Below are 57,671 nucleotides of genomic sequence, written 5' to 3'. Positions count from 1 at the left end.
TATAGGTCAACTTAAGAGTCAGATCCTTTTTAACCGCAGGGGCTTTTACGTCATCTCGCAGTGGAGCAACGTAGTTCACAGACCCCTTGGATATTGAGTTATACATAGCATCAAGATATGCCATTGCATTCTTTCCGTTAAAAATGGGCTGGAACATCACAGCAAGTACGATGAAGAAAACTGCGAGAAGTGCCAGACCGCCAGAGAATTCTTTTTTGTTAACAATCATCTTAGTGTGCCCCTTCTGTCTTAAGATTCTGGATATTCTTTAAGAAAGTGCCGATAACCCAGACCGAAAAACCGCCTATAACTACAAAGAACGCCCAGATACCTATAGTATTAAGAGTATCGCCGAGGGCCGGAGAGATCGGGATGTATCCCATTTCACCCAGCTTTCCGGGCAGTGCAAAAATACGGTTAACAAACCCGGCCAGAACAGCCATGGCATAAAATCCGCGAATGGTAATACCGGGAACAACCTTGGTTACCAGTGCGCCAATCTGAATACCGAGAAGGGAACCAAGCAGCATACCCATTGCAAGGGTATAGAAGATGAACCCGTATATGGCATACTGGGAAATAGAAGCGAAGCCTGCGGTAAAAACAATCTGGAAAATATCAGTACCAACAGTTGTCATTGACGATACGCCAAGTACGTATACAAATATGGGGAAGGTAAGGAATCCTCCGCCTACGCCCATAATACCTGCAGCCAGACCTACCAGTGCACCTGAAAGGACTAAAAAGACCCAAGAGATCTGACGTCCGCCGGGAGTAAGGTCCTGATCGAATTTTACCATAGGCGGAAAATTCACAGACTGCAGGGACTTACTGAGAGAACCAAGTTCAGCTCCTTCTCCGCCGCCGTGTGCACAACCTCCGGAACCGGCCTTACGGGCGTTCAGGAAGTCATACATGGCGTAGGAACCGAGGAATCCAAGCATCAATGAATAAACAGTGGTAATGAATGCATCGGAAAGCACGGGGTTAATTTCATAAAGAACACGATTGATAATACCGCCCGCAGTGGCTCCTAGTATTGCACCGATAAGAAACACGACTGCCAGAGGTACGGAAACGTTCCCCATCTTACGGTGGATAACGCTACCCATGATCGCCTTGGCAAAAATGTGGAATAAATCGGTGCCAACGGCCAGAATACCCTTAATACCGGCACTCATAAGTGCAGGGGCGATAATAAAACCACCGCCAGCGCCGATACAGCCTGTAATCAGTCCCGCACCAAGCCCGATGGCTATGGAGACCATGAAAATACCAACGCTGTAAAAAGCCGGGCTATAGGCTTTTTTACCGCCGAGAAGATCCGGAAGAATCGGCGCAATCTCATCGGCAAAAGCAATACCGCCCAAAATTACGGGAATCAGCATCAGCCCGAGCAGCATGCGTAACTTCTTGCTGCCCATGATCGCCTTTGCATTATCAATCTCCCAGCGGCCCATATAATCGGCCCCGGCCATCATAAATCTACCCCATTGATTGAAAAAACTCATGATTATCCTCACAAATTCATTTCTATTGTTACCTTCGCTCCGGGCAGCTTTTTGAAACTTGCCCCCCGGACCTTAATTACTGTTTGCAGCCACATCCTTGATCTTTTCGATCAGTTCATCCGCATCGACCGGCTTAAGGAGATACTCGGATGCCCCCATTGCCTGACAGGAGATAACGAGATCAGGACTTATATGAGCAGTGAGCATTAAAACCCCAATCTGCGGATACAGTCGCTTTATCTCTCCAAGAAGCCTGATTCCGTCCCTGCCGGGCATTTTGACATCAAGCAGAACAACATCCATCACAGTAAGCCTGAGCGTCTCCATGGCTTCATTTGCGCATGAAGCCGTGCTGACATCCACCCCCCGCTTCGCAAGCCTGCAAGCAAGCACACGGGAGAAATCAATTTCATCGTCAACCAGAAGAACCTTAATCCTTTTCATGGACACTCTCCCTCCGGATACATACCTGCCGCACTTTCTCCAGCAGCAGTTCGAAATCAACCGGCTTAGACAGATACTCTGCAACTCCCAACCTGATGCTCTCAGCTGCGGCTTTTTCACAGCCGTGACCGGTGAGCATCAAAACCGGCAGTTCCGGAGCAAGCATCTTGAAAACTTTCAAAATTTCGATTCCATCCATGCCTTCAAGCTTCAGATCAAGGACCGCGACATCAAACTCTTTTTCGCGGAGCATTCTCACTGCGTCCTCACCGCGGTAAGCGGTTTCGACAAGAATGCCCCGCCTGCTCAATCGTTTACGCAATACCTCCGCAAAGCCGACCTCATCGTCGACCATAAGCAGCTTTATTGCCTTGTTGTCATTCCTCATCTGAACACCATCGGCCCCTTAAGCCATGCGAGTGGTTATCTCATCGATACGAGCCATGGTTTCTTCATCTTCATGCTCGTGATACAGCTTCATAGCCGCACGTATTTTTTCAACGAGATCATCAATTGAACACGGCTTCATAAGATAATCGAAGGCTCCATTCTGCATGCCGGTGATAGCCGACTCCACTGTTGCATGGCCTGTAAGCATAATGACTTCGACCAAGGGGAAATCCCTTTTTATTTCCTGCAACACGGTAAGCCCATCCTTATAGGGCATCTTCACATCCAGAATGACCACTTCAATTCCGGGAATCCTGCCCAGCATATTCAGGCCGTCATCACCGCTATAAGCTTTGTGGACAGTCATGTTACGCCGCTCAAGCCTCTTAGCCATAGCTTCTACAAAAGCTTCCTCATCATCCACGAACAGAATGGTTACGTCCGTCATGATCTTCCTCCTTGTTGTATTCATGAACATTTTCGGAATGAGGCAGGGGTAACCAGATATTAAAACGGGCTCCCCGACCCAAGTCGCTTTCAACCTCTATCTCACCACCCATCTGATGGATAAGCCCGTAACAAATGGACAGTCCTAATCCGCTTCCCTTGCCCACCGGTTTAGTGGTGAAAAAGGGATCAAAAATTCTTCCCAGATTGGCTGCCGGAATACCGGGTCCTGTGTCTGCAATTGAGATCAAAGCATGCTCATTCTCAGCATGGCAGCTGATCATAAGTTTTCCACCCTTGGACTCCATGGCCTGAATTGCGTTGTTAATCAGGTTCAGGAAAACCTGCTGCAGCTCTGAAACAGAGGCCCTAACCGGAGGCATGCCTTTATCCAGTTCAAGCGAAAGCTCCACCTGAGCGTAACGGGCCTGCTGCATCGAAATTTCGACAATCTCTTCAATAAGATCCGGAAGCTGAACATCAGCAACGCGGGAATCGGTCTGACGGGCAAAACTAAGCAGCTTATGGGTGATATCCTTGCAACGACCGCCCTGAGTGCGAACCTGCTCAAGAGCCCTGGTAATCTCTGCGTAGCTGGTGATCTCACCTTCCTCGTCTTCGAGCAGGTCTTTGACCCAGCCGGCTTCTTCGATCATTATTGCCACCGGATTATTGATTTCGTGTGCTATACCCGCGGCCAATTCGCCTATGGAAGCCAGCTTCCCGGTTTCCACCATCTGCCTGTTCATCAACTCATTTTCTTCATCTATGGCCTGAAAACGAACGACCAGCTTTCTGGAAAGATAAATGGCCATCACGACAATCGCGATTCCCCCGGAAAGAAAAATAGCCAGAGTAAAAGATTCACTGCGGATCATGGCCGAAAAAGCATCACTCGCATTCTGCTGATAAACCAGCTTCCAATCCCCATCCTTAAGTTGTGAAGAGACAGTCACGTATTCTTCCCCGTCACTGCCATGGGAAAGCTGGACAAGAACTCCGCCCTCGGCCTGAAATCTGCGGACGGTCTCATAAGGAGTCAGCACTAAGTTGCTTTCGCGATTCGCGGGCGGCTTGGTCTGGAATACTCCACCGCGATTAAGTATGTATGCGTATCCGGTCTCACCGATCCGAATGTTTTCGACGAGATGTGAGAAAGCAAGAAAATCGATTGTTGCACGCAAGGTCCACTCGCGCCCGTCAGGATCAACTCCGCCCTGTTCGCAGTTAACTGCAATGATGAAATGAGGTGATTGCCGCAATCCCATAAAGACATCGCTGATTCCAGTGACCTTTCCACGGCTGTTCAAGAACCAGTTGGCATCAGAGTAGTCCGCTCCGAGCAGGTTGAATGGACCGGCATAAGCAACCTGACGGCCGGACTCATCAACAACACCCAGATCCACAAAAATTAGCCCGTACTGCTGCTGCATGAACTTGAGAGTCTTCTCCAGAAACAGCGGATCGGTCAGCTGATCATAGGAATATGCACGTGTCAGAAACTGCAGCTCAGCCTGCTTCTCGCTCAGGAAGTTATTGACGTTGTCTTTATGCTTATCCACCACCTCAGCTAAATGGGCATAAACCTTAGCGCGGTAAATGGAACGAAATTGGTCAAAGATAAGGCCGCCCACCAGAATCAACGGTGCAATGGATACCGTGATCACAATGAGGGCGACCTTGCGGGAAAGCTTGTCGTATGAGGTCTTATTTTCAGTCTGCATATTCGTTTCCACTCTTTTATCTGCTTAAGGCTACGTACTCCCCTGATGGGAGTGGTCCCTAATGCCCCAGAGCAAACGCTGTGCCATGCTACGAACTGGACAGTTTAGCCCCACCCAAAGCTCTTAGCAGAACAACACACTGAAATAATGGATATTTACTATCATAAAGCAGATCACTGAAATCGTTTTAGCCACAAAAGATCAACTCAACTAAAAAGCCTGTTTTGCTCACAATTAATCTCTATCGATACATTTCACCCCATATGGTACAAATTGTGCCAATAGACACAATATTAGACATCTCCCCTTCGTCTGTTACTAAATTCACAAAGACACAGATGTTGAAACTAAACCAACTGGCACAAAATGAACCACCGATAGAAACAGGGCAGAATAAAGGAAGAGTCCTAATTCATATTTGATGGATTTTTTTAAATACGGCTAAACAGATTGTTCTAGAAGATATGCGGTAAACCCAGCCAGAACAGGCAATGCTTATCGTGCGGACAGAAAGTTTGGCATATAGATTGTAGCCCACACAGACAAACCCAAAACTACGGGGGAAAACATGAAACAGATTCGAGTCCTTATTATTGACGACGAAGTAGGATTTTCTTCAGTTCTCGCCAAAAGACTCCGCAGGCGGGAAGTAGATGTCAGCACTGCCGCCTGTGGCGAAGAGGCACTGCACCAACTTACAAAAAGTACATACAATGTGATTATACTGGACATGAACATGCCCGGCATGAACGGAATTCAGGTGCTCAGGGCTATAAAAAAAGACTATCCTTCAGTGGAAGTAATTCTACTCACCGGAAATTCGGACATTAAAAATGCGCAAGCATCCATGAATGCAGGAGCATTCGACTTCATCCTCAAGCCTGCCGACACTGAAATCAGCAGCAACAAAATCATCGATGCTGACAGAATAAGCAGACAACATAACCGGATATAAACCGGTGGGAATTAATTCGGCGATGTTTCAGGAACATCGTCCTTGACCTCAAACTTCTTGAAGTCGTTGAAGAAACGTTGCCTGTACGTCTCCACCTGATTCGGACTGGTCATAATCATATCCAGCTGGCGGGTATGGGTAATCAGATACCCCAAAACCTTTAGATGGTATTCCATGTCCTGACGAGTAAGCCCTTCAAGACGTGCATTCAAATTGTCCTCCCGAATGCGGACCCTGAAGTCGAGTTCCTCAAGTATTTCACCGATAAATCTTGCCCTCAGAATCCTCCGCTCCGGGTTTGCAGCACCGCCCTTGAACTGGAAACTGGCATAATTCTCCAATGTCCGCTCACCGACCAAGGACTCTACGGAACAAAAATGGAAACCGAATCTGGATTGCAAACAGCAATAATTCTCTGAAATCATGAAATAATTTTTTTGGGTATACGAAGAACGCGAAGCCACATTCAAATTAGGATTCATAGTTGCCTCGAACATGACCGACATCAACCCTTTACCATGAATGGCAGGAGGACCGTCCCATGCCACGGCCTGCATACCGGCCCAGAGCGCACGCATGGGAATGGAACGCACATGCTCCATAAATACGCATTTTGGGTTAATCTCGCTTTCTTCACTGACACCGTTACCAAGATCAAGAATCCAGAACTGTCTGGGCACATTGCATATGAGCTGTCTCGATGCAGCCGCAATATGTTCATCGCTGATGCCGAAGCCGAACATTTCACGGACAGCCATTTCATGACAGAACCGCATAATATCATGATAAGTCCGGCACTTGGACGGCCTGAAGTCAGGAGAATCCGAATCAGTAAGGTTAAGACGGACAATGTACCGGGCAGCCCTGCGCAGGGAAGCCTGTACGGGGCTACCCATCATCAGTCGCTTGCGCGGCTTCTCAGTAACCAATGAATCCATCGACCCGGAATAGACAGTATGACCGTCTGCATCAACAGTAACTATCTGTCCTGCTTCAAGTTTTTCAAGAGCATCCTTCACACCGAATAAAGCCGGGACCCCGAACTCACGGGCAACGTTAGCCAGGTGTCCGGCCAAACCGCCCTGCTCAGTAATAACAGCGCTGCAGCGATCCAATAAAGCTGCCCGGTTAGGCAGGGCCTGCTTGAGAAGCATTACCCCGCCGTCAGGAAAAGAAAGTTTATCCGCACTCTTACGGACGGGAAACACAGGTCCTATACCGACTCCGGGGCTGGCTGTTTTGCCTCCTGAAAGCAACGGAGCAGGCAGATCCGGATCACCCAAAGCGTGCTCTTCAGTCTCGTTCTCAACAAGTAAGAGCGGACGGCATTGCAGCAGAATAAAGGTTCCGTCTGCGGTAAAGGCCCATTCTATGTCCTGTGGGATTCCGAAAAAATCTTCTAAATGTGTAACGGTCTCTGCCACCAGAATGGCCTGTTCTTCGCTTAGTGAAGGTTTGAGCGCTTCCTCTCCAAGCTGTACAGTAGCACAGACGCCCTCCGCAGTATCACATACGAACCTGCTGTTTTTCTCCGCTATTTCTGCTCTCAAAACCTGCGCCGGATTACCTCGCGACACGATAAATTCATCAGTCTCAGCAGAGCCATCCACCACAGCCTTCGGCAGTCCCCACACGGAATAGATATTAATATTGCGATCACGGACATTCACAGGACTTCGCGAATAAGCTACGCCGGAGGAACTGGCATGAATCATCTCAATGCATCCCACGCTCATAGCCATATCCTCATCACGCAACCCGCGATTATTGCGGTAGGCCATGGCCTGCATGGAATACTTGGATGCCATGACTTCTTTAACCGCATCCGTCAGAGACTCCCTGCCGACGTTAAGGATGGAACGGTATTGGCCCGCAAATGCCGCACCTTCAAGATCCTCACCGAGCGCACTTGAACGTACAGCCAGATTAACGTCCCTGCCCAAGTCTACGCAGAGATTATCGTATGCTTCCAAAATCGCCTCAGAAAGCTCTTCAGGCAGTTTGGACTCCAGAATCAATCCCATTACCGCTGAAGAAAGCTGAAAAATCTCATTACGGTCATTTAAATCCGTGGACTGAATACGACAGTCAATTTCCTTCTGTAAGCCTCCGGCTTCCATAAACAAATTAAACGCAGCGGTTGAAACTACAAAGCCCGGCGGAATATTTAAATCAAGCTTGGCACCAGCCTCACCAAGCAAAGCCATTTTAGGACCGCAAAGATCTATTTGTTCCCGTCTCACATCCTTGAGATTTAAGACCAGCTCCCCTTCTCCGGAAAGCTGTACCGGATCAATCTGCTCAGCAATACGTTCCTGTATCTCATTGAACCGATCATACAACCGGGTATATCCATCCGGCTTGAGCTCATTAAGATATTTGATCATTTGATAGGTTGAAACGGAAATACGAGTACACTGGGCTCGAACATAGTGCATTCCGTATGGAGTGAAACCGCGTAAAGCCTCCTCCAATTCAGCTACATACTCATGCATTCTGGTATTGGCCTGAATGAGCAGACGGAAACTATTGTAGCGGTCAGTAAGCATCTGCCGCGCTAATTCAGGATCAATACTTTCCTTTTTCTTTTTCCCGAAAGGCAACCAATCAAAGAAACTCATAGGGCAATATCCTTCTGAAATTACAAAATGCCGATTCCGTACTTTTCGCCTGAGGCACATGTCCGGGCAATACATTATCAGTCCATAAAAACACTTAAAGTCACATATAAAAACATTTCCCAGCCTAGCGGCATATTACTTTAACCACAATCTCTGAAGCTGACAGCGGATACCCGCTAACCTAAATTTTAGTCTTGCAAAATTAGTGCAATTACGCACAAAATAAACCACAGGATTCACATTAAATATCCAGATATTTTGGATGAAGGACGTGGGATAAAATGAAAATAGAGCGTTCACCATTCTGCATTGCCGGAGAAGAAATTCCTCCTGGACATCGTCGGACGGTTAATATTGCTGCAGCAAAAATGTACAACCGTAATGAGCTGTATATGGATGTCCACGTAGTTCATGGTAGAATTCAAGGCCCCACTGTTTTTTTGTCGGGAGCGGTACATGGTGACGAAATTAACGGGGTTGAAATAATCCGCCGTTTGCTCAAATTGAAACTTTTGAATTCGCTAAGGGGAACACTTATCGCCGTCCCTGTAGTTAATACTTTCGGATTCGTAAACAGAACACGTTATTTGCCTGATCGCCGTGATTTGAATAGATTTTTCCCAGGCTCTCCAAAAGGATCATTAACAGGACAGCTGGCTTCAATCTTTATGGAGGAGATAGTTGCTCGTTCAACACATGGAATAGACTTTCATACTGGCGCAAATTTTAGGAGCAACCTACCGCAAATAAGAGCTGTAATAAGCGACCCTGTCATTAAAGAAATGGCCGTGGCCTTTGGTACCCCGGTAGTATTGGACGCAGAACTTCGTGATGGATCTTTACGAAAGGCTGCATACGACAGAAATATTCCCATGCTTCTATTTGAGGGAGGACAGTCCATGCAATTTGACCCAATCCCCATCAGGGTTGGAACTCAGGGTGTAGTTTCTGTTCTTAGACACTTGGGGATGCTTCCAAAAGCGAGACAAAAATCAAAATATACGCAGCCGATTATAGCCAAAAATTCAACATGGGCACGAGCTTCAGCAAGTGGAATATTTCTTCCACGTGTCCAATTGGGCGAAATTGTAGAAAAGAATCAGGTCCTTGGACTTGTCACAGATCCTTTGGGAGAATCTGAGCATCAAATTATTTCACCTACAAAGGGTATAATTATTGGACAATTACAGAGCCCACTCGTTCACAAGGGTGACGCTGTTAGTCACGTAGCTGATATCAGCGATATGGATGTTGCGGAGACAGCAATTGATTCATTTCAAAGCGAATTCGAATTTGAATCAAAAATGCAGCAGTACGAAGAAGGATATTTATAGGTGAATACCAAATAGGACATTAACCTTCCAACATTTATCTGATGACACGGTAAAATTGTTCTCTATAATAGCTGGTGAAACTTGCGCCCTAACCGACATAAACCCAATAAACAATAAGGGAAAACCATGCTCAATTTCAAAGTTAACGAAGACCGTTGCATCCAGTGCGGTAAGTGCATCACAGACTGTCCACCCATGTGCATTACCATGCAGGATGGAGATTTCCCGGTAATTCAGGACGAAAGCAAATGCCTGCGTTGCCAGCACTGTCTGGCGATATGCCCAACTGCTGCTATATCAATCATGGGAGTAAACCCTGACAACAGCACCGAACTGCAATATGAATTGCCCACCGCCCACTCCATGGAAACCCTCATCAAGGGGCGCCGTTCTACCCGAAAGTATAAAAAGAAAGCACTTGATGAAAAAACCATCGCAAAGCTGCTCGAAACTTCTTTTCACGCACCAACCGGAGTCAATGCACAGGGCGTATTCTTCACCGCAACAACCACAGCAGAAGCAACTGAAGACCTTCGCAAGGAAATCTATACCAAAGTCAGCAAGCTGCTGAGCAACTCAGACTTCGATGAAAACGACATGCGCTTCCAATACCTGCAAATGGCGCATAAAACATACATTAATCATGATATAGACATAATTCTTCGAGGTGCACCGCATATTCTTATTGCAAGTGCATCAAAAAACATCCCCCTGCCCAAAGAAGACTGCCTTATAGCGCTGACAACCTTTGACCTGCTGGCTCAATCCATGGGAGTCGGAACCCTGTGGGACGGCATGCTCAAATGGTGCGTAGACGACTTCTTCCCCGAGCTGGCCGGAAGACTCGGAGTTCCCGAAGATCATGAGATTGGCTATACGATGGTATTCGGACATCCGGCAGTACAATATCAACGTACGGTACAGCGCACTCCGCCCAAAATTAATCTCGTCCGCAAATTCTAAATCATAAAAAAACGGAGGGCTCATGTGAGTCCTCCGTTTTTCCTTATTGCCGCACCATCCTTCAAGTGCTATCAATCGCCTCAATCCAAAAGAACAAACACGAGGCACAATATGGATTATATAGAATACATTGATCGCGAATCGGGACAGCTTCGCAAAGAAACCGTTCCGGGTGAAGGATGGCTAAAATGGCTTTACCACAATCCTTTAGGAAAACTGGCCCTGCACGGGATAGTTAAAAGAAAATTTATATCCCAATGGTACGGCAGCAAAATGGACACTGCGGACTCACAAGAGAAAATTCCCGGTTTCGTAAAAGAATTGGGGATCGACATGAATGAAGCCACTCGTCCGGTGGAAGACTATAAATCATTCAACGACTTCTTTATCCGCGAACTCAAGCCGGAAGCCAGACCGATTGATAATGCGCCTGATTCAATAGTTTCTCCGGCAGATGGTAAAATACTGGCTTTCGAGAACCTTAGTGGCCTTGATTCTTTCTTTGTGAAAGGACAGAAGTTTTCTCTTGAAAGCTTCCTGCAAAACAGCATGCTCAGCAAAAAATACGAGGGCGGAACCCTGCTGATCATTCGACTTGCACCGGTTGATTATCACCGCTTCCACTTTCCTGCTGCAGGTAAGGCTTCCGCTTCAACCCTTATCAACGGGGACTACTTCTCTGTTTCACCCTATGCAGTTAAAAACATGCTTAACGTATACTGGGAAAACAAAAGGGAACATAGCACTCTTAAAACCGTTGCAGCCGGCGACATTCTGCTTTGTGAAGTAGGTGCAACAATGGTCGGTTCCATTGAACAGACCTACACACCGGACAGTGAAGTCAAAAAAGGGCAAGAAAAAGGCTGGTTTAAATTCGGTGGATCGACCGTCATAATGCTTCTTGAGAATGGCAAAGCACAGATTGATGCCGATATCCTCAAAAACACAGGTAACGGTTTCGAGACCAGTGTTAAAGTTGGTGAACATATCGCAACAATCAACTCATAATATTTCATAAAAACAATAAGAAATGTGCATATCATCGCATAATCCTTATTGTTTTCAAGTAATTAAAACATACATTCATAAATGATTTTTTATATTGCCATAAGTCTCGATAAAATATATGGAGAGAGCCTTCACATTTGCATGGAAATAATATAAATATATATCTTGATTAGCTCAATTATTCGACAAAGAATAACTTCACCATTATTCATATAATTTCACTAATCCGGGGAGGGAGTCTGTGGAAAATTTTTTTCTTGATGTTCTGGGCATCTTAAATCCAGAACCCCATCTATTCTCATGCAAGATTGGACAGCCTCCAATCACCTTCAGGAATTGCCCCTGCTTATCCTGCCAATTACGATCATACCAGAACATTCGTTCGGTATACCTTTCTTAAAATCGTATTATAAACTTTCTTTAGAACTTTTCATTTGATTATTATTCTTTTATAGCGATGTAGTGTCGAACTGGCATTATTTTGTAGATAAAAACATAAGGAATTAAACTATAATGGCCTACAATAACAATAAATATAGACTATATTTAACTTTATCTTTTTTTGTACTGCTTGCGGTGATCATCAGCGTAGTGGTAAGTTTTGCCTTTTTAAAAACACTCTTCGCCACATCTGAAATAATCAACTCCATCATTCTTGTTGTATTTGCCGGAAGCGTGGCTACAGCATTTCGTTATATTTTTTCTGTACGCAGAGACATGAAACTTTTCGCGGCATTCACTGATTGGTGTGAAAAACCTGAAGAAAGCACCTTTGAATTAGATGACCTGAATAAAGGATTGCTCGGAAACGTACTTGTTTCCATCGGTTGCTCTATCAAGGAAAATGGCGTCCTGATCGTTAAATCGTCCAGTGACAGCCGTTCCATTATAGAAAGCCTTGAACAAAATATTTCTTCACGTTCTTCCTTGATCTCCTTTCTTAGTGGATTCCTTGTGCTGCTTGGTCTTATGGGAACATTCCTCGGCCTGACCCTGACCCTGCAATCCATGGGAGAAATTCTCTCCACCCTTGCAGGAGGCCTGACCGACTCCAGCGACACTTCCATCATGCAGGTCATGATTCAGCTTATTGTTGAATTGAAAAATCCCATGGCAGGAATGGGTACCGCTTTTTCAACTTCCCTGTTCGGTCTTGCCGGCAGTGCTGTTGTGGGAATTCTTTCCATCCTCTTAAGCCGCATGCATGACCAGCTTAAGCAGCGCCTTGAAAACTGGCTTAACGAAAAAACAGACTATGCGGCGAGCAAGTCTGGAACAGCAGCTAGCATATCACCTGATCTGGACCTCGGCAGCCAGATGGCGGCCATCTCCGCTCAATTGGAAAAAAACAATATCGCCCTGCTTGAATCACTGGAAAACACCAACAAATTCCTGCTGAAACTGACCCTGCTTCAGCAGCGCTCAGCCGAAGCAATTAATACAGTTCAGGATCAGTCCGTGGAAACCACCAAAGAAATCGGTCTCGGCAACGAACTGACCGGAAGACTGATCAAAGAATCGCGCCTTATGGTCACTGCTTTGGAAAGAAGCATTGAAACCATGAACATAATGAACGAAAGACAGCACAAAAACTAAGCTGTTACTAAATATTTCAGGTAAAAAATATGTCAGGGCAGATGATTAAGAAATTCGGAACAGCTTGTATTCTTTGCGCACTCCTCACAATTCAGGGCTATGTTTCCTTTGCAGACAATTCCACAGAAGGCACTCCTCCCCAGCCTGTAGTGGAAAGCTCAACGGAAACAGTCAGCCTTTCCGGTCTGGAGAACAAAAACAAAGAGTACAAAAATGCTGAAGACATTGAGTCTTTTAAACAGGGTGTAATCAAAATTGAAGACCCTGGAGAAAAAGGATCTTCCTTACAGGAAAACAGCCCAAATGCCGCAAATGCAACTACGCTGACCCTGCAGCGGGCCTGCGAACTTGCTGTCGGCAATCATCCGCTGGTGGCATCATCCCGCTACTCTTTACTTGAAAAGACAGCAGAGTACGGCATGGCCCGTCAGGTTTACATGCCCCGAATCGACTTTACAGCACAGGCAGGACCTTCGCACAACCTTGACACGGAGACCACCAGTTACGGCCAATCCTCCGTTGCCATGACCCAGACTTTCTTCAACTTCGGAGGTCTGGACGACAGCGTGGACAGTGCCAAGATGAAGGCTGTAGGCGCAAAATACCGTCTGGCACGCACACAGGAAGACATCGCAGCCCTTGCCATTAACTCATATCTGAGCGTGATGCAGGCACAGGAGACCTTGCAGGTCTACAACAACTCCTTGGAATTCTATAACAAGCTGTTAAAGACTTTCTGGGAACGCTACAACGCCGGCATCTCCTCCAAGGCTGATGCCCGCAAAGTTGAAGTCTCGCTGCGGTCCACAGAATCTCAAGTCACTGTGCAGAAGCAACAGCTCAAGACTGCAAGACTGCTTCTTGAAAACATCATCAAGCAGCCGGTTAATGAAGTAGAAACCAACATTGCCATGGCCAAGATGGCAATTTCGGAGACCCTTGAAGGCGCCTACGAAATTGCCAAAGCCAACAACGTAAACCTCAGGGCTTACGATGCTGAGATTGAATCACAGAAAAAGGCGGTTTCCACTGTGGAGGCAAACTACTACCCTTCTTTCGGGTACAGATTGCAGGCCAAAAGTGAATTCAAAAAATATGACGGTTATGAAAATGCACTGGATGCCCAGCTCACCGTCAACTGGAACCTGTTTAACGGCTATGCCACCGATGAAGGTGTAAAAAGAGAAGAGGCCGTACTCAAGAGATTGCAGGCCACCAAGGAAGCAACTGAACTCGAAGTTCAGAATATCCTTTCCGATGCCTTCAATGCCTACAAATCATCTGAAAAAGAATTTGATCTTGCCCGTGATGCCTATGACGCAAGTATCAACCTCATGAGCCTCTACTTGAGTGAGTTTGATCTAGGCATCAGAACCCTTCTCGATCTTATTACTGCCCGCGAAGGGCAAACAAGCGCAGCTGTGCGCGAAGTTAACGCCCGCTATTCTAGAATTCGTGCGGCACTCAATATTTTTCTCGAACAAGGCAGACTCCCCGAAATTCTGGGGCTCCCAGTGGAAAAAGTTCCATTTGAAAACAGTAATTCTCTCTACTCTGCTATAGGTGAATAATCATGGCTGACGCTCAGAAAGTTTCTCCGTCAACAGTATATAATGTTCAAGGGTCGCCTGACGACTACAACTACATTCTCAAAGGTGCCGACCTTATTCTGGTCAATAAACAGACCAATGAAGAACAGGTATTTCTCTTTGTCGGTAACATTATGAGTCTCGATGGACAGGTCAACATGGAATTCTCCAACGGCCAGTCCCTTGATTCCCCTAACCTGTTCCAGCGTTCGGAAATGCCGGACATGGATAAGCAGGACGAAGAAGCTCCTGAATGGGAAGCCGTATCAGATGATTCCACCCCTTCGGACGATGAGGAAGGCAACTCCGACGAGGGCAACCTCGGAGAAGGTCAACTTCTGAACGCTCAGGCAGCACTTGTCACCGACCCCACCGACGACATCCTCAAGACCCAGCAGCGCATGTTTGATGACATCAACAAGTTCGCGCAGCAGGAAAGTTTGTCCAGTACTCCTGACCCTATTGATCCGATTCAAGGACAGGATATTGATCAACCTGACCCAAAAGATGATCCTGAAAAACCAGAAAAAGAAATAATCGGCGGTGGAACAAATCCTCCAATTCCTACCCCAACTCCCAATAGTAGTAATGTAACCATTGCTCTTTCGCAAGAATCTGAGTCCGGTATTAAGAACGAAGATGGCTCTTACAAAGAAGACGGAATCACCAACAACACAGACCTAACGATTACCGGTTCTGCTGATGCTGGCACTGTCCTTGATATTTATATGGATGGTGTGAAGATTGGGCAAAAAACAGCTACAGATGGCACATATAGCTTCGGCGTAACAGGGGTAGCCGAAGGCGATCACGAATTCTATGCCCAAATAGCTGACGGCACAGGCGAAAGTGCAGCTAAATCCAGCAAATTAGAAGTTGAGGTAGATACTACAGCACCGACTCTCAATAACGATGCGACAGCAGACTCAACTTCCAAGGTAACCTTTGCGGAAGATGCGGGGAAAACATACACAAACCAGAACCGCCCTCTCATTGAAGGAACAGGTGAAAGTGATACTATCCTGACCATCACTTACACCAGTACGGACGGTTCGGTTACAGGGACTCTTAAGGATATCACCGTAAACAGCAGTGGTAACTGGAGCTACCGATTCCCAGAAGGCAGTGAACTTGCTGATGGAACCTACACCTTCACCATCGCCGGCCAAGATGATGCGGGTAATGCTCTGGCTACAACCCAACAGATTCAGAATGTAGTGGTTAAGACAGATTTCACTACTGGTGCGACCATCAGTCTCGACACCGTTTCTGATTCAATGGGGAATCATGTCCAAGCAGCAGCAAATGACAGAATAACCAACGAAACCGATCTGAAACTTACTATCAGTAACATCCACAAGGATGCACGACAGGTAACAGTATATCTTGCTAATGCAGACGGCACCAAAACCGAACTTGGCACAGCGAGTCTCAACGCGGATAAGACGGCATGGACCTACACTGTAGATAACAGCAAAATACCTGCAGACGGAACCTACACATTCATGGTTGAAGCCATGGATATGGCTGGTAATATTTATCAGCCAGCTTCCAGCTTGCCAGTGGAAGTCGACCGCACTGCACCGACCGAAGGACTTACCATTGACCTTGATGCCGACAGTGATTCCGCTGATAGCCATGGGCTCCTTGGCAACAACACAGATAACTACACGCACGGAACCGAAGCAAGCGATCCTGACGGAGCCAGAATTCTGCATCTCAGCGGAACAGGAGCCGGATCAGCAGGCCGTGTTAACCTCTATTTCGAAGACGCCAGTGGCAACAAGACTTTGATCAACACTGTCGGCTATATTCAGGCAGAAGCGGACGGTAGTTGGAAATACACTCTTGATGCTTCGACTTATGGTAAAGCAGGTGCAGAGCAACTTAAAATAATTGCTGAAATCACAGACGTAGCAGGCAACATTGAAAGCGCAGATCTGACCGTAACCGTCGACAACACCGCCCCGGAAAAATCCACCATCACCATTGCCGGACTTGATCCCGCAGCAATTGAGACAGATAGCAGCGGACACTCAGCTACAGTCAAAGGAAATTCAATTACCCTTACTGGAGAAATTTCCGAAAAAGCCGATGCTGTTATTGTTACCCTTTACTGTAAAAATGCAGACGGCAGTATAACTGAAGTTGCGCACAGCCAGACTGACGGCGGAGGCCTCCTTTCCATTTCCGAGTCAGGTGGAAAAATCAGCTGGTCCTACGATGTAACCGGACTGGTGCATGGTCAGGATTACTCCTACTACGTCACCGTGGAAGACGCTGCAGGTAACGTAAGTGACGCATCCAAAACTTTCACCTTTACTTCCGATCAGCAGATAAGCATCCCGACCATTGCCCTTGATGCTGCCAGTAACACCATCGGCGGCCCGGGAACAGTAGGCGATAATATCACCGGATTCGTGAAAGACGGTTCAGGAACCAAAGATACCGACGTTGAATTCAAAGTTACCGGAGACCACGATGATACTATCAGTGTCTATGTTGTAGATGCAGCCGGGACTCACACCGTCACTGTAGGTGGCGTGGACTACAAATGCTCTCTTGTCGGTTCAGCCAAAAACGGCCAGACCGTTTCCTTTGATGCTTCCGCCTATGAAAATGATACCACCGATCTTCAATTCATCGCGGTTGCAGAGGATGCTGCCGGAAACACTGCCACTTCAGCAATCTACCCTGTGACTATTGACGATGAAGCTCCTGTGGTCGGCGATATCGGAGTTGAAGATGCCGCAACTCTCGGTCTTTCCGATGTGGACAATGAAACCAATGCTACCAAGCTGACCTTGACCGGAACTCTGGAAGAAGGTTCGGACAAACTCGTTGTACGCGTTTACGACGGCGTTGATGGCGCAGGCAATCCCAAATACCTCGGCGATGCAACAATCACCAGCACCGGAAGCGGCTACAAATGGTCCTTCGATGTAGGGGATGACACTGATTCCGCCAAATACATTTCGCAAGGCGAACATAATTTCAAAATCATTGTTGAGGATGCCGCAGGCAACCAGACTACAGTCCCATCCAGCGACACCTACGACATCAACATCGACCGCACTGACCCGGTTATTTCTGCGGCCCTCGGCAGCGGGCTGGATACCGGACGCGGTGGGTCATACACCGACGACTGGATTACCAGCATTGACGACAACCTGAGCATAGACGTTGAAGCCAGTGAAGGTGCTACCATTACCGTTACTGTAAACGGTCACACCTTTAGCCACACTGTAACTGACGCCGAAGCTGCTGCGGGCAAAATCAACTTTGATCTTTCTTCACTCAGTCTGGACAATAACAAGCTTAATCTCGGCAACAACGACGTTGTAATTAAAGCAACAGATCCAGCTGGTAACAGCACTACCCTGAACAAAACTCTGATCATCGACAACAAGGTCGACACCGACACCAGCACCATCAAGCTGGCTGCAGGTTCCGATACCGGGGTCAGCGGCGATAATGCAACCAGTGACCATACCCCGACCATGCAGGGAACCACCGAAGCTTTTGCTTTGGTGGAACTGCTGATCAAAGGTACTGATAAATTTGGACACGATGTTGAGTACGCTGAAAGCGTTACTGCGGACAAAGACGGTAACTGGACCATTACCCCGGACAGCGCCATTGCAGACGGCAGTTATGATGTTACCGCAAAGATCACTGATATCGCTGGCAATACTGGGACAATCAGCCTCGATTCCCAGCTTGTAATTTCTTCCAACCCAACGGCCCCGGTCATCACCATGACCGAGGACACAGCTGCCCAGTATTTTGGTGCGAACACAGATCAGGACTGGATAACCCGTGATTCCGACCCGGATTTCAATATCCAGAAAGATGTCGGGACTAAACTCGTTGTCACCGCCACTAAAGCTGGGGATTCTGCGTTTTCATTCAGCCAGACCTATGATGACGCAGGTGAACTGGCTGCGGACCATATTGAAATGCCCACTTCGCTGGCTGACGGCACTTATACTTTTACTTTCACTACAACTGATGCCTACGGCAACCAAACCGCCACAACAAAAACCGTTGTCATCGACTCGGAATACGACTCTGACGACATGACTTTGGCTATTGATGCCGATTCCGATACCGGGGAAACCGACATCGGTGTTAATGACATCATCCTGACCAAAGACTCCACACCTGAACTTTCGGGTAAAGCGGAGGCCGGAAGCAAAGCCAGAATGATGGTCATAAGTTTCGACAGTGAGGCTGACCTGAATGCCAGTGCAGACCCCACTTCCATGAACGATGACCAATTGCGCAGCTTCATGGAAACCAACAAGGCAGCACTGGTTACCGAAGTAACCGTCGGCAGCGATGGTAGCTGGGTGGCAACCCCCAATCTTAGTGATGGCGACAAGTACTACAAGGTTATAGTTGTATCCGAAGATCAGGCGGGTAACGTTGAGGCTGAATCAATATCCATCAATCTCGATACACATGGCCCTGCCGCTCCGGCAATCAACCTGACCGAGGATGACGGTGATGTTTATCCAGATTCAGCTCTCAATTCCATCACCGACCTGACACCTCGTCTGGCTGGTACATCCACCACCGAGAGCGATGTGACCACCATTATTTCCATTACGGATAAAAGCGGAACCGAGGTACTTAGACTGGATGCCAGCACCATCGCTGATGCCAGCGGTAACTGGGAATATCATTACGGACAGGGCAGCAATAATCCGTACCTGCAAGGCGGCGAATACACTGCAACTATTACCAGCACGGACAAGGCTGGAAACGCAACAAGTGACAAAGTTGAGTTCACAATCCTGCAGGATGTTGCGGCTAAGCCCACAGTTGAGCTGGCCACAGATGACGACACCAATGTAGTTGGTGACGGCGTCACCAGTACTGCCCTGCTCGCCGCAGACACCAAGCTGACCCTGACCGGTACTGCGGTGGCATTTCAGGAAGTCAAAATTTATGACAGCAGCGATAACCTGATCGGCACATCCAAATCAGGAGAGGACGGAGTCTGGACCTACGACTTCGGCACCAATCCTTCAGGCGTGAATGTGTACTATGTTATTGCCAACGGCAAAAGATCGGACAACTTCACCCTCAATGTGGACAACTCCACACCGGACCCCACTGCGGACCTCAAAAACGATACCGGAACCGATGGTGACTGGATCACAAATGATCCGACCATTGAAGGTAATGTTGAAGCCGGAAGCACTGTCAAAGTAAGTGCTGAAAGGGTTTATGAACTTACCGATATCGGAGGCGGGAATTATTCGTACACTGACAGTACCGGCACCAGCCACACAATATCTGCAGCTGATAAAACCGTAATTGACGGCAAAGACTTTTTTGTAAGTACTGAAAAGTACACATACACTGTGGACTCGGATAATATTAAAAGCGACGGTTCCTATGAAACCGGGGAACTGGCAACCATCCTGAATGGCAAGGACGGCCAGTACCGGGTTACCGTAAACTCCACAGACGTTGCTGGTAACAGCAGCAACCTCGTAATTCCTGATGTGCTTAATCTGGACACAGTTATTGAGAAACCGACCATCGGCATCAAGGCCGGAGACGATTCCTACCTTGCTCCTGATGCTGACGGCGATATTGTGAACAGTAGCGGCACCAAGGTCGGTTCATATGCAGACCTCCCAGCCGGGTTCCGTAATCCGAGTGTGGCTTACGATGAAGATAACATCACCAATGACCGCAATCTGGTCCTCACTGGAGATGCAGAAGCCGGGGCCAAGGTTCTTTTATCCGTCACCCTGAACGGTACTATCACCAAATATGAAGTAACCGCCGACGAAAACGGGAAATGGGAATGCACCCCCGGTAACCTAGCCGACGGCAAATACACCGCATCTGTGACTGTCACCGATACTGCGGGCAACTCTTCCACCAGTAACGATTTCTCGTTCGAAGTGGACCTCAGCCCCACCCGAGCAGCATATATAGACCTTGCGGATGATGACGACACTTATACCAACGATGCCACTCCGCAACTGAACATTATCGGAGATACCGGAGCGGCTTATGTCCTCTACTATGTAGACGGTACAACCGGAGCTTTGACCGCAGTAAAAACCGGTACTTTTGCAAACGCTTACCAAAACTACACAGTTCCTAATGCAAGTGCTCTTGCGGAAGGAGATCATAACTACAGGCTGGTCACTGTGGATAAGGCGGGGAACGTCCAGTCCAGAGACTACACCATCCACGTGGACCTTACCCCGCCAGCTGCTGCTGAAGGCGTTACTTTCACTAAGATTGATGAAACCGGTAGTAGTCCCACGACTGTCAGCACCTATGTTGAACAGACGGGTAAGGTTGTTAACATCAACACCAACGACAACACCACAGACCTGCTAGTTAAAACAGCTGCAGGCACATCTCTGGTGGAACTTGTCCGCTCTGACGGTCAGGTAGTTGCCAGCGGTTCAGTTAACGGATCAGGTAATGCTCTCTTGGATCTTACCAGTCAGGACATGAACATCATTGACGACGGCAACTATACCTATACCCTGAAATTTTACGATGGAGTGGGCAACCAGCTCGATGCCAACAACGTCACCGTTAATCTCGTTGTTGATACAACCGATCCCACTGTGACTATGGATATGTCCAGCAGTTCGGACCGCGGCTTCAATGAAGAAGTCGGATCAATTCTGACCAGCGGTGAATCGTTTACCTTTGAAGGCAAATTCACAGAGGACAGGTCCATTAATTATACGACCGAAATGGCCTACCTCATTGTCATCAGCAATGGCGCGGATACATGGACATACAATTCACTGGACAGTGCAAATCAGGACAGCCACATCCAGAATATTACTGTAAACGCAGACGGCACTTACCACTTTGATTTCGTGGACAGTGACTCTGCTCATCCGCTCGCTGACGGCGATTACAATGTAAACATCAAGGCCATTGATCAGGCCGGTAATACTTCAGATGCTTCAAGTGTTGATTTCCAGCTGGACAACAATGACATCAACCAAACCCAGCTGAATATGACCGCAGATATTGTCGGGTCCAAACGATATGTCTCTCTGGAGCAATCGCACTATACCGGAGACAACGATCCTTTAACAACCGACACTCATTACAAATATGAATTAACTCTGCATGATACTGACGGCCACACTACTCAGACAAGTTCCGGCGATCTGACTGAGGGGGATGATATTGAGCTCTCCTTCAGGGACGACTCCAGTACTTACGACTACGCTGAAGTAAAAATCACGGACAAAGCCGGTAACGAGTCGGAATCACAATACATTGATCTCGACAAGAGCGACCTCAACTACAGCGCTGATCTGGGCAAAGATTCTGACGTTGCTTCAGTCAAAGCCAGCTTGTACGTAGACACTAACAATAACGGCGTAGTTGATGCCGGCGACACTGTTTATGATAGTTTTCAAGATGTTACGGTTAGTGATAACTGGAGCAAGAATTTTGCTGCGCTTACTGAAGGAAACTATGTGCTTCAGCTCAAGGGTTATGACTCTGGTGGAACAGCCATAGACTCTTCAAAAACCGAATTCAGTTTCAGTCTTGACGACATGGATACCGGAACAACCGCTGACGATATATTCAATACGAATAGTGATCAGGATTACAACGGGTCTCAAGAAGGTGCAGGAGGAAACACCGCCGACACCACTTCGGGAACCCACACTGTGGTGGATGTAGAAGTGCATCATGACCACATTGATTTTAACATTTCATAAATCGTAGTTATACGATTTTACGGGGATAAATATAAATGTCTGCTGATAGCGGCCCTCCGTGGCCGGGTTTTGTTGATGCGCTCTCGACCGTACTCATGATGATGGTATTCTTCACCCTGCTCATGGTGCTGGTAACCGGAACGCTCTCATATATTGTTGCGCTCAAGGAAGTTAAACCCGGTGCCGCCCACTCAACTGAACAGGTTGAAACCTTGGTGGCTGCGGCGCAGGATCTTTCTTTTATGGAACCGCCCTCATCCATGGACAAACTGACTGAAGCCATGACCCAGAGTGCTGTTCTGGACAAAGAAGACCTTGTCACCGCTACCCCGCCCCAGCCCATTGACATCGAAGAATTGGAGCGGGAAAAGGAAATGCTCCAGAAAAGAGTGGCTCTTGCGGAAAGTGCTGCTTGGACAGCCCATCAGGAACTTCAAAGGCTCAAAGAAGAAGTCAAAAAGCAGCAGGCCTCAAAGGACCCCAAACTTGCTGCAAAACTTCAGGCCGCCCTTGATAAAATCAAACGCCTTGAAGCCGACGGAGCTGTAGAGAAAAAAATTCAGACTGAAGACGAATTTGTTCCGCCGCCATTTATTACCAAGATGGTTCAAGGATTGAATAATAAAAACCGGGTCATCATTCTTTATAACAAGCTAACCAGCACTCTTGAAGAAAAGACTGAATCAGAACTGCTTGCATGGGTTAAGCAAAATGAATCCGCAATCATGAGTAAAGGACTGCTACTTACTGCAACACTCAACCATGAAGCGGTTTCTTCCAGCATGTCCAACTCTGTTTCTTTTAAAAGACTTTACGGGTTGATCAAGTTCGTGAATGACCAGGCACATATTCCTAAAAGCAAGATTAAATTCCGTGCCTTGAATGAAGGCGTACCGGGTACCAACCAGGTTGTAGTCAGCGTTGGCAGCAGCTTTGGTAAAACTGACAAACGCAAAGACTTGAACTCTTCTGTTAATAAATAAGGGGCAGGGACTTGGATAACCAGAAAAAACCAACCCCGGCTCCTGATACTGCACCGGAAAACGGCTCCGGCGACACCATTAATACCAAAGGAGCCACTCATTCTGAGGAAGACGGTACCGATAAAACAGACCTCGGATCGCAGGATAATGTCAGTCTTTTTAATCCCGGTGAGGATGAAAAAGGAGCTTCAATAACCTCCTGCCTGAAAAAAATTGCCGACAAATACGGCATAGTGGTTTCCGGCAGTTCCCTGCAACTGGGTAGTGCGTCATCCACTAATGAATACCTGCGTTTGCAGGCCGATAACATGGGGCTCAACTTATCCATTAAGCCCCTGCCGTTAAAGATTGAAGAAGAAATACTGCCTCTGATTGTACAATACTCAGACGGAAGCTTTGCGCTTCTCGAGGAGAAAGTAGGCCGCAGACTGACCCTCTGGAACGGCAAACAGGAAATCATCAGAAACCGGAAATCAGAATTCTCTGAATTCAAAGATTGGTCCTGCTCCTTAAAGCCCGTTTTCGAGACAGACAAAGTCCCCTTCCTGAGCCTGACATGGTTCATGGGCCAGATAGGAAAAATGTGGCCAATGTACTCTCAGGTCATTCTGGCCACGGTGATGATCCATTGCTTTACTCTGGTCATTCCCCTGCTGATGGGTATCTTCTATGACCGCATCCTCCCCAACCTTGCGGAAAACTCGCTCAAGGTACTGATCACCGGGGCAATCATCGTGCTGGCCTTTGACTACATCCTCAAGAATGTTCGTACTTCACTTGTCGAAAAGGCCGCCCTGCGCGTGGAACAGGATGCAGAACCGCAGCTTCTATCTCTAGTGCTGGACACCAACTATTCGAAACTGCCGATTTCAGCCGGACATCTGGCTCATGCAGTACAAGAATTTTCACGCATTAAATCCCTGTTCACCACCCAGTTGGTAGTCGGGTCCATTGATTTTTTCTTTCTCTTTTTCTTCCTGTTCATCATTTACCTGAACAGCGGAATGCTCTTTGCCGTTCCGGCCGTAACCTCTTTTCTGGTCTTGGTCGTGGCTGTAGTCTACGGCTTTTTCATTGATGCCAACGTGTCGGCCCAAAGCAAACTGCAATCGCGCAAGAGCTCATTTTTAAATGAAATTTTCAATGGAGTTGAGTCAATTAAAGTAACCAACGCGGCGAGACTTTTTGTTTCCCGCTGGGCTTCTGAAATTGAAAAATCCGGGGAGATGTCCTCAAAGTACCGTCTTGCCCAGTCTCGCTGTTCCATGACCACCGGATTTCTTGGTCAGCTTAACTCCGCAGGACTGCTCATCGTAGCCTTCTTCCTGATCAAAAACGGCAACATGAGCAGCGGTGGCCTGCTGGCGACCATGGTCCTTTCCGGACGCTGCATTGCGGTTTCTGCCAGCATGTCCAATTTGATAACCTCATACCTGTTTGCCCGCCGCTCCTACAAGGACCTGCGTAAGATTCTTGAACTGGAAAAAGAAAGCTGCGAAACCCGCCAATTCAAAATTCAGCAACTTGGCGGAGGAGTGCGTTTTGACAGTGTTTCCTTCCGGTATCAGCCGGAATCACCCTATGCTCTTGAAAATGTATCATTTGAAACAAAGCCGGGAGAAAAAGTAGGAATCATCGGCCCTATGGGCAGCGGTAAATCAACCCTCCTCAAGCTGCTGGCAGGCCTTGCCGATCCCAGCGAAGGGCTGATCATGCTGGATGGACACAACATGGCCCACCTCAACATTGAAAAAGTCCGTGAATTTGTCGGGGTAGTTCCGCAATCCCCTGTGCTGTTTCATGGCACCCTTGAGCTGAACCTGCTCATGGGTTCACGCACAGCCACCCAGAAATCATTGCAGCAGGCTCTGGCTATTTCCGGCATCGAAAGGTTTGTCTCCAATCACCCTCTGGGTCTTAAAATGCCCATCCTCGAAGGCGGGAAAAACCTTTCCAGAGGACAACGTCAGGCCGTGGCGGTTGCCCGTGCCCTGATCAGCTCTCCCCCTCTGTTGCTCCTTGACGAACCGACCAGCTCCATGGACTCCACGCAGGAACGCATGCTCATTCACCAGATCAAGGGGACAATGGCTGATAAATCTATTTTCGTTGTCACCCACAGGCCGCAGATTCTTGAGGTCGTGGACAGGATTCTAGTTGTGGACCAAGGACGCATTGTCGCCGACGGACCACGCGATGAAATCATCCGGAAACTTTCCAGCCCGGCTCCGGCCAGACAGGGGTAATCATGGGAAAGAACTGGAAAAGCAACCTGCTCTGGTCCTTGGAAAAAAGCCTTGGAAACTGCATCGTTCTACTGCTCATACTGGTATTTTCAATTGTATTCATACTCTGGGCCCACTCCAGCAAGATAGAAAAAACCGTGCGCGCCCAAGGTGTGGTTGAAACCAACCTGACAGATAAAATTGTGGGACATTTCGAAGGCGGTGTCGTTGAAAAAGTATTCGTTGAAGAGGGAGATACCGTTCGCAAGGGGCAGGAAATAGTAGCTATTGCCAACACAAATATTACTGAAAAGCGGAATAAATCCCTCATCAAAATGAAACGGCTGCAAGCCAAGCTGAACCGTCTTATTGCCGAAACCAACAACAATACTGAGGAATTCGCGCAAAAGGCCTCCACCCCTGAAGAAAAAAGCGAAATTCAATTCGCCCGTATCCGTGGAGATGCCCTTAAAGAAAAAATCAATATCCTTAAGACCCAGATCCAGCAGTCCAGAGCAGCTCTTTCTGCCAGCGAAAAACATGTGCAGAACCTGCTTGATGAGCAAAAAGTTCTTAAAGAACAACATGATATGCTGGAACCAATGGTAAAAAAAGGGATTGGTTCCCGCCAGCTTTTGCTGCAACGCAAAACTGAACTGGCAAAAATTACCACAAACATTGCCGAGATTTATAACAAGCGGGACGAATACTCTCTTGAAATTCGCGAACTGGAACAACGCATCAATCAGGAAGAGCTGGATTTCTACCGCGACATCCGCGAAGAAATCAACCTTGTCAGTTCCGAACTGAAAGGAGTCCGTGAAGAACTTAACGCCGCCAACGAACAGATCGTGCGCAGTGTTATCCGTTCGCCCATTGACGGCACCATATACAGACTCAGTGCAAACACTGTGGGCGGCATTGTCCGCTCCGGAGAAGCACTGGCTGAAATCGTACCCCTTGATGCAACCATCCGCATTGAAGGAAAGGTCCAGCCCAGTGACCGGACCAAAATATGGAACGGCATGACAGCCAAAATAAGGCCGTCATCATATGAATTCTCTGATCAGACCATGCTCAAAGCCAAGATCGTCAACATCTCGGCCAAGACATACTTCGATGACCTGACCCGCACATGGTACTACCGGGTAATTTTCAATACCATTAAAGAAGATGCGGAAAAGGTTAAAGAATTCCTACCGGGCATGATCGTAGAAGTTAACATTCTTTCAGGCGAAGAAAGCGTACTTGAATACCTGCTCTCCCCCATAACAAGGGGAATGCGAGGAGCTCTTTCCGAGCACAGAACCCGCTGATAATCGAGACCACCAAGTTCATGAACAGGAAATAAAATGGCAAATAATATTACTGAAACTATCAAACAGATTTTCTCAATAAAAAACCTGCTGCTGATACTGCTGGTTGTAGCACTGGCAGGCGGGACTTTTGAAACGCTCAGTTACCTCTGGAAAGAAAAAGAACAGTCCGTAAGGGCGGATCTAAAAGAGTATCAAAAATCTGTTCTTGAAAATGAATCGGAGCTGCTTTCCTCCCAGCTGATCAACTATGTAGTTCGTGGCAAGGAACTGGCCCGTGCCAGAATTTTCAGGCTCTCCATGGACGACATCAAATCACCGAAGAAAACAGAAGTCCGCAAGGCGCAGGAAGACTTCGAAAACTTCGTCAAAGTCAGCGGCTATTCCGCAGGTTGTATTTTTGAACCTGACGCAAGTATTTTCGCATCCACAGAAGCTCCGGAAGAAATTATTGGGCAGGGATACAAAGAGGCGGTCCAACAAACCCTGCATAGCCGCACACCAATGTTCTTACCGCTTCGAACTAAAGGAAACGATCTGATCGCAGATCTTTTTCTCCCGGTTTATGATGCATATGCCACCAGCACTTCCACTCCTCCGTCACGGGTTCTCATGCTTGAAGTACCCATGACCGCAGTACTTCGGAATTTTCTCGGTTCAGAGCAGACCTTTAAATATGCAAGCTCAATACACCTGATCCAGCAGAACGGCAAAACCAGCGAAGAAGCAACTTTCAACTATCCTAATAACTTGAAACTTCAATCCACAAAATTTTCTCTTGATGGAATCAGCGAAATTCTTTTCGGAGAAAGGACTGACCTTTCAATGGAGAAAAAGGTCTACTCCACAGCCCGGTTTCTCCCTGTTGTGAATTGGTGGGTAATGATTGAAACCGACACAGCTGTACCAAGCAGAATTATTTCCATCTATAAACAGGAAAGCATAATCTTTGCTTCCTTGCTTCTTGCCGCAATGATCTTCTTTGTGTTCACAGTCCGCTTTATAGCCTCAACACGTAAATATCATCGCAGGAGTTCCAGACTGGAAGAAAAAAATACTTCCCTGATAAGGGAGCTTTCCCTCCTACGCATCATCAACAATGCCCTTCCGGAACCGGTAACATTAAAAAAGAGTGAAGATGGTGCATTCATCCATGTAAACAAATCCTTCACGGATTTTACCGGGCTGAAGCAGACAGAAGCCCTTCACCTGACTGACAATCAGATATTTGACCACAACGAAGCCGAAACCCTTTCGCATGGCGATCAAATGGTCAGTATGTCCAACAGCTCTTACAGCGAAGAACTGATCATGACCCGCGGCTCCAGCAAATCTACGATTCAGGTGACTTTTGTGCCCTGTACCGTAGATGAAGAAAACGATGCCATCCTTACGGTATACCGGGATATCACCTCGGAAAGAAATGCTTCTGAAAGAGGAATTGAAGTTCGCCAGCAAGTTATCAATGCATTGATCCGGGCAGTGGAAAGTGTTCCGTTTCTGGACGGCCATACTTCACTCATGCGTAAGCTGGCTCTTGAAATTGCGGAGACACTGCTCTTGAGTGATGCAGACTGTGCAACAGTTGAAGCTGCGGCAATTCTATCTCAGGTAGGTAAAACCTTTGTTCCCAGAGAAATCATGGAAAAAGAAGGGAAACTGACACCGGAAGAGATCAAAGAAACCCAGCGATACATTGAACACACCTGTAAGATTCTGGAAGGCGTTGAATTCGACCTGCCTATTACCCAGACGATTTGGCAGATGCAGGAAACTCTTGACGGCTCAGGATACCCCAACAAGCTGGAAGGTAGAAACATCTCCACGCTGGCCAGAATTCTAGGTGTAACAAACACCTTTAGCGCTCTGGTACAGAAACGATCATACCGAAAAGCTAAAACAGCCCGTCAGGCCGTTGATATCCTGCAAGGTATGGCAGACGTAAAATACGACAGCACAGTTATCGAAGCCCTTGGAGCTGTAATCGAAACCCAGTCCGGCAAAGCAATTCTTAAGGAAAGCCAAGTCGAGATTTAACTCTCCGCCGTATATAAAAACTTCCCCAGCAGGCATGCAGGACTTTCCCTCCGCATGCCTGCTTTTCAATTTCCCCGCCTAATAAATACTTGATCGCTCCCGTCAATTGCAGGTATTTATTTAAGGATACTTAATTTTAAATCCAATCAGGAACTGACCATCATGACCAAGTTTTTGTGTATTTTTCCGGCCTTAGCCGCCTTATCCGTATTTCTTTTGTTGCAAAACCCGCATCATGCAACAGCCCAGAATGAAACTTCCGTTAACGGTTCAGCAGAAGTAGCTGCAACTATTGCTGAGCAACAGACAGCTCAGTCCGAAACTCTCATCAACCTCCTACAGTACAAAACCACACTGGAAAAACAGATTGCGGAGACCAAAAAAGAGATCAAGAAAACACGTCACCCAATGGACAAGGAAACCCTGTCCATTAAGTTGACCGACCTCAAAGAACAACTCAATAATGTTCGCCAGAACTTCGTAAAAGTAGCCACCGGACTCGATCTTGATGTTTTCAATGAAGATGCACAGCAAAACTTTGTTTGGCAGGAAGAAGTTGAAACCTTAGTCCGCCCTCTGCTTCAGGAACTCAAAGAAATGACTAAGCGTCCCCGACAGATCGAACGTCTGAAAAGCCGGGTCGCATACTTTGAAAGTAGACTTCCAAGAGCCGAAGAAGCAGTTCAAAACATTGATTTTCTGATTAACGCAAGCAAATCTCCAGTCCTCAAATGGGAGCTGGGAATCCTTAAAACTGATTTTGAAAAAAGACGAACCAACATCGACAACCAACTTGATGTTGCCCGCTTTGAACTGGCGGAATTGACCAAGGATAAACAGTCTTTTTACGAATCAACTAAACAAGTCATGGGCGTCTTCTTCAAAAGCAGAGGAAAAAATATTCTCTTTGCCCTGCTGGCATTTGGCGGCGTATTCTTCCTTTTCCGTTTTGTGGACCGTGTCTTTAAGAAAACCCACCCGGCATTCAAAAGTAAAGAGCGTCCGTTTTATATCCGGCTCATTGAAGTTCTGCTGCTGATTTTTGCTGTCATCGCCTCAACTTCTGCTTCTCTTTTCACTTTGTATATCTCCGGCGACTGGTTCCTGCTCAGCATTGCCATTATCTTCATCATAGGTGCGCTCTGGACCGCACGAGAAGGTTTTACCCGCTACTACGAACAGGTAAAGCTCATTCTCAACCTCGGTTCCGTCCGTGAAAACGAGCGTGTCACCTACAACGGAGTTCCGTGGCAGGTGGACAGGCTTGCCCTTTTTGCCAAGTTGAAGAACCCGGCCTTAAGCCCAAGTAGGATCAGACTGCCCATCGGAGAACTGGAAAATGTTGTTTCACGTCCAGTAGGCAAAAATGAACCGTGGTTCCCATGCATGATTGATGACTGGGTAATCCTTTCAGATGGTGTACGCGGCAAGGTTGTCAGCCAGTCCCCGGATATGGTGGAATTGATCCAGCGCGGCGGAGCCTACGTAACCTATCAGACTTCGGATTTTCTGGGCCTCAACCCCAAAAACCTGTCCCGCAATTTCCGCCTGAAATCAGTATTCGGAATTGACTACGCTCATCAGGGGGAATGCACTTCCACTATCCTCACTCAGGCTAAGGAGTTTATCACCGCCAAGCTCGCAGAGGACGGATACACAGATCATGTTCTCAATCTGAACGTCGAATTCGAATCCGCAGGGGCATCGTCACTCAACCTTGTCATCATTGCAGATTTCCACCGTGACATTGCTGAGCTTTACGGCCGCCTGCAGCGTGCTCTGCAACGCTATAGCGTAGACGCCTGCACCCATTTCGGATGGAATATACCCTTCGATCAGTTGGTGGTTCATAAAGCAAATTAAACAACAAGGGGTGCCGATTGAAGCGGCACCCCTTAATTTTTTATTCCACCTTATGCAGATGTACATCACTCTGCGGATAGGGAATTGAAATTCCGGCTTCATCAAGCGAAATCTTGATTTTCTCCAGCAAGGCAAACTTGGTCGGCCAGTAGTCTGCTGTTCCAACCCACGGCCGCACAAAAATATCCACGCTTGAATCTCCAAGATTACCTACGGCAATCAGCGGCTCCGGCGACTTAAGCAGTCTGCTTTCTGCATCAAGAATGGACTTGATGATAGACTTGGCTTTCGCAATATCATCCTCGTAACTGATACCTATAATCAAGTCGATACGCCTTGTTCTATGGGCACTGGTATTGACAATTACCGAACCGAGAATAGATGAATTAGGAACAACCACACGCTGGTTATCAGGTGTTGAAAGCTCGGTATAAAAAGCTGAAAGTTCCTGAACTGTCCCGGAAGTTCCGGCAACAGTCACGTAATCACCTTTCTTGAACATCCGAAACAAAATCAGCATCACCCCGGCTGCAAAGTTTGCCAGCGTATCTTTCAATGCCAGACCAATAGCAAGACCGGCAGCACCCAATACAGCGAGGAATGAAGTGACATTAATGCCTGCCTGCCCAAGGGCGGCGACCACAAATGCCGATAAGAGAGCGTAGTAGACAATAGTCGCAATAAAAGATGTGAGGATGTCGTCAACCTTGGCCTTGAGCATTACCCTCTTGACCACCTTTGAAACCTGCCGGGAAATAATCCGACCCACCAGCAGCACCAGAATGGCTACAATTATCCGTAACCCGTGCACACTGACAAAAGCTATGGCATCTTCGGCAAATTTACTTACCGAATCAGGATTCATCAGATCAATTTTAATTCCCGACATTGCATCAGCAGCGGTTTTTCCAGTTTCATTCATGAATTACACCTGTTTCTTTAAGAGTCTAGACGAAATAATACTTCTACATTTAATTTTTTCATTAGCGCATTTTCAAACATTTAAGCAATAATGAAATATAAATTCCCACGTGGAAACGGCGAATCGGCATATTTGCTTTTAAACGAATTTATCTTTATCGATGAAAACATTAATACAAACTCAGCATACCCGATAACTACATGCCCAACCAACAAAACATACGTTGCATCCTTGTTGACGATGAAGCTCCGGCCCTTGATGAGCTATGTTTCCTGCTTTCAGATTTCAACGATATCGATGTAATAGGCACAGCCACTTCCGCAACAAAAGGCATAAAACTTATTGAAGAAAAGGAACCGGATCTCGTATTTCTGGATATTCAGATGCCCGGCAAGAACGGTTTCCATGTGCTGCAGGAAATAATGCAGCTTCCAACCCCACCTCTGGTGGTTTTTGCCACGGCTTATGATGAGTACGCCTTGCAAGCCTTTGAAGAGAATGCAGTGGATTATATTCTCAAGCCGCTCTCAAGTGAAAGGCTGGAGAAATCCATCAAACGTATTCGCTGTCTGGTTTATGCCAATTGTGCAGAAAAAGTGGAAATGCCGGACATGAATGCTTTGCTGGACACCATGGGTTTGGGAGCCAAAGTTCTGCGCATTTCAGTAGAAGCCAGCGGACGCATTCTGCTGCTTGAACCAGCCGATGTAATCCTCTGCCGAGTCGAGGAACGCAAGATTATGGTTTACACACAAAAAGGAATTTTTCCCTGTTACGGAGATAAGACCCTTGATAAACTGGAGGAACGGCTGCACGGACAGCCATTTTTCCGCACCAACCGAGGAGAGATGGTCAACCTGACCCATGTTCGCGATTTTGCACCTTGGTTTAACGGCAAATACGTAGTTACAATGAAACACATCGAAGAACAGGAAATTATTATAAGTAAAGGGCGCGTAAGAGATTTCCGCCAGCGTTTAGGACTGGCTTAAGAATACTGTCACCAGCTCCCAACTCCTTCAGAACCTTTTATTATGATTCGCATCTTCATACAAAAGATGCTTACTAGTATAAATATGAATCCAGAGACATTAATTATCACACTTGCCGAACGTTTCGGCCTTATCGTGGCCGGAGCATTCCTGCTGTTGACCATTACCCCGGTCCATAAGATCGGTTTTCGCCAAAGTTCACCAAAAGCAGATATAGCTATGCAGATTCTAATCTTCGGTATCTGCGGAATATTGGGAACCTACGGCGGTAACTTTGTATTTCAGTCTGTTGCGAACCTGCGAGCCATGGCCGTTATCACTGGTGGACTATTCGGTGGACCGCTGGTCGGACTTGGAGCCGGACTCATTGCCGGAGGACACCGTATATTGATCGATCTCGGTGGATTCAGTGCAATCCCCTGCGGTACAGCAACCATGCTCGAAGGACTGGCCGCCGGTATTGTTTCACTGCATCTAAGCAAAAGAATGGACTGGCGGGCCGCAGCTGCACTCGCTTTTGTAGGTGAGATAGTACACATGATTATGGTACTTTACCTGTCCCATCCATTCGACGAGGCCATGCAATTAGTAAAGCTGATTGCAATGCCCATGATCGTGTTGAACACCTTCGGTGCGGCGCTTTTCGCGCAGGTCATTAATATTGTTTTCCGGCATGGAACAAAGCAGGACTCAGTCAAGGCGCAACATATCCTTGATATTGCCAACCTGACTGTAAGCCACTTACGTTCAGGGCTTACTCTGGAATCAGCGCAGGAAACCGCCAAAATCATCCACGCCCATCTCAGTGCCGCAGCTGTTGCCATTACTGACAACGTAAACGTGCTGGCCCACGTGGGCGCCGGTGCTGATCACCATCTTGCGGGCAAAAAAATACGCACCGACTCAACACTTCAGGTACTCAACGAAGGCGAGCCGCTCTTTCTCGAATCGAGCAAGCAGATCGGATGCGGTCATCCGGGATGCCCCTTCACCTCCGCGGCAGTAGTTCCCCTGCATAAAAACGGACAGGTTGTCGGCACACTCAAGCTTTACGGAACCCGCAGAAACCAACTCGACCAATTATCATTTGAAATGGCCAAAGGACTGGCCAACCTCTGCTCCACCCAGTTGGAGCTGGAGGAAATCCAGATCAAAGAGCAGATGCTGGCCCATGCAGAAATCCGCCGCCTACAGGCTCAGATCAACCCTCATTTCCTGTTCAACTCCCTGAACACTGTAACTTCTTTCTGCCGCACCAACCCGGATCGCGCCCGTGAACTGCTGCTGGAACTTTCCAAATACATGCGCAAAAACCTCGACAGCAGCAGAGGCTACGTTCCCTTGCACGAGGAACTGGCCCAGTTGAACAGCTACCTTGCCATTGAACAGGCCAGATTCGGGGAACGCATCAAGGTCGACCTCAATGTGGAAGACAAATGTCTGGAATGGCCCATTCCGCCACTGATCATCCAGCCGCTGGTGGAAAACAGTGTAAAACACGGCCTTATGGGGCGTGAAGAAGGCGGCACAATAACTCTGGATATTTATTGCGACAACGACGAGATGAATATTTCAATTGATGACGACGGCATCGGCATGTCTCAGGATCAGGTTGAAGCCATCTATGCCAAAAAGAAAATTGACTCCCGCGAAGAAGGAATCGGAGTCCGCAACTGCATCCAGCGCCTTGAACAGATTTACGGGCCACAATACAAAATGGTCATCATCAGCGTTGAAGGAAAAGGAACCACTATATCCTTCAGAGTACCCAAACTGCGCACAGCCTTGCAGATGAATGAGTTTGCCGGAAATGTGGGGTAGAGACTTGATAAAAGATCTCAGCTGCTCTAAATTGCCTTCATAAATCCATATAATTAAGGGCCGCGACGATGAGCAAATGTTCTTGTAACACCCGTATATTCAATTCCTTTGCCGCACGTATTCAGACTCTGCATGAAACAGTGCACGCAAGGCATACATCGGGCATTAAGCTATTCAGTACCATCAGGACCCTTTTTGTTATCAAGAGCCTAAGCCGCATTGTCATCCGCAATTTTGCGAAGGACTGGCAGGAAGCATCCTGCCATATCACTGCCGATGCAGAATGCTCTTCAGTGCTGCAAAAAGCCGTGACAATCAAGGATCAACTCACCGAAGCCCATATGAATCTCTGCACCCTGCCCTCGCCATTCGCGCGCTGGGCAGGCCGCAGGCTAACCAGCCCGCTCATGGACTGGAACGACTTGGTACTTGATCTTTCCATTGCCTCTGACCCTGAAATACAGAACTCCCTTTGCGAACTGGAGGAGGTTCTCTAGCATGACCATGCTTCAGGAAACAGAGGCCTACCTGCGCTATGAAAGAACTTTGCTCAAAAAGTACCCGCAGGCCCAAAATGACATTAACCGCGCCAAAAAGAAAATCCTGAGAAGACCCTCCAGAGGGGTCGTATACCGGGGCCTCAACAAAATCGCACTTCGCAAAGTCAGGGTTGCAATAAGAATACTACGCATCTCACCCCGCAAAGGCCTGCGCCTCTTCTATCTGTACTCCGAAAAGAAAAACAAGGCCGTCCCCATATTTATCTTTAAAAAAGGCCGCCCCCAGACAGAAGGCCAAGTCATGAAGCTCTTCAACCGCGCAATTAATGAGGTCGTAGCAGAGCTCAAGAATGTGCATTAACTTGAAAATTATCTTATTTGGACGTTGCGCACACAGGCATTCTTGATTAGCCTTCGCCGATCATATTTCAAATTGTTTTCCACACAGGCTGATTTCTCTATCATGCCTGATAATCACCATTGATAAAAATTCAGGAGCAGAAAATGAAAGTTCTTTGCCTTCAAGGCAGTGCCAGAAAAAAAGGACATACCGCAAAAATGATCGAATGGGTTGAAGATGAACTCAAGGAAATGGGTCATGAAGTTGAGACTATCTACCTTCACGACAAAGAAATGAAAGGCTGCATGGCCTGTATGAAGTGTAAGGAAAAACCGGAAAAGATAGGCTGCGTGATCAAAGACGATATTCCGGCAATTATGGAGCAGATGGTAGCTTCAGATGCAGTTGTCTTCGCTTCCCCGCTCTACTTCTGGGGTCCTTCCGCACAGCTCAAGACTGTAATCGACAGAACCTACAGCCTGTACGTCGACTACCACATGCCAACCCACGCTTCCCTCATCAAGGACCAGCGTCACGGCTTTCTGGTAACCGGCGGCGGCCCTTACGAGAACAACGCAGCGGAAACCTTCACCGCATTCTCCAGAATGAAGAAACCGCACCTGACCAACCACACCGCAACCCTCTTCCTGGGCGGCTGTAAGAACCCCGACAACCTCGGGGAGGAAGCCAAACAGCAGGCAGTAGAGTTCGCGCGCGAGCTGGTTAAATAAGCAGCCCCGCACCTTCTCGAAATTAGAAAAGCCTGACGTGATTTATGATCGCGTCAGGCTTTATTTTTGTGAAAGCGATATAAAGATATCCCTAAAAATCAAATTTTGCAGCCAGCTTTTCATGGCAATCCTTTAGAAAGGCAAGCATGTTTGCCGGATCACCACTCTCATAATAATCAATCATTCCAGAGTTGTACTCCGCTAACAATTTTGCAGGTATCGACATGGGAGGATAACCATTGGACAGCAGATGCCCATTCATCATTAGCAAGCCTGTACGTTTGTTCCCATCATAGAAAAACTGAGTGCGGGCAAATAACAAATGCAAAAGGTAACCTTGAACAACAATTGATTCTTCAGCCTCTATGGTTTCCATCACACATTTAAATGCTGCATCCAACTCATCAGGCTTCGGAGGGCAATAGTCAGTACCGGCAATCCCTACCTGACCTGACCTGAAGCGACCGATTTCCAATGCCTCATCCTTCGCAATTACGGTCTGAAGATCACATGCAACTTCCTTACTTATCACAAATTTACCGGATTCAGCCAATCCGAGCAGAGTCTCCCAGCCAAGTACCTGCTGTTTAAGTTTTTCAGCATCCGATATTTTATGACCGCCGACAGTAATTCCCTGAATGAATGTTTGAACCTCTGGAAAGGTAAATGGCATCCCCTCCAGTTTCTGCGTATCAAAAACCAACTCTGTAAAAATTTTGCGGGCAACAAATAAAGCTTTTTTCTTATCAGAACGCATGAACAACCTCTAAATGGAATAGAGCGCTGCGTCCCGAACGCAGCACCTGTAAATTTCATAAAAGAGTATTTTCATTTACAAGAACTGTCAATTTACACAAAAGCTGCATACCCAGCAGCCCCCAACATATCAAAACACCCCACCTCATCCGTTATAAGTCATTTCAAACACCGAAAACGGCATTTCAAACACAAAGCATAGAATTCATTCCCTCCTTTATGCCAGAAGAAGCGCATACATATTTTTCAGCAAAAGGACGGAGGATATTCTTATGCTATTTTTCTTTGCCTGTGTGGCAGCCCTTATTGTCGGTTATCTTCTTTATGGTAAATTCGTGGACAACGTGTTCGCGCCTGATGCAAAACGCACCACTCCCGCATACACCATGCGTGATGATGTTGACTACATGCCTATGCCCATGTGGAAACTCATGTTCATTCAGGTGCTGGATATCGCCGGGATCGGCCCCATCTTCGGCCCCATTCTCGGTGCCCTGTACGGTCCTGTAGCCCTTATCTGGATCGTTATCGGCTGTATCTTTGCCGGAGCTGTACATGACTACTTCAGCGGTATGCTTTCCATCCGCAACAATGGTGCATCCGTACCCGAACTGGTCGGTGAATACCTCGGTATGACTGCCCGTCAGGTAATGCGCGTCTTCGCATTTGTACTGCTCATGCTGGTTGGTGTTGTATTCGTGCTCGCACCTGCAAAGCTGCTCACCGGCCTGACCGGAATAGAAACCGGAATCCTCGTAGCCTGCATCTTCGGTTACTACTTTCTCGCAACCATCCTGCCCATTGATAAACTCATCGGTAAACTCTACCCCGTATTCGGCGCACTGCTGCTGGTTATGACCATATCCCTCGCAGTAGCACTTATGCTCAGCGGCCACACCATGCTGCCCAACCTTGATTTCGCTGTAAACTTCCACCCCGGCGACAAACCCATCTGGCCCCTTCTTTTCATCACCCTGTCCTGCGGCGCAATCAGCGGTTTCCACGCCACCCAGTCTCCGCTCATGGCACGCTGTGTAAAGAATGAAAAAGAAGGCCGCCCCGTATTCTACGGTGCAATGATCATCGAAGGTATCATCGGCCTGATCTGGTGTACCCTCGGCCTGTCCTTCTACGATTCCCCCGAAGCACTCAACGCAGTTATCGCTGCCGGTTCTCCTTCCGCAGTAGTATCTGAAGTTGCCAACTCCCTGCTTGGCCCCATCGGCGGCATCTTCGCCATCATCGCAGTAGTAATCCTGCCCATCACCAGTGGTGATACCGCTTTCCGCTCCACACGCCTCATTGTAGCGGAAACCTTCAAAATGGATCAGGGCCCCGCAATCAAGCGTCTGCTCATCGCAGTACCCCTGTTCGCTCTGGGTTACATCATCTCCACCCAGAACTTCTCCGCAATCTGGAGATACTTCGGCTTCTCCAACCAGTGCCTGTCCATGCTGGTTCTCTGGACCTCCGCAGTGTACCTCGCTCAACGTGCTAAACTGCACTGGATCGCATCCATCCCCGCAACTTTCATGACCGCAGTTGTTGCCACATTCATCTGTCAGGCCAAGATCGGTTTCGGACTGGACATGAACATCTCCATCATGATCGGTATCGCAGCAGCAGTACTTGCTCTCGGCACCTTCTTAGTAAAGTACGCTCGCCCCAAAGCAGCAGTTGAAACCAACTAGACCATCTTCCTAAAAATAAACACAGCCCACTCCTTAATCGAAAGTCCCCCGCTTGCTGCAGCAGGCGGGGGACTTTTTTGTTTATTCCAAAATATTGTCGAAAATACAATGAGATATCATTGAAAACACTTTACAAATATAATATAATTTTAATATAAAATATAATTTTAAATTTATAAGAAGCCAAAACAACAAGAGCTGTTTTTATATAGTCTACAGCAAATCTAAAATCACACACCCAGAATCGAAGGTAAAAATATGTTATTCTCAACACTTAAAACTGCAATCCAGCACACAGAAGAAAAAAGATTTTACGATGTCGCAACCTTATATTTACGAGCAAAAGGATACGCTGATATTGCAGTGGTTGATGGGCCGCGTGATGGGGGAGTAGATGTAACATGCAGCAAAGAACATGTAAGAATACAACTAAGCGTTAGAAAAGACTGGCAAAATAAAATTAATGACGAAGCCCAAAAAACATTATCCGCTGATAAACATCACTTTGTTTATATAACCAACAAAAACATCTCGCCTGACGAGGAAGCTAAATTCCTCATAAATAAATTCAAATATAAAAATGAAGTTGATGTTTCAATTCACTCATTAAGTAAATTAGCAACATCATTGACTGTAGGTCATTACTCCAGAGAAGCCTTTAATTTGCTAGGCATTTCAATTCCTGAAAAAATTAAATCTGAATTATCAGAAATAGCTACAAGCACTCTTTTGCTCTTTTCTCCAGAAGCAAAAGAATTACGCGAAGAAATTATTGAAGCAAATATCAAAGCTATATTATTTGAAAATAGTTTAATTTCGAAAAAGGAACTTATCGAACAAACCACAACAGTACTGCACTATGAGAATATTAACATTAAAGAATTAGCCCCCAAAGCACTAGCTAGACTACGAGGAGCGGCTAAGGTCACAGGTTCTGACCAAAACCTAAAACTTAGTGACAACGAATACGGTATGATTCAGACAGCTAAAGACAGCTTCTCTGCAATGAGGCAAACTGATCTCATACTTTTGACCAGTGAACTAAACATCGCCGATGAAGATGCATCTGAATTATTCGATACAGCTTTAGAAATTATTGTAGTAGGTGAAGATTTTAACGGAGATAGTGCAGCAGCGGAAAGCTTAAGGAGCCTTATAAATCAACCCAAATTCAGGAATAAAAAACGCAAAATATATACAACTCTTTCCAAAATTAGTTCCGCCAAATTCAAACAATATGGAGCATACCTTGATCAAATATTAAAAACTGACACTTTTGACATTTATAGAGCTCTAGGAGAACGATCAAATATTATAATGTTGCTAGATTCAAGCGTAGCAATGCCTGTTATGTTTGGACTTGAATTTGGGGACTCAAGCTCTCGATATGAAATTACAGCGAATGCACTCCGTAAAATTTGCGAATCTCATGGAATACAACTTTCAATTCCTAGAAGCTACTTAAATGAAATGGCAGCGCATGGGAAACTAGCAAGAGAAAGGCTTCAGATATATAATGAACTACCTCCCGAACTACAAACACATTTTAAAGCATCTAAAAATGCCTACCTTAGTCATTACACACACATAAATGAAAAATTACCAGCAGAAGAAAGTCTATCTTTAGACGAATTTTTAAATCACTTTGGCATTACTGAAACACCTAATATAACTTCCATAGAGAATAAAATTCAATCACTTTTAGAGAGACACAACATCAACATAGTGACATCTCCTATGTATGATCAAGATTTATACAATCAAATTAAATGGAAAAAACCTGAGGATGATGAAATTATTGTAAATCACGATGCTTCAACTCTTACCCTTATAAAAGAAGGTGTTAAATATGGATATGTATTAGCAACTTGGGACAAAGTAATGAAGAATCTTGTTCAAAATCTTGCTAGAGTATTGGCAGACACTCCAACAAAAGTTATAGACTTTTTATCAATGGCAAAAAGTGAAAATCTAGCAAACGACAGCAACATTGAAATTATCAATACATTACTATGCGTTGAAGAATCAAAAATCACTGCTTTAGCAGCTAAATTAGATAAAATTCAAGACATAAAACAAGCATACAAATTAAACAGAATTATCGATGAATCGCGCGCTAAATTTGGAGAAAATTGGAGTGTATCGCCAGAAGATATTGATCAAGTTTTCGAAGAAGAATATTCTGATAAAGAAAATGAAACTGAAGACGTTCCTCCCAATTAAAATCTCCTCAAATGACTTCCGAAAGCATCGCAAGCCCGCTTGCCCCTCAATCGGGCTTGTTCTACCCCCCAACAACCGCCTCAACCCCGGCAACAATATCCAGCAACTCACCAGTAATGTTCCCCTGCCGGGTGGTGCGATAATCGGACTCAAGAACATCGATATGTTCGATAATATTTTTCTCAGCCACCTGCATGGCGGCAAGGCGGGAACTGTTCTCGGCGGCTAAAGATTGAACAATTCCACCGTATACGGAGATATATAGATATTCCCTGAATAAACTTGAGAATAAATCTTGAACCGGAACATTGGTCATGGGCAGGGATTTTCCATCCCATTTCGTGCTTCCGCTGCGCTTATCAAGCGGCAGGATATGTCGGGCCGCAACCTTTGCCCCATCGCTGACGTGCAGATTGTTTACTATGGTAAAATGATTCATTCCGCGTTTTTTACGCCAATCATCCAAGTTCTGCTCGATCTCATCAACAATGGAATTAACCCCGCGCAAACTGCCAGGAACACGGAAATTCAAATCAACCTCAATCCCGGAATCTTCCAAAGCGCCGCGCACCCGTTCTCCGCAGGTCCAGCAGATCACCTTATGTCCTGCATCACTAAGCTCTGCAACCGCTTTCACAACCTCAGACCTTGCCAGCTCATTAAATTGCCCGCACATTCCCTGATCTGAACCGACGGCCAGCACTACAGCGACTCCGTCCCGTGAACCACGCGGCAGGATTCCGGCATTACGAAAAAAGACAGTCCAGCCCTGCTCGATGACCTCGGCATATTCACCGACTCCCTTGGCTGCATTCTCAAAATGACGAATATTGACCGCAGCAAGGGCCTTCATGGTCTTGACCACCGAAAGCAGATCACCCGTGGTCGCAATTTTTTTGCGCACGGCCTCAAGCTGCTGCATTCGCCTCTCTCCACTTCTGCATATGATGAGTTACTGCCTTCTCAAGCTCGGCCCAGATTTCATCCTTGGTATCCGCCTGTTCCAGACGTTCCATAGGCTCGAACCCCTCTTCCATTCTGGTCAGCAAAAACTCCTGCACTTCGGAAATTTGCTCCAAAGGGATATCATCCAAAAGCCCAAATGATACAGTCCAGAGTATTACCACCTGCTGTGCTGCGCTAAGCGGTGAAAATCGATCCTGCTTAAGCAACTCACGAACCCGAAGACCGTGCTCAATACGGTTACGGGTATCCTGATCAAGCCTTGTACCGAACCTTGCAAACGCCTCCAGCTCCTGAAACTGGGAATAAGTCAGACGCAGGTCACCGGAAACCTTGCGGTAGGCCTTGGGCTGAGCACGACCACCCACGCGGGAAACCGACTTACCCACATCAATTGCCGGAAGCATCCCTTTCTGGAACAGCACCGGAGAAAGATAAATCTGTCCGTCAGTGATGGAAATAAGGTTTGTAGGGATGTAGGCCGAAATATTCTGCGCCTCAGTCTCTACGATAGGCAGCGCTGTAAGCGTACCGCCGCCATGTTCCGGCTTGAGCCTTGTCGAACGTTCCAGCAGCCTTGAGTGGATATAAAAAATATCTCCCGGAAAAGCTTCCCGGCCCGGAGGACGGCGCATGAGTAAACTAAGCTGGCGGTAAGCCTGCGCATGACGGGTCAGGTCATCGTAAATAATTAGCACATCCTTACCCTGTTCCATGAAATATTCAGCCATGCTCGTTGCTGCATAAGGTGCGATATACTGCATCCCTGAAGGAGCATTACCCGCGACAACGACCACGAAGGAATAGTCCATGGCTCCATGGTTGCGCAGGATATCAATAACACGCGCTACGGATGCGCTGCGCTGACCGATCGCGCAATATACGCAGATCACATCTCCTTTTTTCTGATTCAGTATAATGTCGAGGGCAATGGAGGTCTTCCCTGTCTGGCGGTCGCCGAGTATCAACTCACGCTGCCCCCGTCCGATAGGAATCAAGGTATCAATGACCTTGATACCGCTCGCCATAGGAGTATCAACCGGAGCACGCATCAGGATAGGCGGAGCTTCCGATTCCAATACGCGGGTTTCGAAAGTTTCCGGCGCCGGCCCCCCATCAAGAGGATTGCCCAGAGGGTCCACAATACGCCCGATCAACGCATCGCCTACCGGAACACTCAGAACCGTACCTGAAGGAACAGCCTCATCCCCGGCTCTAAGTCCTGTATTTGCGCCCAGCAATGCGACCCCAATAGATTCAGGCAGCAGATCAAGCGCCATACCCGGAACATCATTGCCAAGAGTGATCAACTCTTCCGAACGCACTGACCCTAGCCCCTGAACCTGCGCTACACCACGAGCAACTGACAGAACCCGCCCAACTTCACGCGAATCAGGACTGTATTCCATATTCTCACGGCCCTTTTCATGGGCATTCAAGGCCTGATCTATATTTTTTTCTAGGAAACCCATTTTTGCCTCCGGCGGCTCTCCGAGGGCTTAAACCCTTTTAAAAAAGGGTTTAAGAATCCCCAAACTTTTTAACAAGGATCGCCACTTCGTCCGGTTAATCCTGCGGGTAGTTTAGCTATTTATTTCAGTTAAAATTTTATTTTCGAGTTCAGTTACATACGAACTTAGATTCCACTCCCATTTGCGATCTCCTGCTATCAGTTCAATGCCGAGGCCCAATCTGGAATCAGTTGTAAATATTCGCTCATTCTTAAGCGGGAACAATTCATCAAGCAATTGCTTGAGGTTTTGCTCCTGTTCTTCTGTATGTTCAAACCCGGTGCGGATCAGGATTTCAGAGTTGCCGCAATCAACCCCACGGGCCTCATCATTAATCCGTTGCATAAAACCGCTTAGGATCAACTGCTCCAGATCACTTCCGGACAGGTCCTGCACAATCCGCGCGGCAGTAGCAGAGACCTCATGGATAAGCTTTTTACGCAAATTAAGCGCAACACTTTCCTTTTCCCGCTCCAATGCAGCCAGCCATTCCCTGCGCATGGTTTCGACTTCACCCCGCGCGGAATCCATGGCCTGCTCCCGCAACCTTTCCGCCTCGGCATGAATTTCAGCCATAACCTCGGCCTCACGGTTATCAAGGTCCTCGCGTTTCAGGCGAAGTTCCATGTTCAAGGTCTGTGATTCAGCCTTGGCCTTCTGCAATGCATGCGTCTCTTGCGCAACATGTTCCTTACGTTCCTGCATGGCCCCGACAATAGGTTTGTAGAGAAACAACCTGAGCAGCGCGATGAGCACAAAGAAATTCAAAACCTGCGCAAAGATCGTGAACCAATCCAGCAGCATTATCAGCCTCCGGCTTTATCAATAAAATAGGACCAGAACGGATTGGCAAAAAGCAGAATCATAGCCAGCACAAAGCAATAAATAGCTGTAGATTCGACCATTGCCATCCCCACAAAAAGGAACTTCACAATGGTATTGGTCTCGTCCGGCTGCTGGGCAATAGAGCTTAACGCCCGCGAAAGAGCCATTCCCTCCCCGATCGCGGGACCAATAGCACCGATACCCATGCAAAGTCCTGCCGCAATAATCGACCCAAAAGCAATCCAACCAAGAGTTTCCATATAACCTCCTTAATTTATGCCACCGGCGGCTACCTATGAACCTCAAGACCTGCGGCAATAAACACCGCCGCAAGTACAGTAAAAATATAAGCCTGCACCACTCCGATGAGCAGTCCGAGCATCTGCATGATTACAGGCACGAAAAGCGGCATAATCACCAGCAGAATCGCACCCATCATGGTCCCACTAAGTATGTTTCCAAAAAGACGCACCGCTAAAGCGAAAGTCCTGCTGACCTCACCTATTATGTTAAATGGCAGCATGAATGGCGAGGGCTGCACATAACTTTTAAGATAGTTGAGCAAGCCGTTCTCCTTTATTCCGTAATAGGGAACGGCGAAAAATACGATTAAGCTGAACGCAGTAGTAGTAGAAAGCGAACCTGTGGGCGGATTGAATCCCGGCACAGCGGAAAGCAAGTTAGAGACGAGAATGAAGATGAAAAGAGTTCCAAGCAGCGGCAGGAACTTCTCCGGATGCTGGTTGGTAGCATCTTTAATCTGGGAAAGTAATCCAGACACCAAAACTTCCAGCAGATTCTGCTGGGAAGAAATCGTAGCTGAAGATGTAACCTTACGGGTCACAAACCATGAAAAAGCCGCAAGCAGGACCATAACCAGCCATGTATAAACTATGGTGGCATTCAGCTTAAAAAACCCAAAGCTGAAATAAATGATATGGTCCGGGCTTATTTCCATCCAGTCCTCTTCATTTTAACTATATCCAACATACCCATGCCGCAATGGTTGGCCAGCGCATAGGTCCGTAACAAATAGAAACCTAAAAATGCAGAGACAAAGGGTGCCCCCCCATAGCTCACAATTTGAGCAAAACCCCAAAGGGTGATTCCATAGCGGCCCAGATAGCTGGACCAGAAAAACATTCTCGGCCGGTCACAGCGTGGCAGCATGCGTACAGTCAGCCAGAGCCCTCCAAAATGAACGGCGGATAAAAGCAAACCGATGCCAAAGGCTGCAACTGTTATCATTATGCTATTTATGATCATCCTCTGCGTCCTTCGTTTTGATGTCCTGCTGTTCCCAGTCGTCACGTTCCTTGATTATCTTATTCTTCTCACGATTCATCCAGATCCCGGCAAACAGACAGCCGACAGCCAGACCGACACCGAGCATGGACATCGTCCAGTTAACTTTACCGGGCCAACGGTTATCCAGCCAAACACCAAGCAAACTACCCAGCACAACAGGCAAGGCCACCAGCCAGCCGACAGCTCCCATAGCTCCAAAAGCGGACCACGCCCCGACGGTACCTTTCTGCCCCGCACGGATTTTGCGTTGCTCCTTGCTGCCTACGGTCCGGCCGAATCTGTCCGACTTGCGGTCATTTGTCTCACGCGGGATCATGTAGTCTCCACTTCGATAAGAGTGCGTACAAATCCGGCCTCAAGCCTGGCAACCGCACTGCGTGCAGACTTCTCCGCCTCTGAAGCCTCATCCTGCATACGCAAGACCTCAGCTTCCAGTTCACCAAGCTCACCGGCAACAGCAGCCCGTGAAGAAATACGTACCGCATCGCCATTCTTGACCAATACACCGCCATTCACTGCCAGATGGTAAGGTTCCCCTTCCACCTCATAAGTGAGAATGCCCGGAGCAAGAGCCGAAGCAGTATCAATGTGGTTGGGCAGCAGGCAAAATCCGCCTTTGGTACTTTCAGCCAGTACCTTATCCACCAGACGGTCCAAAAAAAGACCTGCGGGAACCAGAATCTTCAGCCTCATTTGCCTACCTCCTCGATGGAACCTATCATGTAGAAATTACGCTCGGAAGCATCGGGGAATTCATCATTCAATATCCGCTCGCAACCGAGGACCGTATCTTCAAGGGATACAATTCGCCCGTCCATACCTGTAAAATGCTTAGTAGTGTTGAATGGCTGAGTCATAAAACGTTCCATCCTGCGCGCCCGGGAGACAATCTTACGGTCTTCGCGGGAAAGTTCCTCAAGGCCAAGCATGGCAATGATGTCTTTAAGGTCCTCATATTGGGCAAGCGTACGACGAACTTCGCGGGCTACGTCATAATGACGCTGCCCCACAATTGCAGGGGAAAGCATCATGGATCGAGATTCAAGCGGGTCAACGGCAGGATAAAAACCTTCTCCGGCACGCTTGCGGGAAAGGACAATTGAAGATGAAAGATGTGAAAATGTGTGGGTTGCTGCCGGGTCAGTCAGGTCATCGGCAGGTACGTAGACAGCCTGAATTGAGGTAATGGCTCCGGAACGGCTGGAGGAAATACGCTCCTGCAATTCCGCAAGGTCTGAACCAAGTGTAGGCTGATAGCCCATACGCGATGGCAGACGCCCCAATAGCCCGGAAAGTTCCATACCGGCCTGAATAAAACGAAAAATATTGTCGATGAGCAGGAGAACATCCGTACCCTGATCATCCCGAAAGTACTCGGCAATGGTCATGGCTGTATGCCCGGTTCGAAAACGCGCGCCCGGAGGTTCATTCATCTGACCGAATACCATTACCGTATTATCAAGCACACCTGCATCACCCATCTCGCGGTAAAGTTCTTCGCCTTCGCGACAACGCTCCCCGATGCCGCAAAAAATACTGATCCCGCTATGCGCACCGACCATATTGTTGATCAGCTCGGTGATGAGTACTGTTTTGCCCACTCCGGCTCCTCCGAACAGTCCGGCTTTGCCGCCCTTTTCAAGAGGCATGAGCAGGTCAATGACCTTGATTCCAGTGGTAAAAATCTCCTCTGATACAACACGCCGTGAAAGCTCGATGGGCTGATTGTGGATGGATCTGAATTCAACATCATTAGGCAGCTCTTTACCGTCTACCGGATCACCGAATACATTGAGCACCCGGCCCAACAACTCCTCACCCACGGGAGTGCGTAGGGTTTCACCTTCGCAATGGACAACATCACCACGGGCCAGCCCTCCGGTAGGAGTCATGGCAATGGCGCGAACAGAATTCATATTCAGGTGGTCGGCCACCTCAAGTGTGACCGCCTTCTCTCCTGCTGAATACATAACTGAAAGCAAGGGGGGTATTTCTTCAGGAAAACGCACATCAACAACGGATCCCCTAACAGAGATAACTTCACCCGAAAACTTGTGTTCCATAACTTCACCGCCGCAACTTGAATCAGGTCCTGCACGTAAAGGTTTTCTTATTATGCTTATAGAATACGGAAACGGAAAGTTTAGTAAAGCCTTTTTAAATTAAGTTTATTTTTTCACCGAAGTAAGTGCTCCATACGAAGAACGCCCTGATCTCCGGTTGACTTCCATATATTAAAGAGTAGCCTGTCCCGGTCACGAAAACATTTTCTGGAGTTATCCAAATGATTATAAAGAATAAAAAACAAATCGATCTCATGCGTGAAGCAGGAATCCTGCTCTACAAGGCCCACATGGTGGCTAAAGAAATGTGCGAAGCAGGCACAAGCACCGAAGTGATCAACGCCGAAGTAGAAAAATTCATCACCTCCAATGGTGCAACTCCACTTTTCAAAGGTGTTCCGGGCAAGGTTCCTTTTCCTGCAGGCTGCTGCATGTCCATCAACGAAGCAATTGTTCACGGAATTCCTTCCGCCCGTAAGTTGGAAAACGGAGATATCCTCTCCATCGATATCGGTGTGCGCTTGAACGGCTGGTGCTCTGACTGCGCGGTTACCCATGCTATCGGCGAAATTGATGCAGAAAAACGGAAACTCATGGATGTGACAGAAGAATGCCTGCGCATCGCCATCAAGCACATAAAACCGGGTGTAAAATGGAGCAAGATAGCTAAAGAGATGTCTCAATATGCCCGCAATGCAGGATTTTCCGTCGTAGAATCACTGGTCGGACACGGCATCGGAGAGAGTCTCTGGGAAGCCCCGCAGGTACCCAACTACCACAGCAGACTTGTCAAAGATTTCAAGCTCAAACAGGGACTTGTTATTGCAGTGGAACCCATGATCAATGCAGGCGTGAAAAACACAGAGACCCTGAAAGATCACTGGACCATTGTTACCAAAGACGGCAAGCCATCCGCCCACTTCGAACACACCATCGCAGTAACTGCCAGTGGAGCACAGGTTCTGACCTGCGGTGAAAACGGAGAAGGCTGGGCTCTTTAAAACTTTATGAGCGCACCACGCACTCCTCTCGATGTCCTGCGCCAGACCTACGGCTATGAATCATTCCGTGGGTTGCAGGAAAATGTCATCAACCGCATTATGAGCGGCGGTAATGCCGTTGTTTTCATGCCCACCGGAGGTGGTAAATCCGCCTGTTACCAGATTCCGGCTATCCTTAGACCGGGGGTGGGCATTGTCATTTCCCCGCTCATTGCCTTGATGCGCGATCAGGTGGCAGCTCTGCAACAGATGGGAGTACGTGCAGCCTGTCTGAATTCATCAATACAGCCCTCCGAGGCCAACCATATTATCCATGAACTTCACAGCGGACACATGGACCTGCTTTACGTTGCTCCGGAGCGGCTGGCCCAGCCCGGATTCATGGACATGCTTTCGGGCATCAAGATCAGTCTGATCGCCATTGACGAAGCACACTGTGTAGCTCAATGGGGACACGACTTCCGTCCGGATTACCTGCGGCTTTCCGTGTTTGCGGAAATGTTTCCCCGCGTGCCGCGCATGGCCCTGACCGCCACAGCAGACGGCCCGACCCGCAAGGAAATCCTCTACCGCTTATCCTTCAGCAATGATGATATTTTTGCAACTGGGTTTGACCGTCCTAACATCCGCTACACTGTAATCCCCAAGGATCAGGAAAAGCGGCAACTGCTCAATTTCATCAAGAACGATCACTTTGCTGAATGCGGCATCGTCTACCGCATGAGCCGCAAAAAAGTGGAATCCACCGCCGAATGGCTCTGCAAACAGGGAATCAACGCCCTGCCTTATCACGCGGGATTGGACGCACAGACCCGTGAATCTAATCAGGCCCGGTTCATGTCCGAAGACGGTATTGTCATGGTGGCAACCATTGCTTTCGGTATGGGTATCGACAAGCCGGATGTGCGTTACGTAGCCCATCTGGACCTGCCGAAAACCATCGAAGCCTACTATCAGGAAACAGGCCGTGCCGGACGTGACGGACTGCCTGCCGAAGCCTGGATGTCGGTCGGAATTCAGGATATCGGATTCCTAAAACGAATGATCATGTCCGGCAACAGCCCGGATGACCGTAAAGCCTTGGAACTGCGTAAGCTCAATGCCTTACTAGCTTATTGCGAATCACCGGGGTGCCTGCGCCAGTCTCTGCTTTCATATTTCGGGGAAGAACTTGAGGAACCGTGCGGAAACTGTTTTACATGCATCAACCCGCCATCAACATTTGACGGGACCATCCCGGCGCAAAAGGCCCTTTCAAATATTTTCCGCACCGATCAGCTTTTCGGGGCCAACTACCTGATCGATATTTTACTGGGCAAGGAAAATAAACGCATCAGCACCCAAGGGCATAACAGTTTAAGCACTTACGGCATCGGTAAAGAATATAATTCCGATGAATGGCTTTCCATCCACCGCCAGCTTGTTTCCCAAGGACTGGTGGATGTTGATATGGAGGGCTACGGATCGCTGAAACTAAATGCGAAAAGCTGGGAAGTTCTGCGTAAAGAGCGCACTGTAGCCCTGCGCAAAGACCCGGTGCTGGCCAAGACCAGAACCCGCCGCGCCGGCAAAAAGCTGGTCATCGGGGATTCAAACAGCCCCTCCCTTTCAACTCCGGAAGCGCAAGAGCTGCTGGAATCGCTGCGCTCACTGCGCAATACACTCGCGCAGGAACAACATGTTCCGGCATATGCAATTTTTGCAGATAAAACCCTGCTTGAACTTGGTTGCTACCGACCGCAAACTACCGGTGAACTCTATGCGGTCAGTGGTTTGGGTGATCAAAAAATATTTCGTTACGGAGCAGCCATAATCGAAGTACTGATGGACCATCAGGAAAAACACGGCAGACCGGATGATCTTTTTCCCATCCCGGAAGACAAGATCAAAGAAGCCCCCACTTCCACCCCAAAAAATGCAGGCCCGACTGTTTCTGCCTCTGCACTGGAAACACTTGAGTTGTTCGAAGAGCTTATGGACATCGAAAAAGTGGCTGAATCCCGTAAGATCAAGCCCGCCACAATTTATGCCCACCTGACTTCCTGCATTGGAGCCGGAAAAGTAGACGTAAGCGATGTTCTTGATCTTGAACCAACGGAACTTAAATGCCTGCAGGACACTTTATCCTTTTACAAAGACGAAGGCTTCATGCAGTTAAACCCTGTATTCAATGGACTTTGCGGCAATTATTCATTTGAAATACTGCGCATGATCCGCGCCAGCCAATAATTATTTATCAACTTCAGAACAATACATTTGACCTTGTTCGTAAAAAATGAATATTATCATACTATTCATTGTAATCCATGAACAATTTCTAAGTGCAGGTTCTGAATGAAACATTTTTTTAATACATTTATCCTTTTCATTACACTATTTGCATGCACACAACAGGCTAAAGCAATCATCAGGGTCAACGTATATGGAGACGATGCATATGCCCCTTATTGTTTCATACAAAATAGGACTTATGATGGAATATATGTGCGGATTCTGGAGAAGGCTTTTGCCCGAATGGAAGGGTATGAAATCAAAATTATACCCGTCCCGTATAAACGTTTACTGAGAGGCCTCGAACACGGCAAAGTTTTCGCTGCTTTTCCTCCTTACCAGTGGCCCCAGAAAAGACCATGGATAGACACATACTCTACCCCGATACTTGAAGAAGACTATTCAATATTCTGCGCCAAAGGATTTCTGGACAATCCACGCCCAAATTGGCCTGCAGACTACGAAGATCTTAATATCGGGATCAACGATGGATTCATAATCCCCAATATAGATAAAATTAAAACCGAAGATGCATCCAGTAATGAGAAAAACATAAAAAAAATCCTTGCCGGTCGCATTGACTGTTACGTAAACGACAGCAAATCCATCCTCTATACGGCTAAACTTATGGGCATTGATCCATCAAAGCTTGTTCAAGGAATGAAGATAAGTACAGAATATGGACACTTGGCTTTTTCTCGCAAAAACAATCCGCCTTTCAAACGCGATTTTATAAAAAAATTTAACAACATAATATACAAAATGAAATGCAGTGGCGAGATTGATACAATCGTAAATGAATTCATCCATTAAAAATGGCCGACCTGTTAACAAACAGATCGGCCTTATTTTCTCCAAACAATAAAATTCACTACTCAATTCGATAAGCAGGCTTATTGCTCTTACTGGGATGAATCCTGCCTTGCTTTGCCAACTTGCGGACCAACTGGTCTGTTGCAGCCAGAATGTTTTTATCACCCTTGATAAGGGGACTGTCATCGCCCCATGAATCAAGCATATCCGGGTCTTTCACTGTCAGATGAACAACGCCGGAAAAGAAACGGCGCAGGTTAATAAGCAATGAAAAAGCTTCCTGATCCCGGGAAAGATCAAGTCCTTCCATTGATTCGAAAGTAACCTCAAAAGGCTCCTGAATACGCGGATCAAAAACAAGATCATCATTCCAAAGATAACGGGTATTCAAATTCTGAGTCTGGTAAGCCACGTAGTTGGCGTAAGCGCGGGCTGTCCCCACATGGACATTATACAGTCCGTCCAATGCGTCGCCGAAACAGATCTTCAAATACTCATCAAGTTCTTTAAAATAAACCCCGCCCCCCATCTCAACAAGGTCGAATTCATAGGGAATACCCTTGTTATCGGGCATAGACAGCAAGGCCAGCATGGTCAGAATTTCCTCAACAGTACCGGCTCCACCGGGATGAACCTTGCCTCGATGGGAAGCACGGATAAATGCTTCCATGCGCTCTTCAATAGTCGGGAAAGTCAAAAGCTGGGTAACCAGTTCGTTTGGAGCTTCCGCGGCCAAAATCTGCTTTTCTGAAAATCCGATAAAATCCCGGTGCCCGAAGCGCTCAAAAGAATTCTGCTTACCGTAGGCAACTTGTGCGCCCTTGAAGGGAGCCTTCATAACACCTACACCGCAACCAGTGATATTTTCCATATCCGGCATAAAAAGTGCAGTCCAGTAGCCGAGTTCCTTGGCAAAATTGTACTCATCAAGGGGTACCTGATGCCCGCCCCAGGTAAACATGACCAAACCACGCTCACCGCGATACATAAGGCCGGAATGTTCTACAAACTTCTTAATATTCGTGGAGCGGCAATCATCTCCGTTGCACGAATGCTTAGGAGCAAAAATTATATCGCGAATGACTGCCGAAATATGCTCCACGGACTGCCAGATAACGTTTCGTCCATCATAAAGGCAATCCCTCGGCACGCGGGAACATAGCAGATTGATATGCCCGTTAACCGGAGCCAGTTCAATCTGCATATCTTTAAATTTGACCCGGATTTCACGGGTATCACAGACATCATTCTTGTGCACGTTGATCAATGCACCGATGATTTCAACCATACGGTTTTCAGGATCAGCCAGCCCTTGAGCAAGACGTTCAATATCAGCGTCACTAAACTGCTGCGAAACAATCCTACGGGGAAGAATGGGAATCTTTAATTCTGTTTGCATAATGAGAAAGGAGTAATCGGAACACAGGTAAATGCAAGGATAAATTGCATTTCAGAGCAAATAATTTAAGCCCTCCCCAAAGCTTGAGCTACATCAAACCCGCAAACTTGCAATAATCAGGAAATCGTTCTTTGAGTCTGTACAAAGCCTTCTGCTCGGCTAAAACATACGCTTCTGCGGAATTCAGCTTAACATTTCCCTGCTTATCATGAATCATATCCTTGTTAACATCATAATGCTTAAAACTATGCCCCATATGCATCAAATCTCTAAACCACTGCACAGCCACGTCCAAACAGACAGGACGATCCCAGTTCTCACCAATACAAGCCCCAGATGCGATAAAAGCCCCAAATGGAGCAGCAGGCCCCATAGGCATAGTATCCTTACGGGCTTTATCCATGTCGATCAGGGCACACCACTCATTTAAACGGCACTCAGGCAAAGGCCATGCATTTTCCTTGTACTGATCTGACAAGCCAAGATTGTAGGCCCGCCTCTTGGAATAATCCATGTCCTGATTATAAATTTTCATCAAATATTGATAAGAGGGTTTGAATTCCATGTAACGTTCAGAATTACAAAGCCCTTTCTGAGCTGCAGGACACCACCAACATTGGCCGATTTCGCCAATCCCAGTGTGACCGTCCAATTCATTGTAAAGATTAGCCACAATATCAGTAGTTACTTCAATATCATTGTGTATGGTGAGCAAATAACGTTGTTGACATTTTTCCCAACCATACTGATATCTTATAGACAAACGGTATTCTTCTGATGAAGCAGCACGTTCCATGTCATTAGAATCTAAACCATTCCAATACTTAGGAACATAGTGCTCTATTCTGCCATCAAGATAATTAAGAATCGCATCATGTTTTTTAAATTCATATTCGGCAGTACACGCTTCTTCTTGAAAATAAATTTTATCTATATGCTTTCCGCTGCACTCCAATAGAGAAAGAAGCGAAAGTGCTGTCTGATAAACTTTTCCAAAAACATTTATGACAACGTCAACTTTAACATTCATACATATTCCTTCGTATCAAAATTTTGTACATAGTTAATATGATGATAGAGAGAATTCAATAGGAAATAGAAAGATAACAATAGACATAGGAAACGCTGGAGATTAAGTGTTAAACATGTTTACCACTTGGAAAAACACACAATATTTCAAGGTATTAGATACATCAGTGTCAGTATTTCAATTCACTTTCAACAGAGAGACACAAATGGCTAAAAAAATTATCGATCTGTCTGTTTCCATTCGTTCAGACAAACCCTCCGACCCTCCCGGTTTTGTACCAGAAATTATCTATGCTGATCACACAGCTGGAGCAGCTCAAATGGCTTCCGTCTTTCCGGGACTAAGCTCGGAACAACTTCCTGAACAAGAAGGCTGGGCTGTTGAATTCGTAAAAATGTGCACTCATGCCGGCACACATATGGATGCTCCATATCATTATCACTCCAAAACAGACGACGATATCCCTGCAATGACCATTGACCTGATTCCCTTGGAATGGTGTATCGGATCGGGTGTAAAACTTGATTTTCGTAATTTAGCAGACGGCTACGTTGTGACCCCAGTCGACATTGATGCCGAACTGGAAAGAATAGGTCACACTTTAAAAGAAGGTGACATCGTTCTCGTGAACACAGCCGCCGGAGAAAGATTCGGTTATGATGACTACCTTGAAAAAGGTTGCGGCATGGGCAGGGATGCAACCCTTCACCTGACTAAACAAGGCATTAAAATTGTCGGAACAGATGCTTGGAGCTGGGATGCCCCGTTCAGCTCAACTGTAAAGAGATTTATGGAGACAAAAGACCCTTCCATTATTTGGGAAGGCCATTATGCTGGAAGTACGATTCCATACTGCCATATGGAAAAAATGGCTAACCTCGAACAACTCCCGTCAACCGGATTCACTGTGATCTGCATGCCGGTAAAAATTCATAAAGGATCCGCTGGCTGGGTTCGCCCGGTAGCTCTTATCGAAGAGTAATCAAACTACACATTAAATTACTAAGCCCGCACAAGAGACTTGTGCGGGCTTTTTTGTCTAAAATAGCTGAAACACACAAATATCCGTCAAGAAAACAAATACTCTTAACGCTAGCGCTGAATTCTTAGAATTTTCCCTTCTAAGAAACACATTATCTACCGTGAATTATACATCAAAAAAACAAAATAAATCTCTCAGAACAGATTCTCGTCATGAGAATAAACGACAAACTTTATCATCAAGAAGTAAATAATCATGCTCAAACAGGTGAAGCCACAAGCATAACGGATAATTTATGTTTTGCGCATCTCCACTAAAGGAAAGAATGAGTTCGACAAACTGCTTACGGTACAAAGACTATATAAGGAATATATGCTAACATCATCTCAAAATTTATCTGGAGACCGCCATGAAACAGTATCTCATTACAATTCTGATAGTACTAAGTCTTTGCTTACCTGTTCTTGCCTCGGATATCCCTGCTCCTTCGTTGGACACCAATCCTTGCATGGATGTCATTGTGACCCGCACGAATCCGTTACTTTCATTTAAGAAAAATGGAAAATCGATCGATCAATTTGAGATACAACTTGACCGGCGCAACACCTTCGATTCCCCCGACCTGTACAAATACATATTAAAAACAGGGGCAGGAGAAGTCGGTGCCCTCCAAATTCCCAAAGAAAAACCTCTGCATGATAAAAGCCGCTGGTGGTGGAGGGTGCGGGCCATTAATGTTGATGGAAAAGCCAGTCTATGGACTATCAGCAGATTTTTTGTCGATTCGGAAAGTGATGACCACTATTCCGGTCTGCAAAGACTGACTCCTGTTTCCGTGAAGACCGGCAGTGGGTCAAATCCGGAATACCTCACTGATTATAGTGATGCTGGACTGATCAGCCAATGGCGAGCAGCTCCCCCTGGTCCTCACCACGAATGGGTCGAGCTGGACTTAGGCAAGCCCGTCCCGGTTTCGCTCATCTGGATGCTTTCAGACTTCAACAACCCTGACGGCTGGCTCTCCGATTTTCACTGGATGACAAGTAATGATGGCGAATCATGGACCAAGGTTGAAGCAGGAGAAGTCAGCAATTCAGATTCCTACAGGATCATTCAGGATATCCCGGTCCACACCGCTCGATTATGGAGGCTGGTGATCACAAAATATACCGGATACGCTCCTGCCCTCAATGAAATAATGTTGTTCACTCCGGCTCAACCGGAAATTCCAAACATACCGGACAATCCTTATATTATGATCATCGGTAATCAACGTAACGGCTTCACTTTCACCCGTCTTACCCAAAGAGTTGAACAACTGGTACCTGATGCAAAAGTCGTTCATATTCCATATTGGAAAGCCAACATGGAAATGATCAAGAATCTGCCGAACAAACCGGCTGCAATCATTCTGAGTGGCAACAATGCTGATTACAATAATCTTCCTATGTTCGAATACAACGGGGAATACGAAATCATTCGTGAATCTGACATACCCATTTTCGGAATCTGTGCCGGATGCCAGATGCACGCATTTGCTTACGGTTATACCCGGGTGCACTCCATGGGCTGGTCCGACATCTCAGCCATGCAGGATCCTGAAGAACGAACCAGAATCTACAAAAAAATTGATGACCCTATTTTTAAGAAGACTCCGGAACCGTTCATTGCCCCGGAAGTGCACGGGTGGGCAATTTACTCTTTGCCGGATAATTATGAACTAGTTGCCGCTTCAGGTTACATTCAAGCGATAAGACGCAAAGACAGGCTACGCTATGGAGTGCAGTTTCATCCCGAAATTAAAGAATCATATAATCAGGCTGAGCCTGTGTTAAAAAACTTTCTGGAATGGGCTTTAAAAAAGAAATAGAGAAGACAGGGAATATACATCCCCCAAAACAAGTAAAGCCCCCTTGAATTAACAAGGGGGCTTTAGAAATAAAAAAGCTTGCGGCGACCTACTTTCCCACTAGCTACCTAGCAGTATCATCGGCGATGGAGAGCTTAACTTCCGAGTTCGGAATGGGGTCGGGTGTGACCTCTCCTCAATGGCCGCAAGCAAATTTAGCTTGCTTTTGAGCAAAAATATATGGTTGAAATAGAGAAGATTAACCTTAACTATTTAAAGTTAAGGGAAGAGAAGAAAAATAAGTCGCACGATTTATTAGTACTGGTCAGCTGAATGCATCACTGCACTTACACCTCCAGCCTATCAACCAGGTGGTCTACCTGGAATCTTTAGATGCTAAAGCATAGGGATAACTAATCTTGAGGCAGGCTTCCCGCTTAGATGCTTTCAGCGGTTATCCCTTCCGAACTTAGCTACCCTGCAATGCCACTGGCGTGACAACAGGAACACCATAGGTTCGTCCACCCCGGTCCTCTCGTACTAGGGACAGACCCTCTTCAATTATCCTACGCCCACGGTAGATAGGGACCAAACTGTCTCACGACGTTTTAAACCCAGCTCGCGTACCACTTTAATCGGCGAACAGCCGAACCCTTGGGACCTGCTTCAGCCCCAGGATGTGATGAGCCGACATCGAGGTGCCAAACCGCATCGTCGATGTGAACTCTTGGATGCGATCAGCCTGTTATCCCCGGCGTACCTTTTATCCTATGAGCGATGGCCCTTCCATGCGGAACCACCGGATCACTAAGACCAACTTTCGTTCCTGCTCGACATGTCTGTCTTACAGTCAAGCTCCCTTATGCCTTTGCACTCGACGGCTGGTTTCCAATCAGCCTGAGGGAACCTTTGCAAGCCTCCGTTACTTTTTGGGAGGCGAC

The 57,671-nt window shown here is 47.0% G+C and carries 44 protein-coding genes, 2 rRNA genes and 1 pseudogene (2 of these 47 only partly in view); 25 read left to right on the top strand and 22 right to left on the bottom strand.

The window, feature by feature from the left end; all coding sequences use genetic code 11:
• The 6 genes from ACKU40_RS04760 to ACKU40_RS04735 form a co-directional block, all read right to left on the bottom strand.
• Positions 1–229, bottom strand: the 5' end (the start) of a protein-coding gene (locus tag ACKU40_RS04760; protein WP_320175380.1) for a hypothetical protein. 461 nt of this gene lie to the left of the window's left edge; the window shows 229 of its 690 coding nt (coding positions 1–229); it begins with the start codon at positions 227–229; the stop codon falls past the left edge of the window.
• A gap of 1 nt (position 230) precedes the next feature.
• A complete protein-coding gene (locus ACKU40_RS04755) occupies positions 231–1,511 on the bottom strand; it encodes a sulfite exporter TauE/SafE family protein (RefSeq protein WP_320175379.1) in 1,281 nt (426 codons plus the stop codon).
• Between the two features lie 72 nt (positions 1,512–1,583).
• On the bottom strand, positions 1,584–1,955 hold the full coding sequence (locus ACKU40_RS04750; RefSeq protein ID WP_320175378.1) for a response regulator: 372 nt from the start codon (positions 1,953–1,955) through the stop codon (positions 1,584–1,586).
• The gene (locus ACKU40_RS04745) at positions 1,942–2,343 is read right to left on the bottom strand and encodes a response regulator (RefSeq protein WP_320175377.1); all 402 of its coding nucleotides are present in this window, start codon (positions 2,341–2,343) and stop codon (positions 1,942–1,944) included. Before ACKU40_RS04745 ends, ACKU40_RS04750 begins: the two co-directional genes overlap by 14 nt.
• Positions 2,344–2,361: 18 nt before the next feature.
• Positions 2,362–2,793 carry a response regulator gene (locus ACKU40_RS04740; protein WP_320175376.1) on the bottom strand — a complete coding sequence of 144 codons (432 nt, stop codon included), beginning with the start codon at positions 2,791–2,793 and terminating at the stop codon, positions 2,362–2,364.
• On the bottom strand, positions 2,762–4,516 hold the full coding sequence (locus ACKU40_RS04735; protein WP_320175375.1) for an ATP-binding protein: 1,755 nt from the start codon (positions 4,514–4,516) through the stop codon (positions 2,762–2,764). The genes ACKU40_RS04740 and ACKU40_RS04735 overlap by 32 nt, the downstream gene beginning before the upstream one ends.
• A gap of 568 nt (positions 4,517–5,084) precedes the next feature.
• Between ACKU40_RS04735 and ACKU40_RS04730 the strand changes: the two genes are divergently transcribed.
• On the top strand, positions 5,085–5,471 hold the full coding sequence (locus ACKU40_RS04730; protein ID WP_320175374.1) for a response regulator: 387 nt from the start codon (positions 5,085–5,087) through the stop codon (positions 5,469–5,471).
• 11 nt (positions 5,472–5,482) lie between these two features.
• On the opposite strand, the gene ACKU40_RS04725 is transcribed toward ACKU40_RS04730, so the two are convergent.
• Positions 5,483–8,092 carry a PEP/pyruvate-binding domain-containing protein gene (locus tag ACKU40_RS04725; protein WP_320175373.1) on the bottom strand — a complete coding sequence of 870 codons (2,610 nt, stop codon included), beginning with the start codon at positions 8,090–8,092 and terminating at the stop codon, positions 5,483–5,485.
• Positions 8,093–8,373: 281 nt separating this feature from the next.
• Between ACKU40_RS04725 and ACKU40_RS04720 the strand changes: the two genes are divergently transcribed.
• From ACKU40_RS04720 to ACKU40_RS04665, 12 genes and pseudogenes are all read left to right on the top strand, one after another.
• The gene (locus ACKU40_RS04720) at positions 8,374–9,426 is read left to right on the top strand and encodes a succinylglutamate desuccinylase/aspartoacylase family protein (protein ID WP_320175372.1); all 1,053 of its coding nucleotides are present in this window, start codon (positions 8,374–8,376) and stop codon (positions 9,424–9,426) included.
• Between the two features lie 126 nt (positions 9,427–9,552).
• Positions 9,553–10,389 carry a nitroreductase family protein gene (locus ACKU40_RS04715; protein WP_320175371.1) on the top strand — a complete coding sequence of 279 codons (837 nt, stop codon included), beginning with the start codon at positions 9,553–9,555 and terminating at the stop codon, positions 10,387–10,389.
• 111 nt (positions 10,390–10,500) lie between these two features.
• Entirely contained in the window at positions 10,501–11,397 is an 897-nt protein-coding gene (locus ACKU40_RS04710; protein WP_320175370.1) for a phosphatidylserine decarboxylase, read from the top strand.
• A gap of 513 nt (positions 11,398–11,910) precedes the next feature.
• Positions 11,911–12,993 carry a hypothetical protein gene (locus ACKU40_RS04705; RefSeq protein WP_320175369.1) on the top strand — a complete coding sequence of 361 codons (1,083 nt, stop codon included), beginning with the start codon at positions 11,911–11,913 and terminating at the stop codon, positions 12,991–12,993.
• Positions 12,994–13,022: 29 nt separating this feature from the next.
• On the top strand, positions 13,023–14,564 hold the full coding sequence (locus tag ACKU40_RS04700) for a TolC family protein (protein ID WP_320175368.1): 1,542 nt from the start codon (positions 13,023–13,025) through the stop codon (positions 14,562–14,564).
• Positions 14,565–14,566: 2 nt separating this feature from the next.
• Positions 14,567–22,315, top strand: a complete 7,749-nt coding sequence (locus ACKU40_RS04695; protein WP_320175367.1) for an Ig-like domain-containing protein — start codon at positions 14,567–14,569, stop codon at positions 22,313–22,315.
• A 35-nt stretch (positions 22,316–22,350) separates the two neighbouring features.
• The gene (locus tag ACKU40_RS04690; protein WP_320175366.1) at positions 22,351–23,298 is read left to right on the top strand and encodes a hypothetical protein; all 948 of its coding nucleotides are present in this window, start codon (positions 22,351–22,353) and stop codon (positions 23,296–23,298) included.
• 308 nt (positions 23,299–23,606) lie between these two features.
• Positions 23,607–24,620, top strand: a pseudogene (locus ACKU40_RS04685) (ABC transporter transmembrane domain-containing protein); the annotation flags it as partial.
• Between the two features lie 213 nt (positions 24,621–24,833).
• Complete coding sequence (locus ACKU40_RS04680; protein ID WP_407944329.1) at positions 24,834–25,544, top strand: ATP-binding cassette domain-containing protein; 711 nt, start codon at positions 24,834–24,836, stop codon at positions 25,542–25,544.
• A gap of 2 nt (positions 25,545–25,546) precedes the next feature.
• Positions 25,547–26,839: an HlyD family type I secretion periplasmic adaptor subunit gene (locus ACKU40_RS04675; protein ID WP_320175364.1), complete on the top strand. Its 1,293-nt coding sequence runs from the start codon at positions 25,547–25,549 to the stop codon at positions 26,837–26,839.
• Positions 26,840–26,875: 36 nt separating this feature from the next.
• Entirely contained in the window at positions 26,876–28,876 is a 2,001-nt protein-coding gene (locus tag ACKU40_RS04670) for an HD domain-containing phosphohydrolase (protein ID WP_320175363.1), read from the top strand.
• A gap of 162 nt (positions 28,877–29,038) precedes the next feature.
• Positions 29,039–30,739, top strand: coding sequence for a hypothetical protein (locus tag ACKU40_RS04665; RefSeq protein ID WP_320175362.1), 1,701 nt, complete (start codon positions 29,039–29,041; stop codon positions 30,737–30,739).
• Positions 30,740–30,779: 40 nt separating this feature from the next.
• Here the strand turns inward: ACKU40_RS04665 and ACKU40_RS04660 are convergent, their stop codons facing one another.
• Complete coding sequence (locus ACKU40_RS04660; RefSeq protein ID WP_320175361.1) at positions 30,780–31,661, bottom strand: mechanosensitive ion channel domain-containing protein; 882 nt, start codon at positions 31,659–31,661, stop codon at positions 30,780–30,782.
• 200 nt (positions 31,662–31,861) lie between these two features.
• Here ACKU40_RS04660 and ACKU40_RS04655 point away from each other — a divergent pair, with 200 nt between their 5' ends.
• The 5 genes from ACKU40_RS04655 (at position 31,862) to ACKU40_RS04635 (ending at position 36,045) form a co-directional block, all read left to right on the top strand.
• Positions 31,862–32,653, top strand: a complete 792-nt coding sequence (locus tag ACKU40_RS04655) for a LytTR family DNA-binding domain-containing protein (RefSeq protein ID WP_320175360.1) — start codon at positions 31,862–31,864, stop codon at positions 32,651–32,653.
• 84 nt (positions 32,654–32,737) lie between these two features.
• A complete protein-coding gene (locus ACKU40_RS04650) occupies positions 32,738–34,474 on the top strand; it encodes a LytS/YhcK type 5TM receptor domain-containing protein (RefSeq protein WP_320175359.1) in 1,737 nt (578 codons plus the stop codon).
• Positions 34,475–34,542: 68 nt separating this feature from the next.
• Positions 34,543–34,971 carry a hypothetical protein gene (locus tag ACKU40_RS04645; RefSeq protein WP_320175358.1) on the top strand — a complete coding sequence of 143 codons (429 nt, stop codon included), beginning with the start codon at positions 34,543–34,545 and terminating at the stop codon, positions 34,969–34,971.
• A gap of 1 nt (position 34,972) precedes the next feature.
• Positions 34,973–35,335, top strand: a complete 363-nt coding sequence (locus ACKU40_RS04640; RefSeq protein WP_320175357.1) for a hypothetical protein — start codon at positions 34,973–34,975, stop codon at positions 35,333–35,335.
• A gap of 143 nt (positions 35,336–35,478) precedes the next feature.
• Complete coding sequence (locus ACKU40_RS04635) at positions 35,479–36,045, top strand: flavodoxin family protein (protein WP_320175356.1); 567 nt, start codon at positions 35,479–35,481, stop codon at positions 36,043–36,045.
• A 91-nt stretch (positions 36,046–36,136) separates the two neighbouring features.
• Here ACKU40_RS04635 and ACKU40_RS04630 read toward each other — a convergent pair whose 3' ends face one another.
• The gene (locus ACKU40_RS04630; RefSeq protein WP_320175355.1) at positions 36,137–36,802 is read right to left on the bottom strand and encodes a Fic family protein; all 666 of its coding nucleotides are present in this window, start codon (positions 36,800–36,802) and stop codon (positions 36,137–36,139) included.
• Between the two features lie 271 nt (positions 36,803–37,073).
• On the opposite strand from ACKU40_RS04630, the gene ACKU40_RS04625 reads away from it, so the two are divergent.
• Positions 37,074–38,492, top strand: coding sequence for a carbon starvation protein A (locus tag ACKU40_RS04625; RefSeq protein ID WP_320175354.1), 1,419 nt, complete (start codon positions 37,074–37,076; stop codon positions 38,490–38,492).
• Between the two features lie 258 nt (positions 38,493–38,750).
• Complete coding sequence (locus tag ACKU40_RS04620; protein WP_320175353.1) at positions 38,751–40,715, top strand: hypothetical protein; 1,965 nt, start codon at positions 38,751–38,753, stop codon at positions 40,713–40,715.
• A gap of 61 nt (positions 40,716–40,776) precedes the next feature.
• On the opposite strand, the gene ACKU40_RS04615 is transcribed toward ACKU40_RS04620, so the two are convergent.
• From ACKU40_RS04615 to atpD, 9 genes are all read right to left on the bottom strand, one after another.
• Complete coding sequence (locus tag ACKU40_RS04615) at positions 40,777–41,637, bottom strand: F0F1 ATP synthase subunit gamma (protein WP_320175352.1); 861 nt, start codon at positions 41,635–41,637, stop codon at positions 40,777–40,779.
• A complete protein-coding gene (locus tag ACKU40_RS04610) occupies positions 41,624–43,150 on the bottom strand; it encodes a F0F1 ATP synthase subunit alpha (protein ID WP_320175351.1) in 1,527 nt (508 codons plus the stop codon). Before ACKU40_RS04610 ends, ACKU40_RS04615 begins: the two co-directional genes overlap by 14 nt.
• A 111-nt stretch (positions 43,151–43,261) precedes the next feature.
• Positions 43,262–43,993 (bottom strand): ATPase, encoded by a 732-nt coding sequence (locus ACKU40_RS04605; protein WP_320175350.1) that lies wholly within the window; start codon positions 43,991–43,993, stop codon positions 43,262–43,264.
• A 2-nt stretch (positions 43,994–43,995) separates the two neighbouring features.
• On the bottom strand, positions 43,996–44,274 hold the full coding sequence (locus ACKU40_RS04600; protein ID WP_320175349.1) for a F0F1 ATP synthase subunit C: 279 nt from the start codon (positions 44,272–44,274) through the stop codon (positions 43,996–43,998).
• A 29-nt stretch (positions 44,275–44,303) separates the two neighbouring features.
• Positions 44,304–44,972: a F0F1 ATP synthase subunit A gene (locus tag ACKU40_RS04595; RefSeq protein ID WP_320175348.1), complete on the bottom strand. Its 669-nt coding sequence runs from the start codon at positions 44,970–44,972 to the stop codon at positions 44,304–44,306.
• Entirely contained in the window at positions 44,963–45,280 is a 318-nt protein-coding gene (locus tag ACKU40_RS04590; protein WP_320175347.1) for an ATP synthase subunit I, read from the bottom strand. The genes ACKU40_RS04595 and ACKU40_RS04590 overlap by 10 nt, the downstream gene beginning before the upstream one ends.
• Positions 45,267–45,638: an AtpZ/AtpI family protein gene (locus ACKU40_RS04585; RefSeq protein WP_320175346.1), complete on the bottom strand. Its 372-nt coding sequence runs from the start codon at positions 45,636–45,638 to the stop codon at positions 45,267–45,269. The genes ACKU40_RS04590 and ACKU40_RS04585 overlap by 14 nt, the downstream gene beginning before the upstream one ends.
• Positions 45,635–46,015 carry a F0F1 ATP synthase subunit epsilon gene (locus ACKU40_RS04580; RefSeq protein WP_320175345.1) on the bottom strand — a complete coding sequence of 127 codons (381 nt, stop codon included), beginning with the start codon at positions 46,013–46,015 and terminating at the stop codon, positions 45,635–45,637. Before ACKU40_RS04580 ends, ACKU40_RS04585 begins: the two co-directional genes overlap by 4 nt.
• The gene (atpD, locus tag ACKU40_RS04575; RefSeq protein ID WP_320175344.1) at positions 46,012–47,385 is read right to left on the bottom strand and encodes a F0F1 ATP synthase subunit beta; all 1,374 of its coding nucleotides are present in this window, start codon (positions 47,383–47,385) and stop codon (positions 46,012–46,014) included. Before atpD ends, ACKU40_RS04580 begins: the two co-directional genes overlap by 4 nt.
• A gap of 221 nt (positions 47,386–47,606) precedes the next feature.
• Between atpD and map the strand changes: the two genes are divergently transcribed.
• From map to ACKU40_RS04560, 3 genes are all read left to right on the top strand, one after another.
• Positions 47,607–48,386 (top strand): type I methionyl aminopeptidase, encoded by a 780-nt coding sequence (map, locus tag ACKU40_RS04570; RefSeq protein WP_320175343.1) that lies wholly within the window; start codon positions 47,607–47,609, stop codon positions 48,384–48,386.
• A gap of 6 nt (positions 48,387–48,392) precedes the next feature.
• Complete coding sequence (recQ, locus tag ACKU40_RS04565; protein WP_320175342.1) at positions 48,393–50,615, top strand: DNA helicase RecQ; 2,223 nt, start codon at positions 48,393–48,395, stop codon at positions 50,613–50,615.
• Between the two features lie 105 nt (positions 50,616–50,720).
• Positions 50,721–51,470: a transporter substrate-binding domain-containing protein gene (locus ACKU40_RS04560; RefSeq protein ID WP_320175341.1), complete on the top strand. Its 750-nt coding sequence runs from the start codon at positions 50,721–50,723 to the stop codon at positions 51,468–51,470.
• 58 nt (positions 51,471–51,528) lie between these two features.
• Here ACKU40_RS04560 and ACKU40_RS04555 read toward each other — a convergent pair whose 3' ends face one another.
• Together ACKU40_RS04555 and ACKU40_RS04550 are read right to left on the bottom strand one after the other, a co-directional pair.
• Positions 51,529–52,869 (bottom strand): PpnN family nucleotide 5'-monophosphate nucleosidase, encoded by a 1,341-nt coding sequence (locus ACKU40_RS04555; protein ID WP_320175340.1) that lies wholly within the window; start codon positions 52,867–52,869, stop codon positions 51,529–51,531.
• 88 nt (positions 52,870–52,957) lie between these two features.
• Positions 52,958–53,899: a hypothetical protein gene (locus ACKU40_RS04550; RefSeq protein WP_320175339.1), complete on the bottom strand. Its 942-nt coding sequence runs from the start codon at positions 53,897–53,899 to the stop codon at positions 52,958–52,960.
• 205 nt (positions 53,900–54,104) lie between these two features.
• Between ACKU40_RS04550 and ACKU40_RS04545 the strand changes: the two genes are divergently transcribed.
• Together ACKU40_RS04545 and ACKU40_RS04540 are read left to right on the top strand one after the other, a co-directional pair.
• A complete protein-coding gene (locus tag ACKU40_RS04545; RefSeq protein ID WP_320175338.1) occupies positions 54,105–54,881 on the top strand; it encodes a cyclase family protein in 777 nt (258 codons plus the stop codon).
• 409 nt (positions 54,882–55,290) lie between these two features.
• The gene (locus ACKU40_RS04540) at positions 55,291–56,751 is read left to right on the top strand and encodes a glutamine amidotransferase-related protein (protein WP_320175337.1); all 1,461 of its coding nucleotides are present in this window, start codon (positions 55,291–55,293) and stop codon (positions 56,749–56,751) included.
• Positions 56,752–56,826: 75 nt separating this feature from the next.
• Here ACKU40_RS04540 and rrf read toward each other — a convergent pair.
• Together rrf and ACKU40_RS04530 are read right to left on the bottom strand one after the other, a co-directional pair.
• A 5S ribosomal RNA gene (gene rrf / locus ACKU40_RS04535) occupies positions 56,827–56,941 on the bottom strand.
• A gap of 83 nt (positions 56,942–57,024) precedes the next feature.
• Positions 57,025–57,671: ribosomal RNA gene (locus ACKU40_RS04530) — 23S ribosomal RNA — on the bottom strand (it continues 2,289 nt past the right edge of the window).

Origin of the sequence: Maridesulfovibrio sp. (assembly GCF_963666665.1) — a bacterium.
Lineage (GTDB): Bacteria > Desulfobacterota > Desulfovibrionia > Desulfovibrionales > Desulfovibrionaceae > Maridesulfovibrio.
The sequence above is the reverse complement of the archived record's forward strand: the minus strand, read 5'-3'. Positions and strand labels throughout refer to the sequence as shown.

What these genes read in the sequence shown, in the direction of transcription:
- ACKU40_RS04755 (WP_320175379.1), bottom strand. Translation starts at nt 1,511, where the DNA reads ATGAGTTTTTTCAATCAATGGGGTAGATTTATGATGGCCGGGGCCGAT.
- ACKU40_RS04750 (WP_320175378.1), bottom strand. Translation starts at nt 1,955, where the DNA reads ATGAAAAGGATTAAGGTTCTTCTGGTTGACGATGAAATTGATTTCTCC.
- ACKU40_RS04745 (WP_320175377.1), bottom strand. Translation starts at nt 2,343, where the DNA reads ATGAGGAATGACAACAAGGCAATAAAGCTGCTTATGGTCGACGATGAG.
- ACKU40_RS04740 (WP_320175376.1), bottom strand. Translation starts at nt 2,793, where the DNA reads ATGACGGACGTAACCATTCTGTTCGTGGATGATGAGGAAGCTTTTGTA.
- ACKU40_RS04735 (WP_320175375.1), bottom strand. Translation starts at nt 4,516, where the DNA reads ATGCAGACTGAAAATAAGACCTCATACGACAAGCTTTCCCGCAAGGTC.
- ACKU40_RS04730 (WP_320175374.1), top strand. Translation starts at nt 5,085, where the DNA reads ATGAAACAGATTCGAGTCCTTATTATTGACGACGAAGTAGGATTTTCT.
- ACKU40_RS04725 (WP_320175373.1), bottom strand. Translation starts at nt 8,092, where the DNA reads ATGAGTTTCTTTGATTGGTTGCCTTTCGGGAAAAAGAAAAAGGAAAGT.
- ACKU40_RS04720 (WP_320175372.1), top strand. Translation starts at nt 8,374, where the DNA reads ATGAAAATAGAGCGTTCACCATTCTGCATTGCCGGAGAAGAAATTCCT.
- ACKU40_RS04715 (WP_320175371.1), top strand. Translation starts at nt 9,553, where the DNA reads ATGCTCAATTTCAAAGTTAACGAAGACCGTTGCATCCAGTGCGGTAAG.
- ACKU40_RS04710 (WP_320175370.1), top strand. Translation starts at nt 10,501, where the DNA reads ATGGATTATATAGAATACATTGATCGCGAATCGGGACAGCTTCGCAAA.
- ACKU40_RS04705 (WP_320175369.1), top strand. Translation starts at nt 11,911, where the DNA reads ATGGCCTACAATAACAATAAATATAGACTATATTTAACTTTATCTTTT.
- ACKU40_RS04700 (WP_320175368.1), top strand. Translation starts at nt 13,023, where the DNA reads ATGTCAGGGCAGATGATTAAGAAATTCGGAACAGCTTGTATTCTTTGC.
- ACKU40_RS04695 (WP_320175367.1), top strand. Translation starts at nt 14,567, where the DNA reads ATGGCTGACGCTCAGAAAGTTTCTCCGTCAACAGTATATAATGTTCAA.
- ACKU40_RS04690 (WP_320175366.1), top strand. Translation starts at nt 22,351, where the DNA reads ATGTCTGCTGATAGCGGCCCTCCGTGGCCGGGTTTTGTTGATGCGCTC.
- ACKU40_RS04675 (WP_320175364.1), top strand. Translation starts at nt 25,547, where the DNA reads ATGGGAAAGAACTGGAAAAGCAACCTGCTCTGGTCCTTGGAAAAAAGC.
- ACKU40_RS04670 (WP_320175363.1), top strand. Translation starts at nt 26,876, where the DNA reads ATGGCAAATAATATTACTGAAACTATCAAACAGATTTTCTCAATAAAA.
- ACKU40_RS04665 (WP_320175362.1), top strand. Translation starts at nt 29,039, where the DNA reads ATGACCAAGTTTTTGTGTATTTTTCCGGCCTTAGCCGCCTTATCCGTA.
- ACKU40_RS04660 (WP_320175361.1), bottom strand. Translation starts at nt 31,661, where the DNA reads ATGAATGAAACTGGAAAAACCGCTGCTGATGCAATGTCGGGAATTAAA.
- ACKU40_RS04655 (WP_320175360.1), top strand. Translation starts at nt 31,862, where the DNA reads ATGCCCAACCAACAAAACATACGTTGCATCCTTGTTGACGATGAAGCT.
- ACKU40_RS04650 (WP_320175359.1), top strand. Translation starts at nt 32,738, where the DNA reads ATGAATCCAGAGACATTAATTATCACACTTGCCGAACGTTTCGGCCTT.
- ACKU40_RS04645 (WP_320175358.1), top strand. Translation starts at nt 34,543, where the DNA reads ATGAGCAAATGTTCTTGTAACACCCGTATATTCAATTCCTTTGCCGCA.
- ACKU40_RS04640 (WP_320175357.1), top strand. Translation starts at nt 34,973, where the DNA reads ATGACCATGCTTCAGGAAACAGAGGCCTACCTGCGCTATGAAAGAACT.
- ACKU40_RS04635 (WP_320175356.1), top strand. Translation starts at nt 35,479, where the DNA reads ATGAAAGTTCTTTGCCTTCAAGGCAGTGCCAGAAAAAAAGGACATACC.
- ACKU40_RS04630 (WP_320175355.1), bottom strand. Translation starts at nt 36,802, where the DNA reads ATGCGTTCTGATAAGAAAAAAGCTTTATTTGTTGCCCGCAAAATTTTT.
- ACKU40_RS04625 (WP_320175354.1), top strand. Translation starts at nt 37,074, where the DNA reads ATGCTATTTTTCTTTGCCTGTGTGGCAGCCCTTATTGTCGGTTATCTT.
- ACKU40_RS04620 (WP_320175353.1), top strand. Translation starts at nt 38,751, where the DNA reads ATGTTATTCTCAACACTTAAAACTGCAATCCAGCACACAGAAGAAAAA.
- ACKU40_RS04615 (WP_320175352.1), bottom strand. Translation starts at nt 41,637, where the DNA reads ATGCAGCAGCTTGAGGCCGTGCGCAAAAAAATTGCGACCACGGGTGAT.
- ACKU40_RS04610 (WP_320175351.1), bottom strand. Translation starts at nt 43,150, where the DNA reads ATGGGTTTCCTAGAAAAAAATATAGATCAGGCCTTGAATGCCCATGAA.
- ACKU40_RS04605 (WP_320175350.1), bottom strand. Translation starts at nt 43,993, where the DNA reads ATGCTGCTGGATTGGTTCACGATCTTTGCGCAGGTTTTGAATTTCTTT.
- ACKU40_RS04600 (WP_320175349.1), bottom strand. Translation starts at nt 44,274, where the DNA reads ATGGAAACTCTTGGTTGGATTGCTTTTGGGTCGATTATTGCGGCAGGA.
- ACKU40_RS04595 (WP_320175348.1), bottom strand. Translation starts at nt 44,972, where the DNA reads ATGGAAATAAGCCCGGACCATATCATTTATTTCAGCTTTGGGTTTTTT.
- ACKU40_RS04590 (WP_320175347.1), bottom strand. Translation starts at nt 45,280, where the DNA reads ATGATCATAAATAGCATAATGATAACAGTTGCAGCCTTTGGCATCGGT.
- ACKU40_RS04585 (WP_320175346.1), bottom strand. Translation starts at nt 45,638, where the DNA reads ATGATCCCGCGTGAGACAAATGACCGCAAGTCGGACAGATTCGGCCGG.
- ACKU40_RS04580 (WP_320175345.1), bottom strand. Translation starts at nt 46,015, where the DNA reads ATGAGGCTGAAGATTCTGGTTCCCGCAGGTCTTTTTTTGGACCGTCTG.
- atpD (WP_320175344.1), bottom strand. Translation starts at nt 47,385, where the DNA reads ATGGAACACAAGTTTTCGGGTGAAGTTATCTCTGTTAGGGGATCCGTT.
- map (WP_320175343.1), top strand. Translation starts at nt 47,607, where the DNA reads ATGATTATAAAGAATAAAAAACAAATCGATCTCATGCGTGAAGCAGGA.
- recQ (WP_320175342.1), top strand. Translation starts at nt 48,393, where the DNA reads ATGAGCGCACCACGCACTCCTCTCGATGTCCTGCGCCAGACCTACGGC.
- ACKU40_RS04560 (WP_320175341.1), top strand. Translation starts at nt 50,721, where the DNA reads ATGAAACATTTTTTTAATACATTTATCCTTTTCATTACACTATTTGCA.
- ACKU40_RS04555 (WP_320175340.1), bottom strand. Translation starts at nt 52,869, where the DNA reads ATGCAAACAGAATTAAAGATTCCCATTCTTCCCCGTAGGATTGTTTCG.
- ACKU40_RS04550 (WP_320175339.1), bottom strand. Translation starts at nt 53,899, where the DNA reads ATGAATGTTAAAGTTGACGTTGTCATAAATGTTTTTGGAAAAGTTTAT.
- ACKU40_RS04545 (WP_320175338.1), top strand. Translation starts at nt 54,105, where the DNA reads ATGGCTAAAAAAATTATCGATCTGTCTGTTTCCATTCGTTCAGACAAA.
- ACKU40_RS04540 (WP_320175337.1), top strand. Translation starts at nt 55,291, where the DNA reads ATGAAACAGTATCTCATTACAATTCTGATAGTACTAAGTCTTTGCTTA.